We start from the raw sequence: 55,696 nt of genomic DNA, 5'->3' as shown, positions 1-55,696 counted from the left end.
CGTCGCGCGCCAGCAGCGGCTCCAGCGGACCGTAGCCCAGCACGTCATTGCAGATATCCTCGAGCAGTTCCTCCTGCTCGGAGATCGACATCGCAAAATTCTTGATGGTGATGATATCGTTGACGATATCGCGGATTTCCTCGCGCGCGCTTTCGCCGTCCAGCTTGGAAAGCTGCGAGAGGTCGATCGTATCGATCAGCGCGGAAAAAACCTGCGCCTTGGTATCGTAATATTCGTCCGTGCGAGCGGGGCGCTTGCGCTGCGGCGTCTGCATCGGCGGCGGCGCCACCTGCTGGCGGACAGGCTCGCGCGACGGCTCGACGAGCACTGCGGGACCGGATGGGGCTGCCGGGGCGGCAGCCGGCATCGGCGGCGGCGGCGGAGCGGCGACACCGCCGACACCGGCCTTTCCGAAACCTTCATTTCCGCGTTTTCCGAACATTGATCCGATCCAATTCTACTCGTTCACTTACGCTTCAGAAGGCCGAGAAGGCCGCCCTTCCTGGATTTCTTGATTGCCACGCGACCGGTGACGATGTGCGAGATCTGCGAAAAAGTCTCCGCCGTCGGAGATTTCGGATCGACCTCCGAAATCATCCGGCCACTGTTGGCGGCGTTTCCGAAGAGGGCGATATCGAAGGGAATGATGGCAATCGGTTCGACTTCCAGCGGCTCGCAGAAATCGGAAACCGAGATTTCCGGCCGCTTCGGCATACCGACCTGATTGAGAATGAGATGCGGCACCTTGTCGTTCGGGCGTATCTTACGGAGCGCATCAAGCATGTTCTTGGTGTTGCGCAGGTTGGCGAGATCGGGAACCGCGCAGATAACCACTTCGTCGGCGCTTGACAGTACCGTACGGGTCCAGTCCGACCAGGCATGCGGAACGTCGAGCACCGTTACAGGCGCGCTGCGCTGCAGCACATCCATCACCGGCTGGAAGGCTTGGCCCTCGAAATCATAGGCGCGGTCGAGAAGCGAGGGAGCGGCCAGCAGTGAAAGATGCTCCGAGCACTTGGTCAGCAGGCGATCGAGGAAAACCTCGTCAAGCCGCTCCGGCGCAAAGACGGCCTCGACAATGCCCTGGGCCGGATCCTGATCGAAATCGATGTTCGCCGTGCCATAGGGCAGGTCGAGATCGGCCAGGATCGTCTCGGTCGAGAACAGGTTGGAGATGCCGAAGGCGCAATTATGGGCGATCGTCGAGGCCCCGACCCCGCCCTTGGCGCCAATGAAGGCGATGGAGCGGCCAAGCGGCTCGGCTTCCGGATCGACGAAGATCGTTGCCATTGCGCCCATGATATCGGGCATGGCGACAGGCTGGACCATATATTCGGAAATACCGTTGCGGATCAGATCGCGGTAGAGGCCGATGTCGTTGTAGTAGCCGACGATGATGACCTTGGTCGAGGGATCACAGACGGCAGCGAGCGGCGCGAGTTCGGCGAGCAGGCTGGCGGAGTTCGCCCTGGTCTCGATGATGATCAGGTTCGGCGTCGGTGTGCTTGAGAACATGTTTGCAGCAGCAGCCGTGCCGCCGCTGGTGATGCGCAGACTGACTTTCGACATGCGCCGGTCATTGGCGCAGCGCTCCATCACCCGCTGCAGTCCTTCGCTCTCGCAGAAGGCATGAACGGAGATGCGCGGCAGCGGCCGCATGTTTTCCAGTTCGCCCATGCGCATTGCCTCTTCGGCATGGCGGAGTTCGCTGGTATTCTTGATCTCGTAGTCGACGGTGCTCATCGTTCCATCCCGCCTGATCAGAAACCGGTCTGGCCGGAATCGACGTCCTCGATCGTGGACGTCGTCGTCCGGTATTCCTGGATCGCCTGATTGCGCCGCTCTGCGTCGATCGGGGTCATGCCGCGCGGAGCGACGAAATCTTCCGGATTGGCGACCTGGGCGGCGAGGTTGTTCTGCGAGGCACAGCCGAAATTGTAATAGTTCTGGTTCGTGAAGTCGGCCGTGATATCCTTCGGCCATTGGCCGCACTGGGTCGTTACCGCCGTTGTGCCGGTAAAGCTCAGCCGCAGCGGTGCAGCATCGAGGAGACCGGTTGCCGCATAGGACGTATTGATGATCTTGTTGCTGGCAATACCGCGCGAGGCAAGTTCGGCCCGGACCTGGCTGCGCAGGGCGCGGGCCGCTCCCGCATTCGGTGAACCTTCCGGAGACAGGATATAGACCGGGCCGGAGGCGCGCGACACATAGTTGGTTGCAAAGCCGCGGATCAGCTCACGCTGGGCAATCGTCAGGCGGCGATCGGTAGAGGCGACGGGAATGTCTACCGTCTGCTCGGCTTCCGTAACGACAATGGGATGGCGCTCCCGGTAGTCATCAGGGATGCCGCCCGTCGTCAGTTGGTCGCGCGGGCCGGCGCAGCCGGAAAGGATGGCAACGGCGAGCGAAGCAGCCACGAGCAGTGGTTTTGCGCCTCGGGACTGTCTCGTATTCGAAGGAGCCATCGCCTGATCTCTGTTCTTTTTCATCGGTCCAGACCGCGCTCCGCTCATTTGTAGATAAACCCGATGGAACCGTGGAACTGTGCATCGGCAACCGGCGCCTGGCGGCTGCCGTAAACCTTGTTGACGCGGTTCATGAAGAAGGCGGAGGCATCGTTTTCCGGACTGAAATTGTCATCCGGACGATTGAGCTGGTTGCGCGCCACCGGACGCACCAGATAGGGCGTTGCGATGATGACCAGCTCCGTTTCCTGGCGCTCAAATCCCTTCTGGCGGAAGAGCGTGCCGAGAAGCGGGATCTTCGAGACGCCAGGTGTGCCGTTCATCGTCTGGGAAATGTTGTCCCGAATGAGGCCTGCAAGAGCGATCGAACCGCCCGAAGGGAGTTCGACTGAAGTCTCTGCCGAGCGGCGCTGATAGGTGGGCGCGGTACCCGATACCGACGGCGCCGGCTCCGAGACGTTGGTCTTGATCTGCAGGCTGATGCGGCCGGAAGAAAGGACCACCGGTTTGAAAGCCAGATTGATACCGTAGTTATAGGGAACGACCGTGACGTTGCCTTGGTTGTCCGTCGTTGAATAAAGAACCTGACCGCCGGAATTGAAAGTCGCGGCCTGACCGGAGATCGCCGTCAACGTGGGTTCGGCCAGCGTGCGAACGACCTTGCCCTGTTCCAACGCATTCAGGTAGGTCGAAATATCGTATTTGCCGATCGAGTTCTTGAAGAGTGCGGCGAGGCCACCACCGACGACGGATGTGGCCGTATCCGCCGAGGGGCTGCCGAGCTGGGCGACCGTCATGCCCGAGGAATTGGTGACGAGATTGTCGAAGCCAAGCTGTTTCAGGATTTCACGGCGAACCTCGGCGATCGTGACCTTGAGCGTGACCTGGTCTTCGCCCTGGATTTGCAAGAGGTTGACGACCTGGGAGACCTGGCGGTTTTCAGCAAAGAGCGCAACCGCACTGTCGCCGCCGGTACCTGAAGCGGTTTCCGTGCGCGTCGTGGCCTCGCCGCCCTTCAGGAATGCTTCGGCGAGCGATGCTGCCTGGGTTGCATCCTGCGGCGTGCGAACGGTACCCGTCAGCACGATATTATCAGAAACGATCTCGACTTTGATGGCGGAGTCGGGAATGAAGCGGCGCAGATTGGTCTCAAGACCGGAAACGTCGCGCTCGATCTCGATATCAAGGCTGACGACCTCCTCGCCGCTGGCGCCGAAAACGAAGATGTTGGTCTGTCCGACCTTCTTGCCGAAAAGATAGATGCGCCGCGACGTACGGGTCACGGCATCGGCCATGCTGGGATCGGAAACGAGAATGTCATGTGCGTCTTCCGGCAGGTCGACGACAACAGCCTTGTTGAGGCCGAGCTTCAGACGGCGATGTGCGCCGGGACCGCTTTGCGAAATGCGGATGAGGCTTTCCGAGCCGGCGTTGGCCTGCTTCACGTCGAAAGGCGCATGAAAGGAAGGCAGCGTAACGCCCGTCGCCGCCATTGCCAGAGAAAGGCAGCCGGTCAGGAAAAGCCTGGTGCGCTGTTTTGAGTTGCCCATCTGCATTTCCCTTACTCCGGCTTTATTGAGCCGGTGGCATCCGTGACGATGGAGCCGGACTTGATGACCTGGATGAGTGCGCTGCCGTTATCGCCGCTGAGCAGATAGTCTGCCGCGCTGGTATCCTGCTCCTGCGCATCGGCGACGGAACGCAGCGCAAGCGAAAGGCGATCGGCCATCTGTTGGGCGACGGCCAGAACCTTGGTCTGGTCGGGGGTCAGCTCCAGGGTTGCTGTCGTGCCGACCGCTGCCTTGGTGCCGTCTTCCTTCTCCTCGATCTGCTGGTCGATGGCGAGAACACGGACATTGCTGAGCACGGTTTCGGTTATGTATTTGTCCGTGCCCTGCCCCTTGCGCACCATGATGACATCGACGCGGTCATTGGGGAGGATGAAGCCGCCGGCGCCGGTCGCGACGGAGATTTCGGTCGCGACGGCGCGCTTGCCGGCGGGCAACAGCGAAGACAGGATACGACTGTTGGAATCGGCGACCTTCTCCGGACGGATCGGCTCTCCTTCGAAGACGGGCAAGCGCACGACGGCGCCCTGCAGATCCTTGATCGCATCCGGCCGGTCGGTCTCGGTAATGAAACCCTGGACAACGCCGTTCTGAGGCCAGGCCATCCAGTGAACGGCCTTCTCATCCAGTCTCGCGCCGACAGGAAGATTGGCGCTGGAGACCAATACGTTGACGGTCGGCTCCTTCTCGATAACGGATTGAACCTTCGTGACGACACCGCCACTACCGGCCATGTTCATCGCAAGAAGACCGGCGAGGCCGGCTGCCACCACGGCGACAGCTAGGATAATAAGGCGGGCCGGTTTCATTGATCATTCCTTGGGGCACAACGCGTTCGCCCCGCAGAATGCTCAGGAATTGGTATAATTATGGTTAATGGAACACTTACATTTTAAGTTAACGGCCGATTAAAATGCCGTCATTTCAGGCTTTCCAGCGCGGCGATGAAGAGCGGCGAGGACGGAAACGCCAGGAAGCCGCCGATCGCGATGGCGATACCGTAGGGAATCTTATTCGCTAGCAGGAGCGAATTGGGAATAGGGAGCCCAATGGCCAATATCGTATTTGCCTGCGAGCGGATCAACAGGATTGCGAACGTCACCAGGCCGCCGGTGACACTGACATAAACTAGAAAAGACAGCAGAGCGGGATCGTAACCGAACCAAATTGCGGCCGCGCTCAAGAGTTTGGCGTCTCCACCGCCCATCACATTGAGCGCAAACAGGGCAAAACAAATGCCGAACACGATGGCGGCGCCAAGTGCGTGCATTCCGATCGCCGGAAGAGCCAGGCCGCTCAAAGGCGCCAGCACGGCGAATGAAATTATCAGGATCAACGATACCCTGTTCGGGATCGTCATTGTCAACAGATCGGATATGGCCGCGAAAGCAAGGCAGAGCGGAAAAACCAGAAGTATTGCGGCTACGATCATCTTCTCACCTGCCCCAAGTTCTCATCTGCCCAAGACAAAACAGGCTCACGGCGGTTCGCTCGTGAGCCTGATCGCAGTGAACCAGAGCTACGCTCCAGTTATTACGGAGTGGTCTTCGTCGTGGCATTAGTCAGCTTTAGACCGAGCTCGCCGAACGTGTCATTGAGCTTGGTGCCGAGCGTGGTGGCGCCAGCAACGAGGGCTACGGAAATGAGGGCGGCGATCAGGCCGTATTCGATTGCGGTCGCGCCGGATTCATCTTTCAAAAAACGGCTAAAAAGCTTGATCATGGTCACTCCTAACTCCAGTTGATGCTCTGAACCAGAGCTACGCCGCAGCTATTAAGGGGCCGTCTTCGCCGTAGCATCGGACAGCTTTGTGCCAAGTCCAGCGAACGTGGCGTTGAGCTTGGTGCCGAGCGTGGTGGCGCCAGCAACGAGGGCTACGGAAATGAGGGCGGCGATCAGGCCGTATTCGATTGCGGTCGCGCCGGATTCATCCTTCAGAAAACGGCTAAAAAGCTTGGTCATGGTTACTCCTAACTCCAGTTGATGTTCAGCACGTCCGCCAACTGTTGCCGTTGATCGGATGGCTGCAACCTAGCGAATGGCTGTTTCCATCGACTTAATGAAATGCGTTAACAAGGCGTAAACGAGACAACCGGCCCAGTCAGGGTAAGTAATTCCTTACCGCATTGCTTGCATTTCTAAGGAATTTCCGGAAGCAAAGTGAAACAATAGCTTTCAAGCATCCAGAAATGGCACGAATTTCTGCTGCCCGTCGATTTCATGCCTCATCGAAGCGTACCGAAACAATCCAGGGCGTTTCACTCATGAACATGGCATGGAGAGCTTAAAGCTTCGTTCACCATTTTTTTCCATTCTATCTGCAATTAGCATTACGATCGTGAAAGAGGGCCAAAATGCCATCGAACGGCAAGACCGTTTTCTTTGCCTGGGTGATTGCGGCTCTTACGGCATCCGCGGCCTCCGCCCAGGAAGACATGCTGCGCGTCTATATGGATCACGCGCGCGTCCTGAAGCTCGACCGGCCGGTCAGCAAGGTCATCGTCGGCAATTCCAAGGTTGCCGATGCGACTGTCGCCGATGCCAAGACAATCGTCTTGACGGGCCGCGCCTTCGGCACCACCAACATCGTGCTGCTCGATACCGATGGCAACGCCATTCTGGACGAACGCATTCTCGTCTCCATCGATGAAGGCAACACAGTGCGCGTCTATCGCCAGACGGAGCGCTCGGTTCTTTCCTGCACGCCCAATTGCGAGCAGCATTCGCAGCAGGGTGAAGCGGCTTCCGGAAACTAGCCAATTACGCCCAGCTCACACCTATTCGTTAAAATAGCTGCTCCGACCTGAAACGGAAAATCAACGAACGCGTCTTAGTGTGGCGCCCGAAGAACATTTTCGAGGCCAGACCATGGCGATCCGTGAGCAGGAGACGGGCAAGGTGCGTGCGTCCCTCCGTTTATCCAGACTTCGCGCCTTGGCCCGCTCGCGTGATGGCTCTGCCGCGATCGAATTCGCGTTGCTGGCCATTCCCTATTTCATCATCATATTCGCCATCCTGGAAACCTTCATCGCCTTTGCGGCGGAACAACTCGTCTCGAGCGCCGTCGATACGATGAGCCGTCAGATGCGGACGGGGCAGATCACATTCGATTCCACCCGTACGACCTACAAGACGCAGACACAGTTCCGGCAGGCCTTCTGCGACGAGATCTCGATCATCATCCGCTGCTCGGCGACGGAGGCGGCGACACCTGGCAAGCTATATTTGGATGTACAGAGCTTCACAAACTTTGCGTCCATTCCGACGACGATCCCGAGAGTGTCTGCGGATAAATATTCCGATCTCAAGACTTCGGATTTCAAGTTCACGCCCGGCGGCCCCGGCTCGATCAACATGGTGCGCGCCTATTACCGCTGGTCCATCACCGTCGATCTCGTCCGTCCTTATGTCACCGGCCTTCGCCCAGTCGGCAGTTCCATGCCGAGCGAATATCTGATCGTCGCCACGGCAGCCTTCCAGAACGAGCAGTATCCATGATGGCACGCCGCGGACCCCTGATCTGGCTGGCTTCGACGGCGCGGCGCTTTGTACGCGACCGGAAGGGCGTGGGCGCCATCGAGTTTGCGATCATCTTCCCGGTTCTGATCATGCTCTATCTCGGCGCATTCGAGATCACGCTCGGGCTCAACGTCAGCAAGCGCACGACACGTGCCGCCGGCTCGATCGCCGATATCATTACCCAGCAGCAGAGCGTCACCAAAAGCTCGCTCACAGATATCGCCAAAGCTGCCCCGGCGATCTTCGCGCCTTATGACAGTTCCGGTCTCTCATTGAAGGTCACGGCAATCCAGATCGACGGCAGCGCCAATCCCACGGTTCTTTGGTCCTGGGCCCCAAGCGGTGCAGCACCCTATGCCAAGAACAGCGCGGTTTCAGATGTGCCGACGGAAATGAAGAAAGCAAACAGCTTCCTTGTCCGCACCGAGCTCAGCACGCCCTATACGCTGCTCGTCTTTGCTCCCAGCTTCTTGCCGGCGGAGACGCGCACCATCACGATCAGCCGCAGCTATTTCTATCGCCAGCGGCAAAACGACAATATTCCCTGCGGCGACTGCTGAAGCGTGTCGCGATCCTTCGGATCCGCCTGCCAAACTTTAAGTTCCACACCGCAAATTTGCCAAGCCGTTCCCGTCATTATATGGCTGTGCGCTACTGCATAATTCCTTAAATCGGAATCGATTTAAGGATAAAATTATGCAGCAATTTAAAGTGCTACAGCGTCCTTTGCGCGTCCGAAAAGACGCGCGGCGCTGTAGTCGGATCGTTCCAGCTATACGCTGGCGACGGCAGATAATACGGGTGAAAAATGGCGCGTGCCTTTCTCTTCGTTCTGGATTCCTTCGGTGTCGGCGGAGCACCGGATGCGGCGACCTATGGCGATGAAGGCGCCGACACGCTCGGCCATATCGCCGAATTCTGTGCGGCAGGTGCTGCCGACCGAGCCGGTCTGCGTTCCGGCCCCCTCGCACTCCCGAACATGTCGGCGCTCGGGCTGCTGCATATTGCGCGGGCGGCTTCCGGCCAGTTTCCGGCCGGCATGCCGTTGCCGGACAAGATCTACGGCATCTACGGCGCTGCCAACGAAACTTCGCGCGGCAAGGACACGCCATCAGGTCATTGGGAAATCGCCGGAACGCCTGTTACCTTCGACTGGGGCTATTTTCCGAGCGAAGGCGATGCCTTTCCGCAGGAACTGATCGACGCGCTCTGCCGCGCAGCGGATGTGCCCGGCATTCTCGGCAACTGCCATGCCTCGGGAACGGAGATCATCGCCCGTTACGGTGAAGAGCATATGCGCAGCGGCAAGCCGATCTGCTACACTTCCTCGGATTCCGTGTTCCAGGTGGCGGCTCATGAGGTCTATTTCGGCCTCGACCGCCTGCTCACCTTCTGCCAGATCGCCCGCAGCCTTCTCGATCCCTATAATATTGGCCGCGTCATCGCGCGCCCCTTCATTGGCCAGAGCGCCGCGACCTTCCAAAGAACCGGCAACCGTCGCGACTTCTCGGTGCCGCCGCCGGAGCCGACATTGCTCGACCGGCTCGTCCAGCATGGCCGCAATGTGCACGCGATCGGCAAGATCGGCGATATCTTCGCTCATCATGGCGTTTCACGGGTCATCAAGGCTAATGGCAACGATGCCCTGATGGATGCCTCCCTTGCTGCGATAGACGAAGCGGAGGATGGCGATCTTGTCTTCACCAATTTCGTCGATTTCGACATGCTGTACGGCCATCGCCGCGACGTGCCGGGTTATGCAGCTGCCCTTGAAGCCTTCGACGAGCGCCTTACTGAAGTTCACCGGAAGCTGCGGGCCGGCGACCTCGTGATCCTGACTGCCGATCACGGCTGCGACCCGACCTGGCGCGGCACCGACCATACGCGCGAGCGCGTGCCTGTTATCGCTTACGGTCCCGGCATCAGGTCACGTTCGGTCGGCCTGCGCCGGACCTATGCCGATATCGGCGAGAGCATTGCGCGGCATCTCGGTATTCCCTCGGGACAGCATGGGAGGAGTTTTCTGTGACATCGCATTTGAGGAAGGTCGAGCTGCACTGCCATCTGGAGGGTGCTGCTCCCCCTGATCTGACCGAGGCTCAGGCGCGCAAATACAACATCGACATCAGCGCCCATCTGCAGGGCGGCGCCTATGTCTGGCATGATTTCGCGAGCTTTCTGGAATGTTACGACAAGGTTTCCGAGGTCTACAAGACCGAGGAAGACTATGCGCTGCTGACGGAAACCTATCTGGAAGAACTTGCCGGCATCGGTACGATCTACAGCGAGCTCATCGTTTCACCCGACCACGGCAAGCGCATCGGCCTCGGTGCGGACGCCTATATATCCGGTGTTTGCGAAGGCATCCGCCGGGCGAAGGCAAAAAGCGGCATCGAGGCCCGGCTGATCGTGACCGGGGAACGACATTTCGGTCCGGAAAGCGTGATCGGCGCTGCGGAATATGCGGCAAAGGCCAATAACCCGCTGATCACCGGCTTCAATCTCGCCGGCGAGGAGCGGATGGGTCGCGTTGCCGACTATGCGCGCGCCTTCGACATCGCCCGCGATGCAGGGCTCGGCCTTACCATCCATGCCGGTGAAGTTTGCGGCGCCTTCAGCGTTTCGGACGCATTGGATGAGGTGCGCCCTTCGCGTATCGGCCACGGTGTGCGGGCAATCGAGGATGCCGAACTCGTCAAGCGGCTTGCAGACCTCGGCACGGTACTGGAGGTCTGCCCCGGCTCGAATATCGCGCTCAAGGTTTTTCCGGATTTCGTCTCGCACCCGTTGGGCAGGCTGAGAGATGCGGGCGTGAAGGTGACGATCAGCTCCGACGATCCGCCATTTTTCCACACATCGCTCAAGCGGGAATACGAGCTTGCCTCGGAGGCCTTCGCCTTCAGTGACGCTGAAATCAATGCTATGACGCGAACGGCCATCGAGGCAGCCTTCGTCGACGAAGAGACCCGCCAGGCGTTGCTTGCCCGGCTCTAAAGCGTGCCGCGATCTATCGGATTCGCTTACCACGCTTTAGACTTTTATTTTCGCATGCCGTTATCGCAAAACCGCGGCGCACTTTTGCGCGGCATGCTTTAGTGGTGCGAGATTGTTAATGCTCCAGGCAAATTCGCCTCCGCTCTTGCAGAGGAGACGATTTCCATGAAAGAAACAGCCGATAAGAACAAAGAATTGGAAGGTTTCCCTATGGACGGCGTCACAGTCATCGATCACCCGCTCGTGCAGCACAAACTCACCATCATGCGGCGCAAGGAAACCTCGACAGGCAGCTTCCGCCGGCTGTTGCGCGAGATCTCGACATTGCTTTGTTATGAGGTCACCCGCGATCTGGAGCTGACGATGGAGACGATCGAAACGCCGATCCAGCAGATGCAGTCGCCGATCCTCGAAGGCAAGAAGCTGGTTTTCGCCTCCATCCTGCGCGCCGGCAACGGTCTTCTGGAAGGCATGCTCGATCTCGTGCCGTCCGCCCGTGTTTCCCATATCGGCGTCTATCGCGACCATGAAACGCTGCAGCCGGTCGAATATTACTTCAAGGCGCCCGAGGATGTCGCCGAGCGCCTGATCATCGTGGTCGACCCGATGCTTGCGACCGGCAACTCCTCGATTGCGGCCATCGACAAGCTGAAGGAGCGTGGAGCCCACAACATCCGCTTCCTCTGCCTGCTGGCCGCTCCGGAAGGTATCAAGAACTTCCGTAGCGCCCACCCTGACGTTCCGGTCTTCACGGCGGCGATCGACAGCCATCTGAACGAGAAGGGCTATATCGTGCCCGGTCTCGGCGATGCCGGCGACCGGATGTACGGTACCAAATAGTTTCGGCTTCCTTTACCAATTCGAAAACCTTGCAAGGCCCGGCGGTTCGTTCCGGGCCTTTTTTATGTCGCCGTTAGCAACTTTTCAGCACTTATGGCTTAGCTGCTTGAAGCGTGAGGTCCCGCATGAGGCGGGGTTTATACAGGAAGGATTTCTGTTTCATGCTCATGCGTACCGTCATATTTGCCAGCATCGCGGCTGCGCTGGCGACACAAGTGCCTTCTCTGCTCACCCGCACGACGCAGCAGCCCGGCAATACGATCTCCGCAAATTTCGTCTCGACCGAAGATAGTGCACCCGATACGTCGGCCACGATCGCCGATGGCGGCATGATCCGCCTGCAGGCTGATGCTCAGGGCCACTATACCGGCAATTTCAGGATCAACGGCAAGCCGGTACAGGGGCTGATCGATACCGGCGCCACCTATGTCGCGCTGAACGAAAGCCTCGCCCGCAGGCTCGGCTTTTCCGGCAACCAGCTCGATTTCCGCTATGCGGTCAATACGGCGAACGGCCAGACCAAGGCGGCGCATGTGATGCTCGACCGCGTGGAAATCGGCGGCATTCGCGTTCGCAGCGTCGAAGCCTTCGTGCTGAAAGACGAGGCGCTGAGCGGCACGCTTGTTGGCATGAGCTTCCTGCAGAAGCTTGCCTCCTACTCCGTCGCCGACGGCTCACTCAGCCTCAAGCAGTAAACTCCATCAGATACGGCCGGCGATAACTGGGGGAAGCTCCGGCTTCTCGTCTGCAATGCGATAGTTTGCGGCAAGTGCGACGACGGCCCTTTCTGCCGAAGCCTCGTCGGCAGCGTGAACGAGCGCTATCGGATCGCCCTCATTCACACGCGTTCCAAGCGGCAGCAGACCGGTGAAGCCGACGCTGTGGTCGATCCTGTCAGCCGGATGGCGTCGCCCGCCGCCAAGGTCGATCACGCTCACGCCCACATCGCGGGCGTCGCAGGCCGCGAGCCAGCCGGTGCGCGATGCCGGAACAGGCCGCTCTATCGGTGCCTTGCGCAGATAGGCATCCGGCCGTTCCAGAAGATCGGCCGGGCCGCCGAGCATATGCACCATGCGCGCGAAGATCTCCGCAGCCTTGCCGGAAGAGAGAGCATCCTGTGCCTTGCTCTCCGCCTCCATAAGCGAGCCCGCAATACCCGACTGCACGAGCATCTCGGCGGCAAAGGCAAGCACCACGGTTTCAAGACGGGTACCGGCCTTTCGGCCTGCCAGGAAATCAAGGCAGTTGTGTATTTCCACGGCATTGCCGGCGCTATCGGCAAGCGGCTGATTCATGTCCGTGATCAGCGCAGATGTCTTCACGCCCGCGCCATTTGCGACTTCGACCAGCGAATGCGCCAGCACGATTGCCTGCTCCGGATCGGCCATGAAAGCGCCGTTGCCGGTTTTGACATCGAGCACCAATGTCTGAAGGCCGGCGGCAAGCTTCTTCGACAGGATCGAGGCTGTTATCAGCGGGATGGAATCGACGGTGGCCGTCACATCGCGCACGGCATAGAGCCGGCCATCGGCCGGCGCCAGGGCACCCGTCGGACCGATGATGGCGCAGCCGACCTCCTTCACCACTTTGCGGAAGAGAGTGGCATCCGGATTGATCGTATAGCCTGGAATGGATTCGAGCTTGTCCAGCGTTCCCCCGGTATGACCGAGGCCGCGGCCGGAAATCATCGGCACGGCCAGACCGCAAGCGGCGGCGATCGGGGCAAGCATCAGCGAGACGTTGTCGCCCACTCCCCCGGTCGAGTGCTTGTCCGCGACTGGCCGATCGACGCCTTCCCAGGAGAGCATGTCGCCGGAGCGCGCCATGGCAAGCGTCAGCGCGACGGTCTCGGTGCGTGACATGCCCTTGAACCAGACCGCCATGGCAAAGGCGCCGATTTGGCCTTCCGACAGATTGCCGGCAGCCAGGGCTGCGATAAAGGCGTCGATATCATCGGTCGGCAGTTCGGCGCCGTTGCGCTTCTGGCGGATGATCTCCTGGGGGATCATCTCAATAGCTCGAGGCTGCCGCCGGCTTCGGCTCCGTGCCGCTGAGCACGGAGAGGATATTGTCGAGCAGGCCGGAGGCACCGAAACGGAACGTGGAGGGCATCGCCCAGTCCGGCGTCATGATGGTTTCCGCAAGGCTCAGATAAAGGGCCGCATCCGCAACGGTCGATATGCCGCCAGCCGGCTTGAAACCCACCTTGCGGCCGCTCTCTCTGATCGCGCGGATCATGATGTCGGCTGCTTCCAGCGTCGCGTTGACGGCAACTTTGCCGGTAGAGGTCTTGATGAAATCGGCGCCCGCTTCGATCGCCAGTTCCGAGGCACGGCGGATGAGGGCGGCATCCTTCAGCTCGCCGGTCTCGATGATGACCTTCAGGAGCACGGGTGCAACGCACTCGGCGCGCACGGCCGCGACCATATCGGTAACGGCCTTCTCGTTGCCTGCCATCAGCCTGCGATAGGGGATGACGAGATCGATCTCATCGGCGCCATCGGCGATCGCCTCGCGCGTTTCGGCGGCGACATCAGCGATTTCCATGTCGCCGGAGGGAAAATTGACGACGGTCGCGATACGGACCGGGTGGCCCTTGCCGAGCACGATGCGGGCATGGGCGACGAAACGCGGCCAGATGCAGATTGCGGCACTGCTGCCATAGGGTGTCTGCGCGCGGGCGCAAAGCGTATCGATCTGCTCCTGGGTGCAGTCATCCTTCAGATTGGTGAGGTCGAGAAGGGAAAGGGCAACGGCGGCCGTTTCCCGGCTGGAATAGCTATTCATTTTCGCTTCCTCCACCGGCAATCATTTACCGGCAATCATTTCTTTGAGTATAGCGGCAAGACGGGCACCGCCAACCGGCGCCATGTCCTTGGTTTCCTCGTGGCTGAGCTCGTCTCCGGTCATGCCAGCCCCATAGTTGGTGATTACGGAGGCAGCCGCAACCCTCAAGCCCAGCATTCTTGCAATGATGACTTCAGGCACGGTCGACATGCCGACCGCGTCGGCGCCGAGAACACGGGCCATGCGGATTTCGGCCGGCGTCTCGAAGCTTGGGCCCGAGAACCACATGTAGACGCCGCTTGCGAGCGGGATATCAAGCGTCTTTGCTGCATCTCGCATGGCAGCCGAAAGCTCGGCGTCATAAGCATTGGTCATGCCAACGAAACGGTGGTCGCTCTCTTGCCCGATCAGCGGATTCATGCCGGAATAATTGATGTGATCGGCAATCTGCATGACCGAACCGGGCGGTATGTCCTCTTTCAGCGAACCCGCCGAATTGGTGAGAATCAGGACCTCGACGCCGAGCGCCTGCAGGACCTCGATCGGCAGGCGCATGGCGTTTGCATCGCCCTTTTCATAATAGTGGACACGGCCGGAGAGCATGATGACCGGCACCGAACCGAGATGGCCGGCGACGACCTCTCCGGCATGGCCGGAGACGGCGCTGACCGGAAAACCCGGCAGATCCTTATAGGGAATACGCACGACATCGGTGAGCTCACTGACCAGCGAGCCGAGGCCCGAGCCGAGCACGATGCCGTAGCGCGGTTTGAGCCCGCCGAGCAGAGCCGCGAGCAGATCGATGGTCGCGATCATCCGAGTTCCGTCTCAAAACTGAAGGGAAGAAGCTCTTCCATGGTCATGGTCTTCTTCACACCGGCTTCATCGCAGAGATAGACCTTCGTGTCCTTCGAGGCGAATTCCGAGATCTTCTGCCGGCAGCCGCCGCAAGGCGGGCAGAGCGGCAGTTTTTCGGCGATGACCGCCATTTCGACGATCTTCTTCGCGCCGCCCATGATCATGGCGCTGATTGCCGTCGGCTCTGCGCACCAGCCCTGCGGGAAGGAGAGGTTTTCGATATTGGCGCCGGTATAGACTTTGCCGTCCTCGGCGCGGATTGCCGCGCCGACGGGAAACTTGGAATAAGGAGCATGCGCGAAGGCCATGGCGCCGCGGGCGGCTTCGAACAGGTCGTGAGACATATCAACGCTCCTTCGTATAGGGCACGCCGCCGGCCTTCGGCGGTATTGCAACGCCGATGAAGCCGGCGAGCAGAACACAGGTCAGGATATAGGGCAGAGCCTGGAAAACCTGTACCGGTACTTCGCCGATCAGCGGCACCTGTTTGCCCTGCATGAAATTCGCCAACGCATCGAGAAAGCCGAAGAGCAGGCAGGCGAACATGACAGGCACCGGCCTCCACTTGGCGAAGACGAGAGCGGCAAGCGCGATATAGCCCTTGCCCGCCGACATGTCCTTGATGAAGGCAGCCGATTGGGCGATCGCCAGGTAGGTGCCGGCAAAGCCGCAGAGGATGCCGGCGCACATGACGGCGCGGTAACGCAGCCAGGAGACCGAAATGCCTGCCGTATCCACCGCTCCCGGATTTTCACCGACGGCGCGAAGACGCAGGCCGAAACGCGTGCGGTAGAGGACCCACCAGGAGAAGGGCACGGCGAGGAAGGCGAGATAGGTGAGGATATTGTTGCCGGAGATCACGCCGGCATAGAGCGGGCCGATGATCGGCACTTCGCGCATGGCCTCGGCGCCGGGAAGCACAATCGGCGAGAAGCGGGCTTCGGCCGCCAGCTGCGGCGTGCGGCCGCCCTGCTCGAACCAGGCCCCTCCAAGCACGATGGTGATACCGGCGATGAAGAAATTGATGGCGACGCCCGAGATGATCTGGTTGCCGCGATTGGTGATCGAGGCAAAACCATGCACGAGGCTGAGCGCCACCGAGCAAGCCACGCCGGCACCGAGGCCGGCCCAGGCTGAACCGGTGAGATAGGCGACACAGGCGGCGGCAAAGGCCGAGCCCAGCATCTTGCCTTCCAGGCCGATATCGAAAATGCCGGCGCGCTCGGAAAACAGGCCGGCGAGTGCTGTAAAGATCAGCGGAATGGAGAGCCGGATCGTCGAGCTCAGAACGCTGATGAAGATTTCATAATAATCCATCATTCGCTCCTCAGGCTCGCTTGAACTGCTGGTAGATGAGCGCCATCGCCGGGCGGAACATATATTCCAGAGCACCGGCAAACAGGATCACCAGACCCTGGATGACGAGAACCATCTCGCGGGTGATGTTGGGCATTTCGAAGGAGATCCAGTCGCCGCCCTGATAGAGCACGCCGAAGAGAAGGGCTGCGAAGAGGATGCCGAGCGGATGGTTGCGGCCCATCAGCGACACGGCGATGCCGACGAAACCGGCGCCGCCGACGAAGTCCAGCTGCAGGCGGGCAGACGAGCCCATGACCGGATTGAGCGCCATCATGCCGGCCAGCGCGCCCGACAGCATCATGGCGATCATGACGATCCGGGTATAGGGAATGCCCGCATAGGAAGCAGCGGTCGGGCTGACGCCCAGCGTGCGCATTTCGAAGCCGAGTTTGGTGCGCCAGACCAGAAGCCAGACGAGGTAGCACATGATCAAGGCGATGACGAAAGAGACGTTGAGCGGCGCCGCGCCGAGCTTCGAACCGAACATTTCCATCAGCCATGTCAGCTTCGGCAACTGGCCGCCTACGAGGAAGGTGCGGGTTTCCGGCGCCATCTTGCCCGGCACTTTCAGCACATGCACCAGCACGTAGTTCATCAGCGTGGCAATGATGTAATTGAACATGATCGTCGTAATGACGATATGGCTGCCGCGCCTTGCCTGGAGCCATGCCGGAATGAAGGCCGCGACTGCTCCGAAAAGGGCCGCGCCGACGATGGCGACCGGCATGGTCACATACCAGGGCACGTAATTGTCGAGCGACAGCGCCACCAGCGCACAGCCGAGGCCGCCAAAATATGCCTGGCCTTCCGAGCCGATGTTGAAGAGGCCGGCATGGATGGCGACGGCGACCGAAAGGCCGGTGAAGATGAAGCTCGTTGCGTAATAGAGCGTGAAGCCGATGCCCTCGCCGCTGCCGAAGGCACCTTCGATGAGCAGCGACAGCGCGGCCAGCGGACTCTCGCCGATCAGCCAGACGACGAAGCCGGAGATCAGGAAGGCGACGACCAGGTTCAAAAGAGGGATCAGACCGTAATTGATCCATCTCGGTAGTGTTACGGAAGCAGTGCTCATCGAGGCCTCACGCGGCAATGCCGGCCATCATCAGGCCGAGGGTCTGTTCACCGGCATCGGGCGTCTTCTCGCCGACCACGTGGCCGGCAAACATGACAAGGATACGGTCTGAAAGGGCGCGGATTTCGTCGAGTTCGACGGAGACGAGCAGGATGGCCTTGCCCGCATCGCGCATCTCGATAATCCGGCGATGGATGAATTCGATGGCGCCGATATCGACGCCACGGGTCGGCTGGCCGATGATCAGCATCTTCGGGTCGCGCTCGATTTCGCGGGCGACGACGATCTTCTGCTGGTTGCCGCCGGAGAAATTCGCCGTTTTCAGGCGCGGGTTCGGCGGGCGGATGTCGTATTTCTCGATCTTCTCCATGGCATCCTTGCGGATGGCTTCGAGATCGAGAAATGGGCCACGGCTGTAATCCGGCCGGCGGTGATAACCGAGTACCGAATTCTCATATTCCTCAAACTTGAGGACGAGGCCCATATGGTGGCGGTCTTCAGGGATATGCGCTAGGCCGAATTCGCGCAGGCGTGCAGGATCGGCCTTGTCGATCGGCTGCCCATCGAGCAGGACCTCGCCGGAGGCAGGCTTGCGGATGCCGGCAATCGCTTCCAGCAGTTCCGACTGGCCGTTGCCCGCGACACCGGCAATGCCGACGATCTCGCCGGCGCGGACATCGAAGGAGACGTTGTCGACCATCGTCACGCCCCTGTTATCCTTGACCGTCAGGTTGCGGACGGAAAGTACGACATCGGCGGGCTTGGCCTCGCCCTTCTGGACACGAAGCAGCACGCGGCGGCCGACCATGAGTTCGGCAAGCTCTTCGACCGTGGTCTCGCTGGTCTTGCGCGTGGCGACCATTTCGCCGCGGCGCATGACGGAGACCGTATCGGTGATCGCCATGATCTCGCGCAGCTTGTGGGTGATGAGGATGACGGTCTTGCCCTGGTCGCGCAGCACGCCGAGGATGCGGAACAGGTGATCGGCCTCAGCCGGCGTCAACACACCTGTCGGCTCGTCGAGGATCAGGATCTCGGCGCCGCGATACATGGCTTTGAGGATTTCCACCCGCTGCTGAAGGCCGACCGGAAGCTGCTCGATCAGCGCGTCCGGATTGACCTCCAGGCCGTACTCGGTTTCCAGCCGCTTGAGTTCGGCGCGGGCCGATGCCACGCCCTTGGCCAGCAGCGCGCCGCCTTCGGCACCGAGCATGATGTTTTCGAGGACGGTGAAATTATCGACCAGCATGAAATGCTGGTGCACCATGCCGATGCCGGCTGCGATCGCCGCCTGGCTGTCCCTGATGGTGATGGGCTGGCCGTTGACGCGGATCTCGCCGCTGTCGGCCTGGTAAAAACCGTAGATGATGGACATCAGGGTCGATTTACCAGCGCCGTTTTCCCCGATAATGCCATGGATCGAGCCCTTGGCAACGGTCAGGTTGATGTCCTTGTTGGCGTGAACGGCGCCGAATTTCTTGTCGATGCCGACAAGTTCGATAGCAGGCTGATCTGTCACAGCAGGCTCCAAATAAGAAAAGGGCGTATGGCGAAAATCCTTGTCCGCCATACGCCCGATCTCAGTTACGACTCACTTCGGGCAGGCGTTGTCCGTGGTGTAATCGTGGACCTTGACGGTGCCAGCAATGATGTCGGCCCTGGCCTTGTCGACGGCGGCCTGCATTTCCGGCGTGATCAGCGACTTGTTGTTCTCGTCCATCGCGGCGGCAACGCCGTCTTCCTTGACGCCGAGAGACTGGACGCCAGCCGTGAACTTGTCGTTCTTGGTGTCGTTATAGGCGTTGTAGACGGCGAGATCGACGCGCTTGACCATCGAGGTCAGGACGGAACCCGGGTGCAGGTGGTTCTGGTTGGAATCGACGCCGATCGACAGCTTCTTGTTGTCGGCTGCCGTCTGCAGAACGCCGAGACCGGTCGCACCGGCTGCTGCGTAAACGACGTCAGCACCCTGGTCGATCTGGTTCTTGGCGAGCTCGCCGCCGCGAACCGGGTCGTTCCAGGCAGCACCGGTCGTGCCGGTCATGTTCTGGAAGACTTCGACGTCGGCCTTGACGGCGCGTGCGCCCTGCTCATAGCCGCATTCGAACTTGCGGATCAGCGGAATGTCCATGCCGCCGACGAAACCGACCTTGCCGGTCTTGGACGCCATGCCGGCGAGAACGCCGACGAGGTAGGAGCCTTCTTCTTCCTTGTAGAGGACGGAACGGACGTTCGGCTTGTCGACGACGGAGTCAACGATGATGAACTTGGTATCCGGGAATTCAGCGGCAACCTTCTCGACAGCCGAGGTCCAGGCGAAGGAAACGGCAACGACCGGGTTGAAGCCGCGGCTTGCGAAGTTGCGGATGGCCTGCTCGCCCTGGGTGTCGCCGGTCGGCTCGAAATCGCGGTAGGCGATGCCGGTTTCCTTCTTGAACTTTTCAGCGCCGTTAAAGGCAGCTTCGTTGAAGGATTTATCGAACTTCCCGCCGGTGCCGTAAACGAGAGCCGGCTTGATGTCGGCGGCAAGCGCCGTCGTCGACATCGCTGCCACGGCAAGGAGGGTGAGAAGGGATTTTTTCATGAGTTTGCAGCCCTGTTGTTGCTATTTGTTTGGGTCCTCCCGCAAGCCTTTTTCAGGCATGTCTGCGGAACCACCGACCTCCCCCCGGAGGCCTGGCTGCGTGCATCCTTGCATGGCTCAGCGAAAAATTCACCAGAAATTTTTCGGTTGGTAAAGATTTGCCATTATTGCCGAAAATCAGTCCTTTGGTGCTGAATTCTGGGCAAATCGACTGCTAAAATGCGAATTTTCTAACCAATGCCCTGGCGTCATCGGCACCATTATCTTCCCGTTCTGGTAGCTGCCGATTGCGCTCATCCACACCCTCCAGCCCCTGTCTGTCAGGCGGTAAAACGGCCTGCCACCGGCGGCTTCTTGTAGCCGATCATCCACAGCAGCAGCGACAGCACCAGAAGCACGGCAAAGGCCGGCTGCAGCATGAGCCATTGGAAGATGAAAGCGTAGAAACGCGGATGGACGTAATAGGAAACGGAGGACTGCAGCGCGACAAGCGTCGAGGGGCTGACGTCCTCCCATGCATCCGACATCGGGGTCATGATCACTTGCGAGGATGCGACGGACTGGATCGAATCGATGGTACCGGCAATGACCGCAACTGCCAGCGCAAACAGACTGGCAAGACGCAACAAGAAACGCATCGATTCCTCCGACGACGGGTAGGCCTGATTATACGGCGAGCCGCGCCATTCTCCACTCAGACCTAGAGATAGGTTGGCAACGGAGACGGCGCAATGGACGGCATTGCGCGTAGTTTTATCGGAAGAAGTCAAAAAACTGTTAGATTTGGGTTGATCGGTGAAAAATCATCGGTATATATCGCGCCGTTCCGACGATTTGCATCCTCTGCGGATGCGAACACCCAATAAGGACAGGTGGCCGAGTGGTTTAAGGCGCACGCCTGGAACGCGTGTGTACGTGAAAGCGTACCGTGGGTTCGAATCCCACCTTGTCCGCCATTGGTTTCATCTAATGCGCTGAAAATTTGCATTATTTAATGCCGGCTCACCTGCATCCCCATTTCGATCGCGACTTTTAGCTCTGAGTGACAGCTACTGAAGACCTATTAAGAATGTTCACGCTTGCTGTGAAATTGAGGTCATGTGCTCCAGTCGTCTTGCATGGCGTGCAAGAGGTCAGCGGTTCGATCCCGCTTAGCTCCACCAAATTTCGCTTCGTTCGTTATTTCCCTTAGAAATCAATCTGATGTGGCCTGCCGCTGAGCGGGCAAGTACCCAAAGAAGTACCCAGCGAGCGTACCCAAATCTGAGCGCTATGGTTTCGTTCTACTCCAGCGTCGAGTCATGTGTTCGTACTCGGCCCGGAAGAATCGGCAGATTGACCGAATCGAGCGCAGCTTTTGCTCGTCATCGCCATTAGTTTTGCTGAGCCGGTCCTGCCAGACCCGCAAACCCTGGGCTAAAGACTTCAAGATTTCCTGCGGTGCATTTGAACGTGAGCCTTGCAGCCGTTGCGGATAAACGCCTGTCATGATGTAGGGGTGGCGAAGTTGATCCTGATAAGCCTCGCGTTGGGCTGACCAAAGAGCGTGAGCAAGTGGCTTACCAAAATGCTTACCGATTGTTCGCAGGAGTACATCCTCTGCCTCGACGCCTGTAACCGGCCATAGCGTGCCAACGTAGGCCCGTGCGTTCGCGAACATGAAGCGCTTGGAGAGTTCGTGCCATGAAACGCAAGCGTTGTTAAAAATGACCGGTGTGCGGTAGTTAGCTAAAGCTGCCGGGAGCGCTATGAGGTTGTTGTCGAACATGCGAAGTGCCGCCGAGCCCAAAACGCGGTCTATGGTTTCCTTGGAAATTGGCTCCAATTCGTGCGTCTCGTGAGTTTGACGCATATATTCAAGTATTGCCGAGCCGACGAAGACCTTCTTGCTTTTTTCTGGATCATTCCAAAGCACGCTATCCAGGGAATGAAATCGGTCAAATCGTGTTAAGTGTACCATGTCAGGATCGTCATCTGACTGAGCAATACCCAGCGCTATGTCTACAACAAGCTGTCTCGACTTACCAACGGCATCCTTGAATTCGTACGTCCAACGATAACCTGGGGCGTCCCCGCAGTGAGTAGCGATGATCAATAAATCATATGGGAAATGCTCAATCATCAGGCTTACGTCGCGCACGTTCGCAGCGGGTCCCTTGTATCCCCGCACGAATGTCCCCCGTTGCGCCAGCAGCTGGGCGGCGGTCGCAATTTCTGGTGCAGGTGTCTGACCGGGGTCTACTACAACTGCCGAAACAGTTTCACCCTCGTTTGAGGTTGTGCCAGCGAAACCGTTGATGATCGCCATTCCGAGATCGGGATAGGTGAACAAGTGCGTGGAGGGCGCTTCGGTATATCCAAAACCAAAGGGCAGCTTGTTTGTTATGAACGTCAGTGATGGAGATACCGGGAGTCTTAAATCTCCACAGAAAGAGCGTAATTGCGACCGCAGGTTCTCTCTAAGTTCATGGGGAGAGTAGTCCGGATGGTCATACAGCGAGTAAAAAGTCTCCAATATGGCGTCAGCCACATCAGCAGGGACCTTGGGGATGATAGCAAGTCCGGCTCCCAGTCCATATGCGTAGTTGGCTGCAATGACCTCACTGAGTTCATGTCCCTGTTCACAAACCACTAAATGCCCTGTTCGACCTTCGACAACTTCGCAGGGGGATGGTCCAGTCGTAAACTCGATCATCCGACGCTCACGGAGAGCTTTAAGAACTCCGATCCCAAGGTTGTCGCATCCCCAGACCAAAGCGGGTGACGTTGACGAGTCGTGGGCAGTCTCACCTCCCAAGCCTATCAGCGAACTTGCGTCCGAGATGTAGGTGGTTCGGCGGATTGGAAGATAATTTCCAAGCTGGGAACGAGCGGCTCTGGATAGGCCCACCATATAAATTGACTGGGCACCTGAGCGAGCGACCGCGTTGTTGCATCTAACAACTTCAGAATCAGCGTCGGGTCTGGAAAGGCGCGGGCCAGCCAGCACGGGTAAGTAACTGCCTCGTACGGCTAATTTGCATGAAACCTGTGCAGCAAGTTTCGCATCTTCAGCAATAACTAGTGAGTTGGAGAGTTTTGGCGGTTTCAAACTATGCTCGATTCACTGCTGTCCTACAGGCGCGAGTTGCATACAAGGTGGAGGTCTAGCACTGTGATGAAATGGACCGAGGCTATCCACCTTGCTGCTGGACGGTTCCCGACGTTCGCGGACTGGTAAAGACCATGCCGAAAAACATTACTTCTCCAGTCTGTCGGTTCGGTTATCTCAGTGGGATACAAGCGGGCCATCACCAAGGACAGCGCTGATCCGGTTCTTGAGCTTTTCACGCAACTCTTCTGGGGTCTTCCATGTGATGTGGTTGAACTGTCGAGTATCGAAGTGAACGTGATTAATGTGATCCTCGCGGCAACACCAAATCACTGGGATACCTAGACCCTGTGCAAAGCCCGCCTCGTAGTAGACACCGCCTCTTGGTATCGCGGTAATTCCTTCTCCAGAACCGACTAGCCCACACGTAAAGTCCGCGATGAGGAACTTGGAGCGCCTGATTTCGGCGATGATCTCGTCGTCAATCTTATTACTATGCTCCTTCTGATCGATCCGCATAGGCTTGTATCCGGCATCGCTTACTGCTGGCGCGATACCTTGATTATAGGCTTCAGCGACTTCCGCTCCGAACCACATAGCGACGAACGCTTGATGCGAGTCTTGGGAAGCAGCTCGAAGCACTTCGAGATGTGCATACCCAGCGAACGTGAGTGCTAGATTCCCGCTCTTTGACGTGAGGAGGCCTTGATCTTCAGCGAAGTTGATAAGGGTCTCGACTTCACTAACCTTCACGGATTCGGTAGCCGCCAGAAGGTAATCCTGTTGTGCCCAATAGGAGTTCTCTTCCCTAGAATCGCCCATCACGGCATAGATGTAGTCAAAGTAACGCATCGGTTCCCCTAACTCCGGGGTGTGCGCTGCAATAGCTTCAAGGAGACCATCACGGCGCTCGGTAATACTCATGGGATTAGCTGCCTCAGCTCTCTCCACCTCCGCAGACGTAATGGTTGGCGAAGTGTTTCCCGCTCGCCTCTGATCCATAAGCCACGTAGTGAGATACGCTTTATGTTGCGGAGAGAGAGACTGAAGATTGATCTTCGCTGAGCGCGTGATGTCGTACTTCCCGCCTGCTCGCGGCGAATCGTAAAAGTCAGCATCGCGCAAAGTCATTCTGCCGCTGTTATGGGTTCGTGTTGTCCAGATGGCGCATGGAGCCGACATTGAAGATCTCCCGTGCAAAACGTCGCTGATCGGTTACTACCCTGAGTCGGTGCATATAAGGTAGCATTACCCGCTCCGCTCCAAATGCTTTCCAAAATTGAGTAGGATCATCTCCAGGGAGGGCCGATGAGGAGGTGCAGGCCGACAGCTTACTGTGAAGTTCCAGCAGCTGTGTGGTCTCCTAGATGCCGTCCAACACACAAGACTTGAACGGGACCTCCGGGTCCCTTCTTGTCACTAAGGCGCAAGCCGGAGCAGATTTAGGGGTCACGCATCTGAGCGGTGATCTACGTGCCAGTTGCCGCGCAACTTCCCCCCGGGTGGGGCAGATCGGACCCATCTCGTAACGAAGTGCAACTACTCCTCTCCGTGCAATCAAAGAGGTGCGTCTAAATCTCTGGCCACGTCTTTCCGGCGAGATATGCCTCATGCGCGGTGCTGACCGATGTGATACGCTGCAGGAGATCGTAAAGGGGATCGGCAAAGAGTTCATCTGCCAGCTTGTGAGAGATGAAGGTGAAGTACGAGAAGACGCTCTCAACGATAACGGGGCAAATCGTTAACAGAACTTGCGGGCGTGGCCTTTGCCACTCAAGATTCGGCGTAAAGCGTGAACCGTCCCAATCTAAGTGGTTGCCGTAAATCTCCTCCCAGCTGCCGTGAATACTATGTGACCCTCCGCCAAACATGGACAAGTAGAGGGCATCGAGCCCAACAGCTTCCGCCTTCTGATAGAGATTTCGATTGCCCCAAGGAGCCTTGTTCTTCGGGTCTACGTCATCCATTCTCACGCCGGAAGCGCTGAAGGCCCGCTCAATGGACTGCTGCATGCGGTCTTCGATAGGAAGCAGGATGCCGTCGCGGGCAACGATCTGCTGGGCGATATCATTCCACAGCTTCTTTTCATGCCTCAACGAATGTTCAACGTAAGAGTTGATGAGCGAAGTGGAAAAGTTTCTGATTAAATATTGTACGTTGACGATCGTTTCGAAAACCAATCGAGCGAGCAGAAAGCTCATTTCGCCTCGATGCTTACAGGTCTGGTCCAGCATCGCATCCACTAGCTTGTACATCCTGACCATGTTGCCACCGATCGCAGCCTGATCTCGGTTCCAAGACGGCTCCTCTCCGGTGGTAGAGGCAGCAATACAGACATACTGTCCGGTCTCTACAGCGAGGCCTACAGTCAGGCCCATGAATTCCGACTCACTTGTAAAGCCGCGCATAGCTTCGGCGTCTACGGCAGTCTTTTCTATCTTCGGAAGCGTCTCGCTGTTGAGTTGATCCATGTTGCTCTCGCTGAAGGCTTGTTGCGAATGGAAGTGTACGTGATCGCAGTGGTCACGGGAAATGAGTCGCCCGAAATACACGCAGTCTCAATAGGCCAAGCCCTTGTGAGTCTGTCGCGAAGTCGCCAAGATGCTCCGGCCTTTCGATACATAGCCACTTCAAAGCCACTTCATTGCCAACGACGCAGAGGGGAGACCAGCGATGGCGAATTTCAAGGCTGAAGACGAAGCGATCGGAACGATCATCCTGGTGGAGGAACTGTTTCAAAGCATGGTCAAGTCCGGCATCGTGCCTGCAGCCGTTATGGCGGATGTCGTGCGCGGCGCGGTTGGGAGGCTGGATACGACCGATCATTTCGGCGCGGGTGCGGCCGTGCGCCACTATTTTGAAAGCTGGCTGTCGAAGTAGATAATCTTCGCTGGGTGCATAGGATGCATAGGATGCATAGGCAGTTTTAAACTGCTCTATAGGAAATGTCAGATTCAATGCCTGTCATGTCACCGTCTGACATTTCCCACACGGCGTATGGAAAATCCTATGCAAGTTATGCATCCTATGCAGAGAGGTATTTGAAAGTCCCTCATCAGAGCGGGATTCTGGCTGGCTGCCGCGATGAACATCCATTTCGACGAGAGCATCCGTGCGGCTTGGCGTTGTCACGTAGGCAGCGCCCTTGCCTCAGCTTTTCCCCGCGTTTTCGACCTTCCAAAGAGCCGCGTTCACGCGGTTTTTCCCCGCACTGACGATCATCTGGCCGTTGACGATCCGACCGCAGTGTTTGCGCAGGAAGCCGCTGAAACGCGCGGTATTCAGCCGCCCGCGCTCGATGAACTCTGACAGGGCATCAATCAGCCTCTCGTGCCGGCGGTTGCCGATCGGATCGAAGGCTCCCTCGTCCACCATCCTGGCGATATCGGCCGCGACCCAGGGCTTGCCGGACGGCAGGGCTGAAATGATCGCCGACGTGCGCTCCTTCTCCGGGTCGTTGTCCCGGATCTTTACCGCATTGCCGAGCGGATCGGGCAGGCCGAGCCAGACGAGCGCGGAGCGGACGAGGTTTGACCAGTGCTCGAAGGAGCCGAGCACCGGCGAGACCTTGTCGGCCTCATTGGCGACGAATGCCCGCAGGAGCGTCAAGGCTGATGTGACGATCTCCACCCGCTGCCGGCGTGCGTCCTCGATGACGTCACTTTCGAAGACGCGCTCTTCCGGCCGCTCGACGCCGGCATCGAGGTTGATCAGCACCACGCGCCGCGTCAGGTCGCCGGCAAAGCGCAAGCCGTTGCCCGTGGCGCAGAACATGACCGCCGTTGCCGAGTCCAGCGAGACGGTCTTGCCGAGCGGGCGAATATTGACCTCCTCCTGGGACAGGACCTGGCAAAGGTGATCGGAGCGGAGCGCCACCGACAGATTGTCCAGATTGATGAAACTGTCGCCCTGCAGGAGCCGCGACTCCAGGACCTTGCGCAGCTCGTTATCGTCGCCCGCATAGGAGTTGACCGCGGCGACCCGGCCGGTCGCCAGAATGGCGGCAACATCCACCAGCTTGGATTTGCCTGTGCCGGGCGCCGTCGCATTCACGCCAAATAGCGGTGCGGTTTTGAGGCTGGGGCGGATGACCGCCGTCAGGATCATGGCGAGCGCTGCCGATTCATCGACGCCGCCCACGAAGGGGAAGCTCGAAATGAGCTTCCTGATGGTGTCCAGCGCCGCCAGTGCCGCAGCCCTGTCCGGGCTTTCGGGTATTGCGGGCCATGTCTTGTCCGATTCAAAGAGTATGCCCGATTGCTGGTCGAAGCCCTGCGCATCGATGATGGTGCCATCGCTGCGCATCGTCGGCAGGGAAACGATCGCCCTGATCTGCGGGAAAGGCCAATCGCCGTGTCGCGCAATGACGGATCTCGCGACCAGCGCCGGGCAGGATATATCCCTGTAGCCGAGCTTTTTTCTCTCGTCGGGCTTCAGCCAAAGCACGTGTTTCGTCAGGATGTCGATGATCGCATTCTCATCGGCAAGAACCAGCACCGTCTTTTCCTTCCCCGCAACGCGGACGGCCTGAAACAGGGCCGTATCGCGGGCGTAGAGCCGCGCGCCGGCATCGACCACCAGGCGGCAGGCACTCGTCACCGCTTCCGAAAGGTCGGCTTCGTGGAAGATGAGCCTCGGCCGGTCGTCTCCCTCTCTGGCCGGTGGCGACATGTCACGGACGACTGCTTTGCGCCGCGATGCGCGGCCGACGCGCTCGACCGTTACAGGCTTTTCGTCCTGTGCACCCGGCGTCGCGAAGGGGCGCACCGTGGCCTGCATGAAGGCATCGATCTCGGCTTGTGTCCATCCATCGTCCAGCGCATCGGCGCAATCCCAGCCGCGACCGGGATAGAGACCGGCCCGCCAGTCTTCGACGCGATAGGTCTCAAGCTCGCTTGCGGCACCGATATCGGCAAAGCCGACAAGCCGGATGCGCGCCCCAAGGCTCGTCAGCTGCGCGGCGATTTCATTTGCCGCCGCCATGCCCGGGGGATCGAAATCCGGCCAGATGAGCACGTCGCGGTCTGATAGCGGCGACCAGTCCGTATGCTTGACGCCCTGCGTCCCGCCCGCCCAGGAAACGACCGCCCGCCCGCTCGATTCATGCAGCCTGTCGCGGCACTTCTCGCCCTCGACAACAAGCACTTTTCCCTCGCCGATATCTGGCCGGTTGCCGATCGCCTCCAGACCATAGATCGGCCGTAGCTTCGGGAACGGGAAGCGGCACCATGTTTCGGTCCCGTCCGGCAGACGGACAAACATCACCATCGGCGTTTCCTTAGCCCCATCGGCGAGATCATGGCGCAACACATAGCCTGATAGAGACCCGTCGGCATTGCGATAGGGAAAGACCATCGAGGGCGCGAATGAGCCCCATTCGAAGCGCTCGCCCTTGCGCTTGGGATTGTAGAGCCGCACGCGCTGGCCGGCCCGCAACAGATCCGCCGGCGGCCGGATCGGCGTTACGCCCTCATAGGGATCGCGCGCCTTGACCGTTTTCGGCCGAAGGTTCGGCTGGCTGCTGACGCCGCCGCCGAGAATGCGGATGGCTTCGGGCAGATCGACGCCCTTCACCTCGCGCACGAAATCAAGCACATCGCCCTTCCTGCCGCAGCCGAAGCAATGGAAGCGCTCGATACCGTCATTGCCTGTGAAGATCGTGAAGGACGGGGTGTCTTCCGCATGGAAAGGGCAGCAGGTTTCAAGCTCCTGCCCGTTGCGATCGAGCTTGTAGCCGTGTTGCGAGACGGTCAAGGCAAGCGACACGTCACGGCGCAGACATGCGATATCGTTCACGTCCATCTTCGACGGCGTGTATTCAGGTATTCGGAGCATGGCATTGTCCCGTTTCAGACGGTGCGGTTGGCGGTTTCGGCCGGCGCCTTGATGTGGCTCTCGACGAAAGCCTGCAGATCCGCAGGGCGAAACAGGGTGCGCCTTCCGACCTTCACAAAGCCAAGCTGGCCGGCCCTCATCTGCCGGTAGAGGGTGGGGCGACTAAGGCCGGTGACCTCGGTGACTTCCTTGAAACTAAGCAGGATTTTCGGGCTGGCTTCCACGGTTTCTCTCCAGGTCAGGTTGTGTCTGACCGGATTCGTAGAGGCGGAAAGTTGAGCGAAAGAAATAGCGCGGAGCGCTTGATGGCCTCGAGGCAGCCTTGCGCTTTCGGGCCTCTCCGCTCGCTGCCTGACATGGCCTCATTGGCGATGTGGCTCCGCGCGTCGCCTGCATCATCCACTTCCTGAAGACACCAAAAATGGACCGCGCCTTTAAACATTGCGTGCTTTCAGGCCCGCGCCCGGTAAGGCTTGGCAAAGCAAAAGCCGATAACAAAGGGGCGTGGCGTGATCCGGAGCGAGAGGGGTGGCAAGGGCTGCTGCCCGCCGGGGCGCGACCATCCGGGGACCTACCATGAAGAAACTCATCATTGCGGCCGCCTTTGCGGCATTCCTGCCTGTGATGGCCCAGGCGGAAACGCTGGAATTTCCGAGCGACGATCCGGTCGCGACCGTCACCATTCCCGACAACTGGGGACCGAAGGAGACGGAGACCGGCATCGACGCTTCGTCGGCCGATTCGGCGATCTATCTTTCGATCGACGTTGCCGATGAGAAGACCAGCGACAAGATCATCGACGAAGCCTTCGCCTTCCTGCAGAAGAACGGCGTGAGCATCGAGGAGAAGACCCAGAAGGAGTCCGAAGCCGAGATCAACGGCATGAAGATGAAGACCTTCGATTGGGATGGCACCGACAAGGAAGGGCCGGTCAATATCGGCGTTGCCGTGCTTTCGCCTGCTGAAGGCAAGCTGCTGCTGATCACCTATTGGGGCACCAAGGGCAAGCAGGACGCCCATGACGACGAGCTGATCGCCATCATCAGCTCGCTGAAGCCGGCCGGCTGATCTTGTCCGACGCGATGCGAGGCGCTGCCGGCAAAGCGGCGCCTTTTTTATGCGGGAACAAGTGCGCGCCGACACGGTTCCTTTTCCATGGCGAAAACAGGCACGATCCGCATCGGCATATCGGGATGGACCTATGCGCCCTGGCGCGGTGTCTTCTATCCCAAGAGGTTGGCTAGGAAGAGCGAGCTTGCCTATGCCTCCCGGCAATTTCCCTCCATCGAGATCAACGGCACGTTCTATGGGTTACAGAAGCCGGATGTTTTCGCCCGCTGGCGTGACGAGACGCCCGAAGGCTTCGTCTTTTCGGTCAAGGGATCGCGCTACATCACCCATCTCAAGCGCCTGCGCGATATCGAAACGCCGCTTGCCAATTTCCTCGCCTCCGGCCTGCTGCGGCTAGGCCCGAAACTCGGGCCGATCCTCTGGCAATTTCCGCCAAGCCTGACATTCGATGCCGATCTGTTTGCCCGGTTTCTGGCAATGCTTCCCAAGGATACAAATGCTGCGGCCGAGATCGCGAAGCGGCATGACGAACGGCTCGATGGCCGTGCCTGGACGAAGAGCGAGACGAGGCAGCCCATGCGCCACGCGCTGGAAATTCGCCACGACAGTTTCTGCACGCCCGACTTCATCGAATTGCTGCGTGAATACAAAGTCGGGCTGGTGGTCGCCGATACCGTGGAATGGCCGTTGCTGATGGATGTGACGGCTAATTTCATCTATTGCCGGCTGCACGGAACGGAACAGCTTTATGTCAGCGGCTATAGCGATGAGGCGCTCGATCGCTGGGCTGGACGCATCGATGCCTGGACGCACGGGATCGAGCCTGATGATGCCAGCCGTATCAGGTCGCCGCTGAAACGCTCGGCGAAGGGCCGCGATGTCTATGTCTATTTCGACAACGATGTGAAGGTTCGGGCGCCAGCCGACGCTCGATCGCTCGCCGAGAGGCTCGGCGTCGCCCACCCGCCTGACGACAGTGTCATCGTCAATCCGAAAGGCCGCGGCAGCAGGCTGATGGCAGAAGAGCCGCGCCGGCACTGGCCGGCGCCGCGTTCCGTTTCTTAGACCAGCACGGCCTGATCGGTCCGATCCTCGGCGCCGAAGAATTTCAGATAGCGCTCGACTTCGGCCGGTTCACCGGTCGCCTTTTGCGGATTGTCCGAGAGCTTCACCGCCGGGCGGCCATTGGCATCACTCACCTTGCAGACGATGGAAATCGGCAGGAAATCGGAACTGTCGTTCGGCGCGCAGCCGGCGAAGTCATTCGTCAGGTTTGTGCCCCAGCCGAAGCTCATGCGCACGCGGCCTTCGAAATGCTTGTAGGTGTCGATGATCGCATCGACATCGAGGCCATCGGAGAAGATCAGGAGCTTCTGGCGCGGGTCGCGGCCCATCTTCTTCCACCAGTCGATGATCTTTTCGCCGCCTTCGATCGGCGGCGCGCTGTCCGGACGGAAGCCGGTCCAGTCGGCCACCCATTCCGGCGCGTCGCGCAGGAAGGCGGCCGTTCCGAAGGCGTCCGGCAGGACGATCAGCAGGTTGCCGCCATAGAGCTTGTTCCAGTCGCGCAGCACCTTGTAGGGCGCGTTCTTGAGCTGCTCGTCGGTTTCGGCAAGGGCTGCGGCCACCATCGGCAGCTCGTGCGCATTGGTACCGACGGCTTCGAGATCGGAATCCATAGCCAGCAATACATTGCTGGTGCCGGTAAATGCCGGACCGATCCCTTCCTTCAGCGCTTCCACGCACCAGCGCTGCCAGAGGAAGCTGTGGCGGCGGCGGGTGCCAAAATCGGAAATGCGCAGGCCCGGCAATTCACGCAGCTTTTCTACCTTGGCCCACATCTTGGCCTTGGCGCGGGCATAGAGCACGTCAAGCGTGAAGGGACCCATCGTCTTCATGGCTGCGCGCGAGCGCAGCTCGTTGATGATGGCGAGGGCCGGGATTTCCCACATGGTCGTTTCCTTCCACGACCCATGGAAATCCAGCACATACTGCCCGTCCTTCTTGGAAAGCTCATATTCCGGCAGCTGGAAATTGGAGAGCCAGGCCAGGAATTCCGGCTCAAAGATCTGTGCGCGGCCATAGAAGCTGTTACCGGCGAGCCAGATCATCTCCTTCTTGGCGAGCCTGAGCGTGCGCGCATGATCGAGATGCTCGCGCAATTCGCCCTCGTCGATCTGTTCGGCGAGGCGCACGCGCTTGGTGCGGTTGATGAGCGTGAAGGAGGCATTGACCTCAGGATAAAGCTTCCAGATCATCTGCAGCATCAGAAGCTTGTAGAAATCCGTATCGATCAGACTGCGAACGATCGGATCGAGTTTCCAGGTATGATTGTAGACGCGCCTAGCGATATCGGTCCTGGCCATGAAACTCCTGCCTGTCCGTCAATCCGGTCAGGTGCGGCCCTGGAACGGCCAGCGCACAAACCGGCTCGTGCGCTTTCTTATCGAAAAATCGACAAGCAAAGTCCAGAAAAAACAACAGTCAACGTCCCGCTTTGCTATCGCAGCGGGACGTCACAGAAATGCTCGATCGAATGGCGTTACTGCGCCGGGGTTGCGGGCTGGGCCGGCGCCGGGCTGGCGTTCTGCGCGGGCGCGGCTGGAACCTGCGACTGCATTGCCTGGCCCGGCTGCTGCGGAGCGACGTCATTGGCTTGCCTCTGGCCCCAGATCTCGACCGGGATCCAGATGAGGAAGGCCAGCACCAGAGCGGCCACCAGCACCGTCAGGATGCGACGACCCGTGCGGCCCTGCCTGGCCTTCACAGGCGAAATCTGCTCTTCGGCATGGAGCTTCTGATCGGACTTTTCCCAACGCGTTTCGGTGTGCGTCATGGTCGTCTCCTTCCGGTAATCCGCGGGCGAGGCTCGCGGAACTTCGGATGAGAAACGAGGAGCCGTGCCGGATGGTTCCGAAGGGGATCTGGGCATGTCGTTATCGCAAGACCCCGCCATGCTCAGCGGCGTAGACAAATTCACCGAATGACGAAATTAGGATCTTTGTTGGCGCGCTGCCAATCGAGCCATCAAAGCCGTCGGAGCCAAATCGTATCCTGTTGCCCTCTCACCGGACCAGTTGAGCCCACAAAAGAGACCATCCTTTTTCAAGCCCGGTAGCCACCGTTCGACGAAAGCCGACAATGGAATCGGCTCCGGCTTGAAATCGCGGTAAGCCGGAATGGCCTCGATTGTCGACATCGCCCTCTTTTCCGACGACCAAAAAGGCATTGCTGTTTCACCGGACGCGTTTGTCGACGTAGGGAAGCCGTCCTTATCCCTGATGGCCCAGACTTGCGCACGACGCAGTACCTCGGAGACAAAGATGTCGGCGCTGGTTGCAGAAATACTCATCTTTCAAGAATGAGCATCATATTGAGATTTTCGCAAGTGACCGAAAAGCAGGCAGAGAGGTTGATTCAAGGCTGCTTTTTTTTGGTCAGGTTTGGGCCGGGACGACCTTACGGACGCGGGATGGCGCGTCTAAAGGGCTTGCTGCCGATCAAAATTTGTCCAAGCCGCCTAGGTCCATTGATGATGCGATCATGGGAGCCTCAAGTCCAAACCGAGCATACTGCTAAGGGCGAAGGCGACGAGCCCCACGCCTAGGAGCGCCAGCGCGAAGACTGCGGCCATCTTGCCGCCCGTGCGTAGTACCGCTCGCCTGTCTCCCTTCTCTCCTCGATCGTAATGCCACTTGATGGCGAAGAACATGGCCGTTCCTAAAGCGAAAACCTTAAACGTAACGAAGACTACAGGGACCCAATCCATATTAAGGACTCTCATGTGCATCAGCTACGCGCCTTATGATCTCATCTCAGGCAAACGCATACTTCCTATTATACAACGCAGATATGTAATAGCAGGTGGCAGTTTCCTGGCCTGTGTCGTGGGGTCGGGAATGACCGCTCAGGGCCGGAAACGGACATTGGCGGCGCTTGCTCAATAGTTCCGCGCTTTTGCGCGACGCGCGCTACAGCATCGGCCCGAAAATCGGAATCGATTTTCGGAAAGCCTGATACGTAAGATCAAAGAGTTAGAACGTCCTTTGTGCATCCAAACGGACGCACGGCGCTCTAGTACCCCGCCTTGCGATCGACGACGAATTGCAGCGGCTCGCCGCGTTCGAAGCGGGCGATCTGGGTCTCGACATGACGGAAAAGCGCATTCTCTTCCGAGATCGCGGCATCATGCGGGGTGATGAAGACAGTCTCCAGATGCCAGAGCGGATCGTCCGCCGGCAGCGGTTCGACCTCGAAGACATCGAGCGAGGCGCCGCCGAGCACGCCGCTTTCAATCGCCGCAACGATATCGGCCTGGACCTGGCTCTTGCCGCGGCCTGCGTTGATGAAAACAGGTTTGCCGAGCGCGCCGCCCTGGCGGAGCCTGGCGAAGAAGGCCTTGTTGTACAGGCCCGTGGTATCAGGCGTCAGCGGCAGCAGGCCGACGACGATATCGGTCTTCGACAGGAAGGTATCGAGCTCCGAACCGTCGAAGGTTTCGATGCCTTCAACCTCTTTCTTCGACCGCGACCAGCCGATCACGTTGAAGCCCATGACCCTGAGCTTGGCGACGGCATCCTGGCCGAGAATACCGAGGCCCATGACGCCGACGGTGATTTCGGCGGCTTCCGGCGGGACGAGCTTGCCCCAGACCCGGTCGCGCTGGTCCCGGTCATGCTCGCGCTGCAGGCGCAGATGCATGAGGCATTGCATGACCACCCATTCGCTCATGCGCGTCGTCAGGCTGCTATCGACGAAGCGGACGATCGGAAGATCGGGCAGATCGGGAATGGACAGGATGCTATCGACGCCGGCGCCGCCGGAGAAGAGCACCTTCAGGTTCGGCGCGCGCTGGAAGATATCGGCATCCGGCTTCCAGAGCAGCGCGTAATCGACGCCGGTGAGGTCGAGCGCCTTGTTCGCGGGATCGGCTGAATTGATGCTGCCGCGATCGGCAAAGGCGGTCTTGAGGATGCGGGCAACGGTATCAGGGTCGAACTTGAGGTCGACGAGAATGGGAGGTCTTGCTGACATGATCTTCTTTACTGCTGCCCGTCTTTTACTGCTGAATTGCCGGCGTCGGCACCGCCTCGATGTTGAAGGCGGCGGCCATCAGCGCCCTGGTATAGTCATCCTTCGGCGCACGGAAGATATCCGCTGACGGCCCCTGCTCCACCACCTTGCCGAAGCGCATGACAATGACGTCATTGGCGAGCGCCTTGACCACTTTCAGGTCGTGGCTGATGAAGAGATAGGCAAGTTCGTGCTTCTTCTGCAGGTCGCGCAAGAGATCCACCACCTGCGCCTGCACGCTCATGTCGAGCGCCGAGGTCGGCTCATCGAGCATGACGAAACGGGGCTTCAGAACCATGGCGCGTGCGATCGCGATGCGCTGGCGCTGGCCGCCGGAAAATTCATGCGGGAAGCGCCAGCGGGTGAGCGGATCGAGGCCGACTTCTTCGAGCGCCCAGCAGACGCGCTGGTCGCGCTCTTCGGCCGAGAGCGAGCGCTCGTGCACTTTCAGGCCTTCGGCAACGATATCGCCGACGGACATGCGTGGGCTCAGCGAGCCATAGGGATCCTGAAAAACGACCTGAAGCTGGTTGCGCAGCGGCCGCATGTCCGTGAATGAATAGCTCGCTATATCTTTTCCGACGAAGGAAATCCGGCCCTTCGAGGAGATGAGGCGCGTGAGCGCCAGCCCCAGCGTGGTCTTGCCGGAGCCGGATTCGCCAACGACCCCGAGCGTCTGGCCGGCTCTAAGCGTCAGGTCGATGCCATCGACGGCCTTCACGTGATCGACGACCTTGCGCATGAAACCGGCCTTGATCGGAAACCAGACCTTGATGTCATTGCCTTCCATGACAACAGGCTTGGAGGGGTCGGTCACCGGCGGTTCGCCGCGCGGCTCGGAGGCGAGCAAATGGCGCGTGTAGTCGTGCTTCGGATCGGTGAAGACCTCTTCCACCGGTCCGGTCTCGACGATCTTGCCCTTGGTCATGACGCAGACACGGTCGGCGAATTTGCGCACGATGCCGAGGTCGTGGGTGATGAAGAGCATGGACATGCCGTGCTCGCCCTTCAGCTTGCGCAGGAGTTCGAGGATCTGCGCCTGGACCGTGACGTCGAGTGCCGTGGTCGGCTCGTCGGCAATCAACAATTCGGGCCGATTGGCGAGCGCCATGGCGATCATCACACGCTGACGCTGGCCACCCGAGAGTTCATGCGGATAGGCTTTCAGCCGTTTTTCCGGCTCGCGGATGCCGACCTGGTTCAGCAACTCCAGCACGCGGGTGCGCGCCGCCGGCCCGGTCATGCCCTGATGCAGCGCGAGGATTTCGGCAATCTGCTTTTCGATCGTATGGAGCGGATTGAGCGATGTCATCGGCTCCTGGAAGATCATGGTGATGTCGTTGCCGCGAACTTCGCGCAATTCGCGGTCGGAGGCCTTCAGCAGATCCTTGCCCTTGAAGAAGATCTCGCCGCTCGGATGGCTTGCCGAGGGATAGGGCAGAAGCCGCAGGATCGAATTTGCAGAGACCGACTTGCCGGAACCGGATTCGCCGACGAGAGCGACAACCTCGCCCTTATGGATATCAAAAGAGATGCGATCGACGGCAAGCGAGGTTTCGCCACCCTGATGGAAGGCGACCGAGAGATCGCGGACGGAGAGCAGCGTTTCACTCATTGGAACGTCTTTCTCGGATCGAAGGCATCGCGCACCGCTTCGCCGATGAAGATCAGCAGCGACAGCATGATCGACATGGTGAAGAAGGCCGTCAGCCCGAGCCATGGCGCCTGAAGATTGGCCTTGCCCTGGGCGATCAGTTCCCCAAGCGAGGGAGAGCCTGGCGGCATGCCGAAGCCCAGGAAGTCGAGCGAGGTCAGCGTGGTGATCGAACCCGAGAGGATGAAGGGCAGGAAGGTCAGCGTCGCGACCATCGCATTCGGCAGCATATGCCGCCACATGATGGTGCGGTTGTTGACGCCGAGGGCGCGAGCGGCCCGCACATATTCGAAATTGCGGGCGCGCAGGAACTCGGCACGCACGACGCCGACGAAGCCCACCCAGGAGAAGAGCAGCATGATGCCGAGCAGCACGAAGAAGCCGGGCGGCAGGATGGCGGCGATGATCAGCAGGATGTAGAGAACCGGCATCGAGGACCATATCTCGATGAAGCGCTGGAAAAACAGGTCGGTCCAGCCGCCGAAATAACCCTGGATGGCGCCGGCCGTGACGCCGATGACGGCCGAGCAGATGGTGAGCACCAGGCCGAAGAGAACGGATATGCGGAAGCCATAGATGACGCGGGCAAATACATCGCGCGCCTGATCGTCCGTGCCGAGCCAGTTGAGATTGCCGAGCCTGCAGCCGGGATCATCGACGCCCTGCGGATAGGCCGAGCAACGCTCCTCCGCCGACATCAGCCAGAAGGGCGCGGTTGGGGCCGAATGCGGGATATTGGAATTGACCGACTGATAGGAGTAGCGGATCGGCGGCCAGATCATCCAGCCGTTGGCGTTGATCTCATCTGAGATGACGGAGGAGCGATAGTCCGTCTCGGCCAGGAAGCCGCCGAACTTCTCTTCGGGATAATCGATGACGACGGGGAAAAGGATCTCGCCCTTGTAGGAGGCGATGATCGGCCTGTCATTGGCGATGAATTCGGCAAAGAGGCTGAGCACGAAGAGGACGAGGAACAGCCAGAGCGACCAGTAGCCGCGCTTGTTGGCCTTGAAGTTCCGCCAACGCCTGATGTTGGTCGGCGACAGCAGGCCTTTGCGGGGCGGGCGGACGGGCGCTGATGTCGTCGGATTTGCGGCGGCATCCATCAGACGTCCCTCCGCTCGAAATCGATGCGCGGATCGATCCAGGTATAGAGCAGGTCGGAAATCAGGCCGACGAAGAGGCCAAGCAGCGAGAAGATGTAGAGCGTCGCAAAAACGATCGGATAATCGCGGTTGACGACCGAGAGGTAGCCGAGGCGGCCAAGGCCGTCGAGCGAGAAGATGTTCTCGATCAGCAGCGAGCCGGTGAAGAAGGCGGAGATGAAGGCGCTGGGGAAGCTTGCGATGACGATCAGCATGGCATTGCGGAAGACATGGCCGTAGAGCACCTGCCGCTCGTTCAGGCCCTTGGCGCGCGCGGTGATGACATATTGCTTCTTGATCTCGTCGATGAAGGAATTCTTGGTCAGCAGCGTCGTCGTGGCAAAAGATGCCAGCGACAGCGAGATCAGCGGCAGCGTGAGATGCCAGAAATAATCGAGCGGTTTCTGCCACCAGGCAAGCTGGTCGAAATTATCGGAGACGAGGCCGCGCAGCGGGAACCAGTCATAGAAGGAGCCGCCGGCGAACAGTACGATCAGCAGGATGCCGAACAGGAAGCTCGGCACGGCATAACCGACGATGATGACGCCTGATGTCCAGACATCGAAGGAGGAGCCGTCCTTGACCGCCTTGCGGATGCCGAGCGGAATGGAGATGGCGTAGGAAAAGATCAGGATCCAAATGCCGAGCGAGATCGAGACCGGAAGTTTCTCGATAATCAGATTGAGCACGGTCGTGTTGCGGAAGAAGCTCTCGCCGAAATCGAAGCGGATGTAGTTCCACATCATCTCGCCGAAGCGGGTCAGCGGTGGTTTGTCGAAGCCGAACTGCTTTTCGAGCTTGGCGATCAGTTCCGGATCGAGGCCCTGCGCACCGCGATATTTCGAGCCGGCATCGTCTCCTCCACCGACCATGAGATCACCGCCGCCGGAGAGGCGTTGATCGGCACTGTCGGCCTGGCCGGTCAACTGGGAGATCACTTGCTCGACGGGGCCGCCGGGCGCGAATTGAACGACGACGAAGGAAATCGCCATGATGCCGATGATCGTCGGGATCATCAGAAGCAGGCGGCGAAGAATATAGGCTCCCATCAGTCTCGGGCCTCCGGGAATATCTTCGCCTGCATGCCGTCCAGTCTATTGCCGTTCAATCTGCCAGCCTTCCTTTGCCGGCTTGTGCCGGCATTCATGATTCGTCGATGCCATTTGGAGCGCAGGCCCCCTCGCATTGCAAGTCTGCTCATTTCGCCGAGGTGGACCACCAGGCATCGGGGAAGCCAAGGCCGTATGCCGGAAACTCTGCCGGACGCGTCACCGTATTCCAATAAGCAATCGAATAGGTGTCTCGGTAGAACAGCGGAATGACATAGTGATTGGCGAGCAGCACACGGTCCATAGCCTTGATGGCCGCAACCTGTTCATCTCTGTTGGGGGCAAAGATAATCATGCGAACAAGCGCATCGACGGCCGGATTGGCGATGCCGGCATAGTTGCGCGACCCTTGCTGATTGGCGGAACCCGATCCCCAGTAATCGGCCTGCTCGTTGCCGGGGTTCACGGTTTCGGCCCAGACATTCCAGATCATATCGAAATCGAAGCTGCGCGCACGGTTGGTATATTGCGCGGCATCGACTGTGCGGATCCGCGCATCGATACCGATCTTCTTCAAATTGGTGGCATAGGGCACCGCCCAGCGCTCAAGCAAGGGGCTCGACAACAATATCTCGAAGCTCATCGGCTGACCGCTCTTGGCATTGACCATCCGGTTGCCCTTCAGCTCCCAGCCGGCTTCTTTCAGAAGGGAGATCGCCTTGCGAAGGTTGTCACGGCTTTTCTGCGGATCCCCGCCGACGGGATTGCTGTAGGGGGTCGTAAAGATGTCCGCCGGAACCTGATCCTTCAAGCCCTGAAGAATTTCCAGCTCCCTGCCTTGCGGAAGGCCGGACGAGGCAAGATCGGTGTTCCAGAAGTAGCTGTCGATGCGCTTGTAGCTGTTGTAGGCAACCGTGCGGTTCAATTCCTCGAAATCGAAACCGTAATTCAACGCCTCGCGCACCCGCTCGTCCTTGAAGATGTCGCGCCGCATATTCGGCACCAGCGCCTGCATGATGCCGGTGGAACGCAGGGGATTGGTGACATCTTCCTTCTTGACGCGCCCTTCCTTCACGGCGGGGAAATCATATCCTGTTGCCCAACGCGCAGCAAAAGTCTCCTGCCAGTAATCGCTGTTGCCGGCACGGAACGCTTCGAACTCGACGTCCCGATCGCCATAATAGGTGTAGAGAATGTTGCGGAAATTGTTCTGACCAACGTTCACATTGAGGTCCTTGCCCCAATAGTCGTCCCGCAACTCGTAGCGGATCGTCGCACCAGCCGAGAAGGCGGCAATTTTGTATGGTCCCGAACCCATGACCGGCTCAAGCGTCGTCTTCGAAATGTCTCGCGGTTTGCCATCCGGTCCCGGTGCCTCCCACCAGTGTTTCGGCACGATCATCAACTGGCCGAGAATATTCGGCAGTTCGCGATTGTTCTTTTCATCGAAGGTGAATGTAACGTCCCGCTCGCCCGTCTTCTCGGCCTTGACCACGTGATGGTAGTAGTTTCCGGCAAGCGGGTTCAGCTCCTTGGTCTTGTCGAAGCTGAAAACGACGTCTTCGGGCGTGACCGGCTGGCCATCAGCCCATTTCGCTTCCTTGCGAAGGCGAAAGGTGGCGCTCGAAACGTCGGGCGGATAGGAAAGGCCTTCAGCAAGCAGACCATAGGAGACGAGGAGTTCGTCATCAGCTGGCTTCAGCAGGGTGTCGTAAACGAGCGACAAACCTACCGCTGTCTGGCCTTTTGCCAGCAAAGGATTGAAAGTGTCGAAAGTGCCGCTTGAAGACAGGCGCAGGTCGCCGCCTTTCGGGGCATCGGGATTGACGTAGTCGAAACGGGTAAAGCCCGGCTTGTACTTCATCTCGCTGATGACCGAACTGCCGATTTTAAACTGCTGGTCCTGAGCCAATACAGTCATAGGTGCGAGCGCACCCGCCAATGCTACCAGCACACCGATTTTCGACCACGAAGCCACTATTCATTCTTCCCCTGTTATTAGTTTCGCCGACAATACGAGAAATGCAGGCGAAAAACAGGAAAGAGTTTGTTTTTTACCGGGCTCGCGAAATTTTGACCTTACCAATGGAGGTCAGGGCGTCACTTCCTCGAGGCGCTTGCGGAGCATGCGACGCAGCTCTCCAACCAGGCGCGGATCGCCCGAACCATCAGGGTCATTGGCGGCCGCGACGACGATGCGCAGCAGCTCCAGGACGAGGGCGCCCAGGAGATCGACATCGCGCTCGACCGACGGTTCAGCATTCTTCAGGAGTGCGGTGATGTTGGCACGAAGCTCCGCACGCGACTTCGCCTTTCGCTCCTTCGGCACGTCGCGTCGCGCGGCGAGAACCGGAAATTCCGGATGATCCTCGATGAACCGGCCGAGCCGCGTGAAGATCGCATCGCCGATTTCGGCAGCACTCTTCCCCCTGGTCTTCTCGGCGAGTTCGGCGAGCCCGCTGTTCAGATGCTGCAGGCGATCGATATGCAGCGCCTCGGCAAGCAGAGGCTTGGTCGGGAAGAACTGATAGAGCGAACCGATCGAAGAATTTGCGGCAGCGGCAATCTCCGTCATGGTTGCGGCATCATAGCCTTTTTCGAGAAAGACCCTGGCTGCCGCTTCCAGCAGGATCGCAACGCGCTCATGGCCGCGCTGGCGTTTCGGCACACGGGTTTGCGGTTCGGGGCTTGATTTTTGTGAGGCTATCCTCGTATTTGTCATTGTGAGGATGCCCTCATGTTTCCTTCCCCCGGAGATTTCTTATGTCCCTTTATGATCCGAAGACCACCGCACTCATTTCCATCGACCTGCAAGGCTTCATCGTCGGCCGGCAGCTTGCGCCCCATCCCGCCCGGCAGGTGATCGAGAATACCGCCGCAATCGCCACCAGGCTGAAATCCGAAGGCGGGACGGTGATCCTCGTTACCGTCGGATTCTCCCCGGACTATGCCGATGCTGTCAACCAGCCGGTGGACGAGCCGACGGTTTTCCCGGAAGGTGGCCTTCCGGCGGCGGCACTTGCGGCACCAGTGGAAATCGGTGCGCTCGCAGTCGACGTCCATGTCGTCAAGCATCAGTGGAGCGCCTTCTACGGCACGGAGCTGGACCTCCAGCTTCGCCGCCGCGGCATCAGGACCGTGATCCTGACCGGCATCGCCACGAATTTCGGCGTCGAGGCGACGATCCGCGATGCATTTGCCCATAATTACGCAGTCATCGCTGTCGAGGATGCGATGAGCACCTTCACCGCCGAAATGCATTCGCTTGCCTGCGAGCGCATCCTGCCGCGCCTGTCGCGCGTGCGCAAAACGGCCCAGGTTTTAGCCAACGCGTGATGCTGCGGCGATCCGTCCCCACCCCGCCTGCCAAAACATCGATTCACCAAAATTGCTTTTCACGATAGATTCGATTGCAAATCACTTTGGCGCAGCAAGGGAATGGCATGGCTTTCGGCTTGGCTCAGGTTTTCAGGACTTTCGGCAAACTGACATTCGATGTCAGGGCGTTTGGCAAGCTGACGCTTGCCGGCGCAATGGGCGCAAGCCTTGTCGCCGGTGATGTCGGCGCACAGCAGAAGACGCCGAGCCCCGGCAGCGCCAAGGCGATTTTCGGCGCCGTGAAATTGCCGACGCAGGGGCCGGCGCAGCCGATCGGTTTCTACGCCAAGGGCTGCATGACCGGTGCGGAGGCGCTGCCGGCTGACGGGCCGACCTGGCAGGCGATGCGCCTTTCGCGCAACCGGCGCTGGGGCAATCCGGTGATGATATCGCTTCTGGAAAAATTCTCGCAGGATGCGCGTGCCAGGATCGGCTGGCCGGGCATCCTCGTCGGCGACATTGCCCAGCCGCGCGGCGGGCCGATGTTCAACGGCCATGCCTCGCACCAGATCGGGCTGGATGCCGATGTCTGGTTTACACCCATGCCTTCGCAGCGCTTGAGCTACGAACAGCGGGAAGACCTGCCCTTCACCACCATGCTGCAGAAAGACAAGTTCCTGACCGTCGACCCGAAAGTATGGAGCGAGCAGCGGGCGGAACTCTTGATGCTGGCGGCAAGCTATCCGCAGGTCGAGCGCATCTTCGTCAATCCGGCAATCAAGAAGAAGATGTGCGACACCTGGACCGGCGACCGCACCAATCTCGGCAAACTGCGGCCCGAATACGGGCACGATTCGCATTTCCATATCCGCATCAAATGCCCTGTTGGAGCCAAGGGCTGTACAGGGCAGGCGCCGGTGGCTGGCGGTGACGGCTGCGACAAATCGCTTGCCTGGTGGTTCACCAAGGAACCTTGGGCGGCGCCGAAGCCGCCGCAACCCGGTGCAAAGCCGCCGAAGCCGCCGCGTGAGGTCATGGTCTCCGACCTGCCGAAGGCCTGCTCTGCCGTTGTCAATGCCCCGTCCATCGCCTCTACGGAAGCCGGGACCTATGGCGGCCCTTCCGCGGCGAGTGCTCTGACGGCAGCCCCGGCGGCTGCACCACCTGTCGATACCGGCAGCGCGCTTCCTTCCGTCGGCCCGGTTCCGAACGACAAGCCGGTCGTGCAATAGGCTGAACAGGCTGGCGGGCGGCTGTCTTTCAAATCACAAACGCCTGGTGTAGAAGCGGTCAAATCGATTGAATTACTCGCGTGGAGAACCCGTTCATGGCCGGCGGCAAATGCCTTGCATTGATTGCGCATGACCAGAAGAAGGACGACATGGCGGCGTTTGCCCGCCGTAACAGGGATCTTCTCGCCCAATGGAAAATCGTCGCCACCGGCACGACGGGCGGGCGCGTGCTCGACGCTGCTCCCGACCTTCACGTGACCCGGCTGAAAAGCGGCCCGCTCGGCGGCGACCAGCAGATCGGCGCACTGATTTCCACCGGCGAGGTCAGCGCCCTGATCTTCTTCGTGGACCCGCTGACGCCGATGCCGCATGATGTCGACGTCAAGGCGCTGATGCGGCTTGCGATCGTCTACGACATTCCGATGGCACTGAACGAGTCTACAGCCGAAAAGCTTCTCCCTACCCTTAACGCCTGATCCCTCGGGCCTACAGCACGGAACCGGCCATGACTGCATCCTCTACTCCCTTGCCCTTTCCGATCCTGATCGGCGACATCGGTGGCACGAATGCCCGCTTCTCCATCCTGACGGATGCCTATGCGGAGCCGAAGCAGTTTCCCAATGTGCGCACCGCCGATTACGAGACGATCGACGAGGCGATCCAGAAGGGTGTGCTCGACAAGACCTCCGTACAGCCGCGCGCCGCGATCCTTGCCGTTGCCGGACCGATCAAGGCCGATGAAATCCCCCTGACCAACTGCCCCTGGGTGGTGCGGCCGAAGCGGATGATCGAGGGCCTCGGCCTTGTCGATGTGCTCGTTGTCAACGATTTTGAAGCACAGGCGCTGGCGATCGCGGCACTTTCCGACGACAATCGCGAACGTATCGGCAACGCTTCGGGTGACATGGTGGCCTCCCGCGTTGTTCTCGGACCCGGCACCGGCCTCGGCGTCGGTGGCCTGGTCCATACCCAGTCGACGTGGATTCCGGTTCCAGGCGAAGGCGGGCATGTCGACCTCGGGCCGCGCAGCAAACGCGACTATGAGATCTTCCCGCATGTCGAGACCATCGAGGGCCGCATTTCGGCCGAGCAGATCCTCTGCGGCCGCGGTATCGTCAACCTTTACCGCGCCATCTGCGCGGCCGACGGTGCCACGCCAACCATGAGCGACCCGGCGGACATCACGTCGCATGCGCTCGTCGGCAGCGACAAGGTCGCGGTCGAAACCGTTTCGCTGTTTGCCAGCTATCTCGGCCGCGTGGCGGGCGACATGGCGCTGGTATTCATGGCCCGCGGCGGCGTCTATCTTTCGGGCGGCATCTCTCAGAAGATCCTTCCGGCACTGAAAAAGCCGGAATTCCGGGCCGCATTCGAAGACAAGGCGCCGCATTCGGCCCTACTGCGTACGATCCCGACCTATGTCGTGACGCATCCGCTGGCAGCTCTTGCCGGGCTTTCTTCCTATGCACGGATGCCTGCAAACTTCGGCCTTTCGACGGATGGACGGCGCTGGCGGGCCTGAGCCTGAAGCATAGTTTCAAGGCGTTAGAGCGTCCTTTGTGCGCCCCGATGGGACGCACGGCGCTCTAGCCAAAGCCCCGTCAACTCTTTATAGAGCCCGCGCATATGCGTGCCGCGCCTGTGGCACGCAGCCCCGAGACAGGAAGCCTATTTTTGGAAGCCGCCGACAGCAGAAAGCCACATGTCAACAGCGATACCGTGACGGGCATCCTGAAGCGCATCATTGCGGAAAACGGCCGGGACCATCTCTGGGGCTATGTCTTCGCGATCTCCTGCCTTGTCGTCATAGCGCTTTCGACGGCATTCACGGCCTGGATCATGCGGGCGATCATTGACGAGGCCTTCGCCAACAGGCGTGCGGACGTCGTCTGGATCATCTGTCTTTCGATCTTCATCGCTTTCATGCTGCGCGGTTTTGCGAGCTACGGGCAAGGCGTTGCCCTTTCAAGGATCGGCAACGATATCGTTGCGCGCTATCAGCGACGGATCTATTCGCACCTGATGACGCTCTCCGTCGGCTACTTCAACGAGTCTCGCTCCGCCCATATCGCGGCCCAGGTGAGCCAGAACGTTACCGGTATCCGCGACGTATTGAACCTCACAATCACGTCGACCGTGCGTGACCTCCTCACCTTCGTCTCGCTGATCGGCGTCATGGTCGTTCAGGATCCGCTGCTGAGCCTTGCCGTCTTCATTCTGGCGCCGCCGCTGCTTTATGCGCTACGCTACGTTTCCAAGCGGCTGCGCTCGGCCACTCGCGAGGCCGTCGACCTCAACAGCCATGTTCTCGGCGCCATGCAGGAGACGATCCAGGGCATTTCCATCGTCAAGGCCTTCACGATGGAAGAGGCACTGGAGAAGAAGGTCAACAAGCTGATCGGCGCTGCCGAGGGCCGGGCAAACCGCATCGCGCGGCTTTCCGAGCGCACCTCGCCGCTGACGGAGAGCTTTGCGGGCTTTGCCGTCGCGAGCGTGCTTGCCTATGCCGCCTATCGCTCGATCTATCAGGGCGTGCCGCCGGGCGCCTTCTTCTCCTTCGTCACGGCACTGCTGCTCGCTTACGATCCGGCCCGACGTCTTGCCCGCCTGCAGGTGCAGATGGAGCGCGCCGTCGTCAACGCCCGGATGATCTACGAGTTGCTCGACATGGAAACGCGCCAGCGCGACCTGCCGGATGCCAAGCCACTTGTTGTCACCGAAGCAAAGATCGAATTCCGCAACGTCTCCTTTGCCTATGGCAATGAAAGCGTGCTTGACGGCGTGACGCTGACGGCCGAGGGCGGCAAGACGACGGCGCTCGTCGGTCCGTCCGGCGCCGGTAAGTCCACCGTCATCAGCCTCATTCCGCGCTTCTACGATCCGAAGGGCGGCGAGATCTTGATCGACGGACAGGATATCGCCCATATCACCAAGCGTTCGCTGCGCCAGCAGCTCGCCTATGTCTCGCAGCAGCCTTACCTCTTTGAAGGCACGATCCGCGACAATATCCGTTACGGCCGTCCGGAAGCCACGGACGAGGATATCGAGAAGGCAGCGCGGCTTGCCTATGCGCATGACTTCATCGTCGCGCAGTCACAGGGCTATGATACGCCCGTCGGCGAAAACGGCGTGACATTGTCCGGCGGCCAGCGCCAGCGGCTGTCGATCGCCCGCGCTTTGGTGCGCAACGCGCCGATCCTGCTTCTCGACGAGGCGACCTCGGCGCTCGATACGGAATCGGAAGCAGCCGTGCAGAAGGCGCTCGACGAAGCCATGACCGGCCGCACCGTCGTCGTTATCGCCCACCGGCTTTCGACCGTGGTGCGCGCCGACAAGATCATCGTGATGCAGCAGGGCCGCGTCGTCGAAGAAGGCAATCACGAGACGCTTGCGAAGGTCAGCGACGGACTTTACGCTCGCCTCAACAATCTGCAGAGGCCTTCGGCTTCTGATTCATACTGATCGGGATGACGGACTGACATGAGCGACGCTGCGATGAAACTGGTTGTGGTCGGAGCGGCAGGGCGCATGGGACAGACGCTCATCCGTCTCATCCATTCCATCGACGGCGCAACACTGCATGCAGCGGTCGCGCGGCCGGGCTCGCCCTTCGTCGGCAAGGATGCTGGTGAAATCGCCGGTCTTGGTGCCAACGGCATCATCATCGGCGACGATCCGCTGGCGGCCTTCCTGCATGCCGAGGGCGTGTTGGACTTCACCTCGCCCGCCGGCTCCATCGAATTTGCCGGTCTTGCCGCGCAGGCACGCATCGTCCACGTGGTCGGAACGACCGGCTGCTCCGACGAGGACAATGTCAGGATTGCCGCTGCCGCGCGCCATGCGCGCGTGGTCAAGTCGGGCAATATGAGCCTCGGCGTCAACCTGCTCAGCGTTCTCGTGCAGCAGGCAGCACAAGCGCTCGATCCCGCCGACTGGGATATCGAAGTTCTCGAAATGCATCACAAGCGCAAGGTCGACGCACCATCGGGCACGGCGCTGCTCTTGGGCGAGGCAGCGGCAAAGGGCCGCGCTGTCGATCTTGCCGCAAAATCGGTGCGCGTGCGCGACGGCCATACGGGCGCGCGGGAGGCGGGTGCGATCGGCTTTGCGACGCTGCGCGGCGGCTCCGTCATCGGCGAGCATTCGGTGCTCTTTGCCGGCGAAGGCGAAACCGTCACCCTATCGCACAGCGCAACCGACCGTTCGATTTTCGCGCGTGGCGCCATCAAGGCAGCACTCTGGGCGCGCGACAAGAAACCGGGGCTCTATTCCATGCTCGATGTTCTCGGGCTTTCTTCCCATTGATCATTTCTAGGAGGCATTTTTCATGAGCGGTACCCTCGTCCTCGTTCGCCACGGCCAGAGCGACTGGAATCTCAAAAATCTCTTCACCGGCTGGAAGGATCCTGATCTGACCGAACTCGGCATCCAGGAAGCCAATACCGGCGGTGAGGCACTTGCCGACTATGGCATCAAATTCGACATCGCCTTCACATCCGTGCTGGTCCGCGCTCAGCACACGCTGACGCTGATCCTCGACAAGGTCGGCCAGCCGGACCTCGAGACGATCCGCGACCAGGCGCTCAACGAGCGCGACTATGGCGATCTCTCCGGTCTCAACAAGGACGATGCCCGCGCCAAGTGGGGCGAGGAGCAGGTGCATATCTGGCGCCGCTCCTACGACGTTCCGCCTCCGGGCGGCGAAAGCCTGCGCGACACCGGCGCCCGCGTCTGGCCTTACTATCTGACGGAAATCCTTCCGCGCGTCCTGCGCGGCGAAAAGGTGCTGGTTGCCGCGCACGGCAATTCGCTGCGCTCGCTGGTCATGGTTCTCGACAAGCTCAGCCGCGAACAGGTTCTGTCGCTCAATCTGGCGACCGGCGTGCCGATGGTCTACAAGCTGAAGGCAGATTCCACCGTCGCTTCCAAGGAAGTGCTCGGCGACATGTCGAACGCGCACTGATCGCAATCAGACACGGATAAAGCTGGAGGCCGGGCTCATGCCCGGCCTTTTCAGTTTTACCGTTTTCAGTTTTCGATGGTGAATTGGACGCGGTCGGCAGCAAAACGGCTGATCGAATATTGCACCGGCACGCCCTCCAGATCGGTGTTCATCGCCTTGGTGATCAGCAGGACGGCGCCCGGCGTCAGCTCAAGATCGGCAATATCGCCGGAATCGGCGTGAGCGGCGGTGATCTCCGTCGTGGCGCGCACATAGTCCGACAGGCCGAGCACCGCAAAAGCCTTGGTGATGGACTCCGTCTTCCGGTAGGCCTCGCCGATGCCGGCAAAGCGTGCGGCCGGGAACCAGCTCGTCCCACGCGAGACAGGCCGCTTATCCGCCTCCCGCACCGTTTCCAGCCGGATCACGGGCATGCCCTGTTCGATCCGCAACCAGCGAGCCACCTCAGAATTCGCCGCCTCTTCCGCGTGGCCAAGCAGGAGAGCGCGGGTTTCTCGCGCCTGATCTCTGATACCGTCGGTGAAACGGGTACGGCGGCTGATCGGAAAATTCAGGCGCTCCTTACGCTCGATCAGCGTGCCGCGGCCCTGCACCGCACGCACGATGCCTTCCTGCGCCAATGCAGCCAGCGCGCTGCGGACCGTGTGCCTGTTGACGCCGAACTGCAGCGCCAGAACGGTTTCCGGCGGCACCATGCCCGTTTCGTCATAGGCGCCGCTGCTGATCGCCTCGCGGATCCTGTCTGCAATCTGCCGCCAGAGCGCCACTCCGGTCTGCCGCTGCACCTGCTTCAGTCCTGCCATTCCACCCCTGCCCTCATCATTTTCTGGCCAGCTCATTTTCGGGCGTGCCGTGTCACACGCTTGTCACGTCATCGATTTAGGGATAGGTATAGCTTGTATGGTTGTCTATATCAATAGACATTTCGAGGAAAAGATGATGACGGCAGCGGAGAAGACCGAAGCTGCGGCGCGGACGGATGACGGGCGTAAACGCACTGTCGATCTGCTCGCCCGGGCCGAGACACAGGAATTACTGGCAGCGTGGGATGGGCTTGCCGAAAAGCCGGCGGTGCAGCCGGTGCGCGGCCCCGAGACGGGCCTCGTCATGGTTCGCGGCCGCATTGGCGGCGGCGGGGCGCCCTTCAATCTCGGCGAAGTGACGGTGACGCGCGCAACGGTGCGCCTTGCCTCAGGTTCCGTCGGCCATGCCCAGGCGCTTGGCACCGACCGCGAGAAGGCGCGACTTTCCGCGATCTTCGATGCGCTCTGGCAGGAGGAAGCCACCAAGGGCTTCGTCGAAGAAAAGCTGCTTTTGCCGATCGCCCAGCGGATCGCCGATGACATCAATCGCAAGGCTGAGGAAACGGCCGCGACCCGCGTCGACTTCTTCACCATGGTGCGGGGAGACAACTGATGAGCCTCAAGACCGATGTTCTGACCGGCGGCTTCACCGAGCCGGTCTTCCAGGCCCAGAGCGTGTTCAAGATGCTGATGGACGGCATGGCCCGGCCCGGCACGATCCAGTCTGTCGCGCCCGACGTCGCGCCGCCCGCGCTGCTCGGCATCGCCGCCAGCGCAATCGGCCTGACGCTCTGTGACCACGATACCCCCGTCTGGCTTTCCGCGGGGCTCGCGAAGTCCGCAATTCCCGAATGGCTGAGCTTCCACACCGGCGCGCCGCTGACCGCCGAAAAGGCCGAAGCGCGTTTCGCCTTCATCGAAGCAGGCACGGCGCTTTCCACCTTCGGCCTCTTTGCCGCCGGTACACAGGAATACCCTGATCGTTCGACGACGGTCGTGATCGAACTTGCCGACCTCGAAGGCGGCCGCCGCCTGGCGCTGATGGGGCCGGGCATTCAGAGCGTGACCGAGATCGCGCCTGTCGGCCTGCCGGAGACTTTCCTGCGCCTCTGGACGGAAAACCGCGCGCTCTTTCCGCGCGGCGTCGACATCGTGCTGACGGCGGGCAAGCGTTTCCTCTGCCTGCCGCGCACCACCAAGATTACAGCAACGGAGATCTGAGCTCATGTATGTTGCCGTCAAGGGTGGCGAGGCCGCCATCGCCAATGCCCACCGCCTGCTCGCCGACCGCCGGCGCGGCGACCGCTCCGTGCCGGCGATCGGCATCGAGCAGATCGTCGAACAGCTGGCGCTCGCCGTCGACCGCGTCATGGCCGAAGCCTCGCTCTATGACCGCACGCTCGCCGCACTTGCCGTGCGCCAGTCGCGCGGCGACATGATCGAGGCGATCTTCCTGCTGCGCGCCTACCGCACGACGCTGCCGCGCTTCGGCTATTCCAGGCCGCTCAATACGGCCGGCATGCAGATCGAGCGCCGCATCTCCGCCACCTACAAGGATCTCCCGGGCGGCCAGCTGCTCGGCCCGACCTTCGACTATACGCACCGCCTGCTCGATCCCACGCTGCTTACTGACGAGACGGTGGAAGAGCCGGCACAGCGCGAGGCCGAAACCGGCCGCGTCATGCGCGTTTCCGAAATCCTCGGCCAGGAAGGGCTGATCGAAAACGATGGCGAGCTTCCCGAGGACCATGAGACGGGCGACCTGACGCGCGAGCCGATGGAATTTCCGATGACCCGCGATCTGCGCCTGCAGGCGCTTGCCCGCGGCGACGAAGGCTTCCTGCTGGCACTCGGCTATTCGACGCAGCGCGGTTACGGCCGCAACCACCCCTTCACCGGCGAGATCCGCATCGGCGAGGTCGAGGTGGAATTCGACGTGCCGGAGCTTGGCTTCACCGTCTCGCTCGGCACGATCCAGCTCACCGAATGCCAGATGGTCAACCAGTTCAAAGGTTCGGCCAAGGCTCCGCCGCAGTTCACCCGCGGCTACGGCCTCGTCTTCGGCCAGAGCGAGCGCAAGGCCATGGCCATGTCGCTGGTTGATCGCGCATTGCGGGCTGAAGAGCTCGGCGAGGACATTACCGCGCCGGCACAGGACGAGGAATTCGTCATTTCCCATTCCGACAATGTGCAGGCGACCGGCTTCGTCGAGCACCTGAAGCTTCCGCACTATGTGGACTTCCAGGCTGAACTTGACCTCGTCCGCCGCATGCGCCGCGAATTCGAAGCCGCCCGCAACAGCGGCGAGACCCAAAAGGAGGCCGCCGAATGAGTGATCTCGCCACCTACAATTTCGCCTATCTCGACGAACAAACCAAGCGCATGATCCGCCGGGCGATCCTGAAGGCGATCGCCATTCCCGGCTATCAGGTGCCCTTTGCTTCCCGCGAAATGCCGATGCCCTACGGCTGGGGCACCGGCGGTGTGCAGGTGACGGCCGCTATCATCGGACCTGACGACGTTCTCAAGGTCATCGACCAGGGTGCGGACGACACGACGAACGCCGTCTCCATCCGCGCCTTCTTCCAGAAGGTCGCCAATGTCGCCGTCACGACCCACACCAAGGACGCGACGATCATCCAGACGCGCCACCGCATCCCGGAGGAAAAGCTCGGAGCCGGCCAGGTTCTCGTCTACCAGGTGCCGATCCCGGAACCGCTGCGCTTCCTCGAACCGCGCGAGACCGAGACACGCAAAATGCATGCGCTGGAAGAATACGGCCTCATGCATGTGAAGCTCTACGAGGATATCGCCCGCAACGGCCGTATCGCCACGACCTATGCATATCCGGTCAAGGTCAACGGCCGCTATGTCATGGATCCCTCGCCGACGCCGAAATTCGACAATCCGAAGATGCACAAGTCCGAAGCGCTGCAACTGTTCGGCGCCGGCCGCGAAAAGCGCATCTATGCCGTGCCGCCCTATACCGACGTCGTCAGCCTTGATTTCGAAGACCATCCCTTCGAAATCCAGCGCTTCGGCAAGCCCTGCGCGCTCTGCGGCGCAGAGGACGTCTATCTCGACGAGGTGATCCTCGACGACAAGGGCGGGCGCATGTTCGTCTGCTCCGATACCGACCATTGCGAAGACCGCCGCGCGCACGGACATGCCGGCGAAATGCTGGCCCGGGAGGCTGCAGAATGACCGAAACACCGCTTCTCAAAGTCAACGACCTCTCGAAGTTCTACGGCAACCGCATCGGCTGCCGGAACGTCTCCTTCGAGCTGTGGCCTGGTGAAGTGCTCGCCATTGTCGGCGAATCCGGCTCGGGCAAGACGACGCTGCTGAACTGCATTTCCACCCGGCTGATGCCGACCACTGGCAGTGTCGAGTACCACATGCGTGACGGCACCTACCGCGACCTCTACCACATGAACGAGGCCGAGCGCCGCTTCCTGATGCGTACCGACTGGGGTTTCGTGCATCAGAACCCGGCTGACGGGCTGCGCATGACGGTTTCGGCCGGCGCCAATGTCGGCGAACGCCTGATGGCGATCGGCGACCGGCACTACGGCAAGATCCGCTCCACCGCCCTCGACTGGCTGGAGCGCGTCGAGATCGACGCCGACCGCATCGACGACCAGCCTCGCGCCTTTTCCGGCGGCATGCGCCAGCGCCTGCAGATCGCCCGCAATCTCGTCACCGGCCCACGCCTCGTCTTCATGGATGAGCCGACCGGCGGTCTCGACGTATCAGTGCAGGCACGTCTGCTCGATCTGGTGCGCGGTCTCGTCAACGATCTCGGCCTGTCGGCCATCATCGTCACGCATGATCTCGCCGTCGCCCGCCTTCTCTCCCATCGCATGATGGTGATGAAGGACGGCTTCGTCATCGAGCAGGGTCTGACCGACCGCGTGCTCGATGACCCGCGCGAGCCCTACACCCAGCTCCTCGTTTCCTCGATCCTGCAGGTTTAAGAACCATGGCAACGCCCCTCGTCGTTTCAGAAGTCGCCAAGAGCTTCATCATGCACCTGCGCGACGGCATCAAGCTGCCGGTCGTCTCGGATGTCTCCTTCTCGGTGGCGTCAGGCGAATGTGTCGTGCTCGGCGGCCCGTCGGGCATCGGCAAAAGCTCGCTGCTCAAGATGATCTACGGCAATTATGCCGTCGATACCGGCCAGATCCTCGTCAACCACAAGGGTAAGATCGTCGACCTCGCCGCCGCCGACCCGCGCACCATTCTCGACGTGCGGCGCCAGACGCTCGGCTATGTCAGCCAGTTCCTGCGCACCGTGCCACGCGTTGCGGCGATCGACGTCGTCGCCGAACCGCTGCTCGCTCGTGGCGAAAATGCCGCCAGCGCCAGGGAAAAGGCCGCCGCCCTGCTGGAAAAACTCAACCTGCCGGAAGCGCTCTGGCAGCTGCCGCCCGCCACCTTCTCCGGCGGCGAGCAGCAGCGCGTCAACATTGCCCGCGGCTTCATCACCGATCACACGATCCTGCTGCTCGATGAGCCGACCGCCTCGCTCGACGCGAAGAACCGGGCCGTCGTCGTCGGCATGATCGAGGAAAAGAAGAAGGCGGGTGTCGCCCTGCTCGGCATCTTCCACGATGAGGAAGTGCGCGAGGCAGCCGCCGACCGCATTCTCGACGTTCAGCAATTCTCTCCGCGAAAGGCAATCGCAGCATGAGCCGCAAGCTGGGCATCGAGCCCTATTTCCATGAAACCGCCTCCGTCTCCAATTCGACCTTCGGCCGCTATACGGAAGTCTCCGAGCGCTGCCGCATCAGCGAGGCGGAGTTCGGCGACTATTCCTACATCATGCAGGACGGCTCTGTCTGGTGCGCGACGATCGGCAAGTTCGTCAACATCGCCGCCGCCGTGCGCATCAATGCCACCAACCATCCGACCTGGCGCGCGACGTTGCACCACTTCACCTATCGCGCCGTCGACTACTGGCCGGATGCCGACATGGAGACGGAATTCTTCGAATGGCGCCGCTCCAACCGCGTTGTGATCGGCAATGATGTCTGGATCGGCCACGGCGCCACAATCCTGCCCGGTGTGACTGTCGGGAACGGGGCCGTGATCGGCGCGGGCGCGGTCGTCTCGAAGGATGTCGCTCCCTACACGATCGTTGGCGGCGTGCCGGCCAAGCTCATCCGCGAGCGCTTTCCGAAAGAGGTTGGCGAGCGCATGGACGGGCTTGCCTGGTGGGACTGGGAACACGACCGGCTGCGCGAAGCACTGGCGGATTTCCGGGCGCTCGGGGCCGAAGACTTCCTTTCGCGCTACGGTGGTTGAGCCCAATTTTGCGGTGTGGGGAATTGTGACAGGACTTACACAAAACTGACATGCGAGGTTCATGAAGCGAGACTAATGCGATCCCTGACGCAAGGCTGTAATGCGAAGGAAGAGCATGATGTTCGAACTGAAGAATGTCACACGCCGGTTCGGAAAGAAGCTCGCCGTTGATTCCGTAACGCTGGACATTCCACAGGGCCAGATGGTCGGCATCATCGGCCGTTCGGGCGCCGGCAAGTCCACGCTCCTGCGCATGATCAACCGCCTGCAGGAGCCCTCCTCCGGCACTATCCATTTCGGTGGTGTCGAGGTTTCCGGCCTTCGCGGCCAGGCGTTGCGCAACTGGCAGCGCGACTGCGCGATGATCTTCCAGCAGTTCAATCTCGTGGCGCGTCTCGACGTACTGACCAACGTCATGCTTGGCCGCCTGAACCACCGCTCGACGATCCTTAGCCTCCTCAACGTCTTCAGCCGCGAAGAACGCATCCAGGCGATCGCCGCACTCGAGCGCCTCGGCATCGAACAGACGGCGCTGCAGGCCGCCGGCACGCTTTCGGGCGGCCAGCAGCAGCGCGTGGCGATCGCCCGCGCGCTGATGCAGAATCCGAAGATGGTTCTGGCCGACGAGCCGATCGCTTCGCTCGACCCCTTGAATGCAAAGATCGTCATGGATGCGCTGCGTGACATCAACGAGCGCGAAGGCATCACAGTGATCACCAATCTGCATACGCTCGATACGGCCCGCAACTACTGCGAACGCATCGTCGGCATGGCGGGTGGCCGCGTCGTCTTCGACGGCAAGCCCTCCGAACTGACCACCGAGGCCGTGAAGGAAATCTATGGCACGGACAAGGATGGCGCGGGCATCGACGAAACGATGACGTCGACAGCAATCAACATGGCTCCGGAAGGAGCCGAAAACCAATCCGCCGGCAACCAACCGCTGGCGCTGGCCGGTCTGTGAGAGGGACGGCCGCGATCGAATGCCCTCGTCAAGGGCACATTTCTTCTTAACAAAACGACCGAGCCCCGGTCATTCAGGAGAGAACCCATGTTGAAGAAAGCACTTTTTGCTGCGACGGCGATGCTGTCGCTCGCAGCCGGCGCTG

Annotated in this window: 58 protein-coding genes and 1 tRNA gene (2 of these 59 cut by a window edge); 27 read left to right on the top strand and 32 right to left on the bottom strand. The window is 60.1% G+C overall.

Features of this window, described 5'->3' with window-relative positions; translation table 11 throughout:
• The 8 genes from AB8B33_RS23475 to AB8B33_RS23440 form a co-directional block, all read right to left on the bottom strand.
• A protein-coding gene (locus AB8B33_RS23475; protein WP_439017043.1) for a CpaF family protein crosses the window boundary here: on the bottom strand, positions 1-442 show its start. It extends 1,046 nt beyond the left edge of the window; only the first 442 of its 1,488 coding nucleotides appear in the window; its start codon is at positions 440-442; its stop codon lies off the left edge, out of view.
• A gap of 23 nt (positions 443-465) precedes the next feature.
• Positions 466-1,743 (bottom strand): AAA family ATPase, encoded by a 1,278-nt coding sequence (locus AB8B33_RS23470; RefSeq protein ID WP_439017042.1) that lies wholly within the window; start codon positions 1,741-1,743, stop codon positions 466-468.
• Positions 1,744-1,760: 17 nt separating this feature from the next.
• Positions 1,761-2,513, bottom strand: coding sequence for a CpaD family pilus assembly protein (locus AB8B33_RS23465; RefSeq protein WP_113320567.1), 753 nt, complete (start codon positions 2,511-2,513; stop codon positions 1,761-1,763).
• Positions 2,510-4,021: a type II and III secretion system protein family protein gene (locus tag AB8B33_RS23460; RefSeq protein WP_439017041.1), complete on the bottom strand. Its 1,512-nt coding sequence runs from the start codon at positions 4,019-4,021 to the stop codon at positions 2,510-2,512. The genes AB8B33_RS23465 and AB8B33_RS23460 overlap by 4 nt, the downstream gene beginning before the upstream one ends.
• A gap of 5 nt (positions 4,022-4,026) precedes the next feature.
• Positions 4,027-4,842 carry a Flp pilus assembly protein CpaB gene (gene cpaB, locus AB8B33_RS23455; RefSeq protein WP_439017040.1) on the bottom strand — a complete coding sequence of 272 codons (816 nt, stop codon included), beginning with the start codon at positions 4,840-4,842 and terminating at the stop codon, positions 4,027-4,029.
• 110 nt (positions 4,843-4,952) lie between these two features.
• On the bottom strand, positions 4,953-5,465 hold the full coding sequence (locus AB8B33_RS23450) for an A24 family peptidase (protein ID WP_439017039.1): 513 nt from the start codon (positions 5,463-5,465) through the stop codon (positions 4,953-4,955).
• Positions 5,466-5,566: 101 nt separating this feature from the next.
• Positions 5,567-5,755, bottom strand: coding sequence for a Flp family type IVb pilin (locus AB8B33_RS23445; protein WP_007827289.1), 189 nt, complete (start codon positions 5,753-5,755; stop codon positions 5,567-5,569).
• A 51-nt stretch (positions 5,756-5,806) separates the two neighbouring features.
• Positions 5,807-5,995, bottom strand: a complete 189-nt coding sequence (locus tag AB8B33_RS23440; RefSeq protein WP_113320563.1) for a Flp family type IVb pilin — start codon at positions 5,993-5,995, stop codon at positions 5,807-5,809.
• A 392-nt stretch (positions 5,996-6,387) separates the two neighbouring features.
• Here AB8B33_RS23440 and AB8B33_RS23435 point away from each other — a divergent pair, with 392 nt between their 5' ends.
• From AB8B33_RS23435 to AB8B33_RS23405, 7 genes are all read left to right on the top strand, one after another.
• Positions 6,388-6,789, top strand: coding sequence for a pilus assembly protein N-terminal domain-containing protein (locus tag AB8B33_RS23435; RefSeq protein WP_113320562.1), 402 nt, complete (start codon positions 6,388-6,390; stop codon positions 6,787-6,789).
• Positions 6,790-6,901: 112 nt separating this feature from the next.
• Positions 6,902-7,531, top strand: coding sequence for a TadE/TadG family type IV pilus assembly protein (locus tag AB8B33_RS23430; RefSeq protein ID WP_113320587.1), 630 nt, complete (start codon positions 6,902-6,904; stop codon positions 7,529-7,531).
• On the top strand, positions 7,531-8,112 hold the full coding sequence (locus tag AB8B33_RS23425) for a TadE/TadG family type IV pilus assembly protein (RefSeq protein WP_439017294.1): 582 nt from the start codon (positions 7,531-7,533) through the stop codon (positions 8,110-8,112). The genes AB8B33_RS23430 and AB8B33_RS23425 overlap by 1 nt, the downstream gene beginning before the upstream one ends.
• A gap of 248 nt (positions 8,113-8,360) precedes the next feature.
• Complete coding sequence (locus tag AB8B33_RS23420; protein WP_439017038.1) at positions 8,361-9,581, top strand: phosphopentomutase; 1,221 nt, start codon at positions 8,361-8,363, stop codon at positions 9,579-9,581.
• Positions 9,578-10,546 (top strand): adenosine deaminase, encoded by a 969-nt coding sequence (locus tag AB8B33_RS23415; RefSeq protein WP_439017037.1) that lies wholly within the window; start codon positions 9,578-9,580, stop codon positions 10,544-10,546. Before AB8B33_RS23420 ends, AB8B33_RS23415 begins: the two co-directional genes overlap by 4 nt.
• 210 nt (positions 10,547-10,756) lie before the next feature.
• Positions 10,757-11,386, top strand: coding sequence for a uracil phosphoribosyltransferase (gene upp / locus AB8B33_RS23410; RefSeq protein WP_037072717.1), 630 nt, complete (start codon positions 10,757-10,759; stop codon positions 11,384-11,386).
• A 125-nt stretch (positions 11,387-11,511) separates the two neighbouring features.
• Complete coding sequence (locus tag AB8B33_RS23405; RefSeq protein WP_310379766.1) at positions 11,512-12,081, top strand: TIGR02281 family clan AA aspartic protease; 570 nt, start codon at positions 11,512-11,514, stop codon at positions 12,079-12,081.
• Between the two features lie 6 nt (positions 12,082-12,087).
• Here the strand turns inward: AB8B33_RS23405 and deoA are convergent, their stop codons facing one another.
• The 9 genes from deoA to AB8B33_RS23360 form a co-directional block, all read right to left on the bottom strand.
• Positions 12,088-13,395, bottom strand: a complete 1,308-nt coding sequence (gene deoA, locus AB8B33_RS23400) for a thymidine phosphorylase (RefSeq protein WP_439017036.1) — start codon at positions 13,393-13,395, stop codon at positions 12,088-12,090.
• A gap of 1 nt (position 13,396) precedes the next feature.
• Positions 13,397-14,173 carry a deoxyribose-phosphate aldolase gene (gene deoC, locus AB8B33_RS23395; RefSeq protein ID WP_439017035.1) on the bottom strand — a complete coding sequence of 259 codons (777 nt, stop codon included), beginning with the start codon at positions 14,171-14,173 and terminating at the stop codon, positions 13,397-13,399.
• A 21-nt stretch (positions 14,174-14,194) separates the two neighbouring features.
• Positions 14,195-14,989, bottom strand: coding sequence for a purine-nucleoside phosphorylase (locus AB8B33_RS23390; RefSeq protein WP_439017034.1), 795 nt, complete (start codon positions 14,987-14,989; stop codon positions 14,195-14,197).
• On the bottom strand, positions 14,986-15,375 hold the full coding sequence (locus tag AB8B33_RS23385; protein WP_439017033.1) for a cytidine deaminase: 390 nt from the start codon (positions 15,373-15,375) through the stop codon (positions 14,986-14,988). Before AB8B33_RS23385 ends, AB8B33_RS23390 begins: the two co-directional genes overlap by 4 nt.
• A gap of 1 nt (position 15,376) precedes the next feature.
• On the bottom strand, positions 15,377-16,348 hold the full coding sequence (locus tag AB8B33_RS23380) for an ABC transporter permease (RefSeq protein ID WP_439017032.1): 972 nt from the start codon (positions 16,346-16,348) through the stop codon (positions 15,377-15,379).
• 10 nt (positions 16,349-16,358) lie between these two features.
• Positions 16,359-17,462, bottom strand: coding sequence for an ABC transporter permease (locus AB8B33_RS23375; RefSeq protein ID WP_439017031.1), 1,104 nt, complete (start codon positions 17,460-17,462; stop codon positions 16,359-16,361).
• A 7-nt stretch (positions 17,463-17,469) separates the two neighbouring features.
• The gene (locus tag AB8B33_RS23370; protein WP_439017030.1) at positions 17,470-18,981 is read right to left on the bottom strand and encodes an ABC transporter ATP-binding protein; all 1,512 of its coding nucleotides are present in this window, start codon (positions 18,979-18,981) and stop codon (positions 17,470-17,472) included.
• Between the two features lie 72 nt (positions 18,982-19,053).
• Positions 19,054-20,046, bottom strand: a complete 993-nt coding sequence (locus tag AB8B33_RS23365; protein WP_113320553.1) for a BMP family lipoprotein — start codon at positions 20,044-20,046, stop codon at positions 19,054-19,056.
• Between the two features lie 320 nt (positions 20,047-20,366).
• A complete protein-coding gene (locus tag AB8B33_RS23360; RefSeq protein ID WP_113320552.1) occupies positions 20,367-20,684 on the bottom strand; it encodes a hypothetical protein in 318 nt (105 codons plus the stop codon).
• A 228-nt stretch (positions 20,685-20,912) separates the two neighbouring features.
• Between AB8B33_RS23360 and AB8B33_RS23355 the strand changes: the two genes are divergently transcribed.
• A tRNA-Ser gene (locus AB8B33_RS23355) sits at positions 20,913-21,002 on the top strand.
• Between the two features lie 314 nt (positions 21,003-21,316).
• On the opposite strand, the gene AB8B33_RS23350 is transcribed toward AB8B33_RS23355, so the two are convergent.
• From AB8B33_RS23350 to AB8B33_RS23340, 3 genes are all read right to left on the bottom strand, one after another.
• Positions 21,317-22,741: a hypothetical protein gene (locus AB8B33_RS23350; RefSeq protein WP_439017029.1), complete on the bottom strand. Its 1,425-nt coding sequence runs from the start codon at positions 22,739-22,741 to the stop codon at positions 21,317-21,319.
• Between the two features lie 573 nt (positions 22,742-23,314).
• The gene (locus AB8B33_RS23345; RefSeq protein WP_183823738.1) at positions 23,315-24,061 is read right to left on the bottom strand and encodes a hypothetical protein; all 747 of its coding nucleotides are present in this window, start codon (positions 24,059-24,061) and stop codon (positions 23,315-23,317) included.
• 647 nt (positions 24,062-24,708) lie between these two features.
• The gene (locus tag AB8B33_RS23340; protein WP_439017028.1) at positions 24,709-25,608 is read right to left on the bottom strand and encodes a DUF5677 domain-containing protein; all 900 of its coding nucleotides are present in this window, start codon (positions 25,606-25,608) and stop codon (positions 24,709-24,711) included.
• Positions 25,609-25,810: 202 nt separating this feature from the next.
• Here AB8B33_RS23340 and AB8B33_RS23335 point away from each other — a divergent pair, with 202 nt between their 5' ends.
• Positions 25,811-26,017 carry a hypothetical protein gene (locus AB8B33_RS23335; RefSeq protein WP_439017027.1) on the top strand — a complete coding sequence of 69 codons (207 nt, stop codon included), beginning with the start codon at positions 25,811-25,813 and terminating at the stop codon, positions 26,015-26,017.
• 270 nt (positions 26,018-26,287) lie between these two features.
• Here AB8B33_RS23335 and AB8B33_RS23330 read toward each other — a convergent pair whose 3' ends face one another.
• A complete protein-coding gene (locus AB8B33_RS23330) occupies positions 26,288-28,972 on the bottom strand; it encodes a CHC2 zinc finger domain-containing protein (RefSeq protein WP_439017026.1) in 2,685 nt (894 codons plus the stop codon).
• 14 nt (positions 28,973-28,986) lie between these two features.
• Positions 28,987-29,196, bottom strand: coding sequence for a helix-turn-helix transcriptional regulator (locus AB8B33_RS23325; protein WP_439017025.1), 210 nt, complete (start codon positions 29,194-29,196; stop codon positions 28,987-28,989).
• Between the two features lie 352 nt (positions 29,197-29,548).
• Between AB8B33_RS23325 and AB8B33_RS23320 the strand changes: the two genes are divergently transcribed.
• Entirely contained in the window at positions 29,549-30,040 is a 492-nt protein-coding gene (locus AB8B33_RS23320; protein ID WP_007827335.1) for a hypothetical protein, read from the top strand.
• An 87-nt stretch (positions 30,041-30,127) separates the two neighbouring features.
• Positions 30,128-31,108 carry a DUF72 domain-containing protein gene (locus tag AB8B33_RS23315; protein ID WP_439017024.1) on the top strand — a complete coding sequence of 327 codons (981 nt, stop codon included), beginning with the start codon at positions 30,128-30,130 and terminating at the stop codon, positions 31,106-31,108.
• Here the strand turns inward: AB8B33_RS23315 and pncB are convergent.
• The 9 genes from pncB to AB8B33_RS23270 all read right to left on the bottom strand — a co-directional run bounded on the left by pncB (position 31,105) and on the right by AB8B33_RS23270 (position 41,686).
• The gene (gene pncB, locus AB8B33_RS23310) at positions 31,105-32,409 is read right to left on the bottom strand and encodes a nicotinate phosphoribosyltransferase (RefSeq protein WP_439017023.1); all 1,305 of its coding nucleotides are present in this window, start codon (positions 32,407-32,409) and stop codon (positions 31,105-31,107) included. The two genes, AB8B33_RS23315 and pncB, sit on opposite strands and share 4 nt — an antisense overlap.
• A 176-nt stretch (positions 32,410-32,585) precedes the next feature.
• Positions 32,586-32,879 carry a hypothetical protein gene (locus tag AB8B33_RS23305; RefSeq protein ID WP_439017022.1) on the bottom strand — a complete coding sequence of 98 codons (294 nt, stop codon included), beginning with the start codon at positions 32,877-32,879 and terminating at the stop codon, positions 32,586-32,588.
• A 156-nt stretch (positions 32,880-33,035) separates the two neighbouring features.
• The gene (locus AB8B33_RS23300; protein WP_439017021.1) at positions 33,036-33,395 is read right to left on the bottom strand and encodes a DUF2750 domain-containing protein; all 360 of its coding nucleotides are present in this window, start codon (positions 33,393-33,395) and stop codon (positions 33,036-33,038) included.
• Positions 33,396-34,117: 722 nt separating this feature from the next.
• Complete coding sequence (locus tag AB8B33_RS23295) at positions 34,118-35,077, bottom strand: 2-hydroxyacid dehydrogenase (protein WP_439017020.1); 960 nt, start codon at positions 35,075-35,077, stop codon at positions 34,118-34,120.
• Positions 35,078-35,102: 25 nt separating this feature from the next.
• Complete coding sequence (locus AB8B33_RS23290) at positions 35,103-36,731, bottom strand: ABC transporter ATP-binding protein (RefSeq protein ID WP_439017019.1); 1,629 nt, start codon at positions 36,729-36,731, stop codon at positions 35,103-35,105.
• Positions 36,728-37,876 (bottom strand): ABC transporter permease, encoded by a 1,149-nt coding sequence (locus AB8B33_RS23285; protein WP_439017018.1) that lies wholly within the window; start codon positions 37,874-37,876, stop codon positions 36,728-36,730. The genes AB8B33_RS23290 and AB8B33_RS23285 overlap by 4 nt, the downstream gene beginning before the upstream one ends.
• Positions 37,876-38,964, bottom strand: a complete 1,089-nt coding sequence (locus AB8B33_RS23280) for a microcin C ABC transporter permease YejB (RefSeq protein WP_439017017.1) — start codon at positions 38,962-38,964, stop codon at positions 37,876-37,878. The genes AB8B33_RS23285 and AB8B33_RS23280 overlap by 1 nt, the downstream gene beginning before the upstream one ends.
• A gap of 148 nt (positions 38,965-39,112) precedes the next feature.
• Positions 39,113-40,945 carry an extracellular solute-binding protein gene (locus tag AB8B33_RS23275; RefSeq protein ID WP_310380089.1) on the bottom strand — a complete coding sequence of 611 codons (1,833 nt, stop codon included), beginning with the start codon at positions 40,943-40,945 and terminating at the stop codon, positions 39,113-39,115.
• A gap of 111 nt (positions 40,946-41,056) precedes the next feature.
• On the bottom strand, positions 41,057-41,686 hold the full coding sequence (locus tag AB8B33_RS23270) for a TetR/AcrR family transcriptional regulator (RefSeq protein WP_439017016.1): 630 nt from the start codon (positions 41,684-41,686) through the stop codon (positions 41,057-41,059).
• A 41-nt stretch (positions 41,687-41,727) separates the two neighbouring features.
• On the opposite strand from AB8B33_RS23270, the gene AB8B33_RS23265 reads away from it, so the two are divergent.
• The 7 genes from AB8B33_RS23265 to AB8B33_RS23235 all read left to right on the top strand — a co-directional run bounded on the left by AB8B33_RS23265 (position 41,728) and on the right by AB8B33_RS23235 (position 48,477).
• Positions 41,728-42,300, top strand: coding sequence for a hydrolase (locus AB8B33_RS23265; protein ID WP_439017015.1), 573 nt, complete (start codon positions 41,728-41,730; stop codon positions 42,298-42,300).
• A gap of 107 nt (positions 42,301-42,407) precedes the next feature.
• Positions 42,408-43,514, top strand: a complete 1,107-nt coding sequence (mepA, locus tag AB8B33_RS23260) for a penicillin-insensitive murein endopeptidase (RefSeq protein WP_439017014.1) — start codon at positions 42,408-42,410, stop codon at positions 43,512-43,514.
• Between the two features lie 95 nt (positions 43,515-43,609).
• Entirely contained in the window at positions 43,610-43,990 is a 381-nt protein-coding gene (locus AB8B33_RS23255) for a methylglyoxal synthase (protein ID WP_037100501.1), read from the top strand.
• A gap of 29 nt (positions 43,991-44,019) precedes the next feature.
• Positions 44,020-45,036, top strand: coding sequence for a glucokinase (locus AB8B33_RS23250; protein WP_113320531.1), 1,017 nt, complete (start codon positions 44,020-44,022; stop codon positions 45,034-45,036).
• 152 nt (positions 45,037-45,188) lie between these two features.
• On the top strand, positions 45,189-46,976 hold the full coding sequence (locus AB8B33_RS23245) for an ABC transporter ATP-binding protein (protein WP_310379821.1): 1,788 nt from the start codon (positions 45,189-45,191) through the stop codon (positions 46,974-46,976).
• 18 nt (positions 46,977-46,994) lie between these two features.
• On the top strand, positions 46,995-47,819 hold the full coding sequence (gene dapB / locus AB8B33_RS23240) for a 4-hydroxy-tetrahydrodipicolinate reductase (RefSeq protein ID WP_439017013.1): 825 nt from the start codon (positions 46,995-46,997) through the stop codon (positions 47,817-47,819).
• A 22-nt stretch (positions 47,820-47,841) separates the two neighbouring features.
• Entirely contained in the window at positions 47,842-48,477 is a 636-nt protein-coding gene (locus tag AB8B33_RS23235) for a 2,3-bisphosphoglycerate-dependent phosphoglycerate mutase (protein ID WP_439017012.1), read from the top strand.
• Between the two features lie 65 nt (positions 48,478-48,542).
• Here the strand turns inward: AB8B33_RS23235 and phnF are convergent, their stop codons facing one another.
• Positions 48,543-49,280: a phosphonate metabolism transcriptional regulator PhnF gene (phnF, locus tag AB8B33_RS23230; RefSeq protein ID WP_439017011.1), complete on the bottom strand. Its 738-nt coding sequence runs from the start codon at positions 49,278-49,280 to the stop codon at positions 48,543-48,545.
• 136 nt (positions 49,281-49,416) lie between these two features.
• On the opposite strand from phnF, the gene phnG reads away from it, so the two are divergent.
• The 9 genes from phnG to phnD all read left to right on the top strand — a co-directional run.
• A complete protein-coding gene (gene phnG, locus AB8B33_RS23225; RefSeq protein WP_439017010.1) occupies positions 49,417-49,893 on the top strand; it encodes a phosphonate C-P lyase system protein PhnG in 477 nt (158 codons plus the stop codon).
• The gene (gene phnH / locus AB8B33_RS23220) at positions 49,893-50,501 is read left to right on the top strand and encodes a phosphonate C-P lyase system protein PhnH (protein ID WP_439017009.1); all 609 of its coding nucleotides are present in this window, start codon (positions 49,893-49,895) and stop codon (positions 50,499-50,501) included. Before phnG ends, phnH begins: the two co-directional genes overlap by 1 nt.
• Positions 50,502-50,505: 4 nt before the next feature.
• The gene (locus AB8B33_RS23215; RefSeq protein WP_439017008.1) at positions 50,506-51,612 is read left to right on the top strand and encodes a carbon-phosphorus lyase complex subunit PhnI; all 1,107 of its coding nucleotides are present in this window, start codon (positions 50,506-50,508) and stop codon (positions 51,610-51,612) included.
• Positions 51,609-52,484, top strand: a complete 876-nt coding sequence (locus tag AB8B33_RS23210) for an alpha-D-ribose 1-methylphosphonate 5-phosphate C-P-lyase PhnJ (RefSeq protein WP_113320524.1) — start codon at positions 51,609-51,611, stop codon at positions 52,482-52,484. Before AB8B33_RS23215 ends, AB8B33_RS23210 begins: the two co-directional genes overlap by 4 nt.
• Entirely contained in the window at positions 52,481-53,257 is a 777-nt protein-coding gene (gene phnK / locus AB8B33_RS23205) for a phosphonate C-P lyase system protein PhnK (RefSeq protein WP_113320523.1), read from the top strand. Before AB8B33_RS23210 ends, phnK begins: the two co-directional genes overlap by 4 nt.
• 5 nt (positions 53,258-53,262) lie before the next feature.
• Complete coding sequence (gene phnL / locus AB8B33_RS23200) at positions 53,263-53,973, top strand: phosphonate C-P lyase system protein PhnL (protein WP_113320522.1); 711 nt, start codon at positions 53,263-53,265, stop codon at positions 53,971-53,973.
• The gene (locus AB8B33_RS23195; protein WP_113320521.1) at positions 53,970-54,587 is read left to right on the top strand and encodes a DapH/DapD/GlmU-related protein; all 618 of its coding nucleotides are present in this window, start codon (positions 53,970-53,972) and stop codon (positions 54,585-54,587) included. Before phnL ends, AB8B33_RS23195 begins: the two co-directional genes overlap by 4 nt.
• Positions 54,588-54,705: 118 nt before the next feature.
• Positions 54,706-55,551, top strand: a complete 846-nt coding sequence (phnC, locus tag AB8B33_RS23190) for a phosphonate ABC transporter ATP-binding protein (protein ID WP_439017007.1) — start codon at positions 54,706-54,708, stop codon at positions 55,549-55,551.
• An 87-nt stretch (positions 55,552-55,638) separates the two neighbouring features.
• Positions 55,639-55,696, top strand: the beginning of a protein-coding gene (gene phnD / locus AB8B33_RS23185) for a phosphonate ABC transporter substrate-binding protein (protein WP_113320519.1). The gene runs 851 nt beyond the window's last position; only the first 58 of its 909 coding nucleotides appear in the window; its start codon is at positions 55,639-55,641; the stop codon falls past the right edge of the window.

The sequence above is a fragment of the Rhizobium sp. 768_B6_N1_8 genome, from assembly GCF_051811225.1.
Taxonomy (GTDB): domain Bacteria; phylum Pseudomonadota; class Alphaproteobacteria; order Rhizobiales; family Rhizobiaceae; genus Rhizobium.
This window is presented reverse-complemented; position numbering and strand designations above follow the sequence as displayed.

What these genes read in the sequence shown, in the direction of transcription:
- AB8B33_RS23470 (WP_439017042.1), bottom strand. Translation starts at nt 1,743, where the DNA reads ATGAGCACCGTCGACTACGAGATCAAGAATACCAGCGAACTCCGCCAT.
- AB8B33_RS23465 (WP_113320567.1), bottom strand. Translation starts at nt 2,513, where the DNA reads ATGAGCGGAGCGCGGTCTGGACCGATGAAAAAGAACAGAGATCAGGCG.
- AB8B33_RS23460 (WP_439017041.1), bottom strand. Translation starts at nt 4,021, where the DNA reads ATGCAGATGGGCAACTCAAAACAGCGCACCAGGCTTTTCCTGACCGGC.
- cpaB (WP_439017040.1), bottom strand. Translation starts at nt 4,842, where the DNA reads ATGAAACCGGCCCGCCTTATTATCCTAGCTGTCGCCGTGGTGGCAGCC.
- AB8B33_RS23450 (WP_439017039.1), bottom strand. Translation starts at nt 5,465, where the DNA reads ATGATCGTAGCCGCAATACTTCTGGTTTTTCCGCTCTGCCTTGCTTTC.
- AB8B33_RS23445 (WP_007827289.1), bottom strand. Translation starts at nt 5,755, where the DNA reads ATGATCAAGCTTTTTAGCCGTTTTTTGAAAGATGAATCCGGCGCGACC.
- AB8B33_RS23440 (WP_113320563.1), bottom strand. Translation starts at nt 5,995, where the DNA reads ATGACCAAGCTTTTTAGCCGTTTTCTGAAGGATGAATCCGGCGCGACC.
- AB8B33_RS23435 (WP_113320562.1), top strand. Translation starts at nt 6,388, where the DNA reads ATGCCATCGAACGGCAAGACCGTTTTCTTTGCCTGGGTGATTGCGGCT.
- AB8B33_RS23430 (WP_113320587.1), top strand. Translation starts at nt 6,902, where the DNA reads ATGGCGATCCGTGAGCAGGAGACGGGCAAGGTGCGTGCGTCCCTCCGT.
- AB8B33_RS23425 (WP_439017294.1), top strand. Translation starts at nt 7,531, where the DNA reads ATGGCACGCCGCGGACCCCTGATCTGGCTGGCTTCGACGGCGCGGCGC.
- AB8B33_RS23420 (WP_439017038.1), top strand. Translation starts at nt 8,361, where the DNA reads ATGGCGCGTGCCTTTCTCTTCGTTCTGGATTCCTTCGGTGTCGGCGGA.
- upp (WP_037072717.1), top strand. Translation starts at nt 10,757, where the DNA reads ATGGACGGCGTCACAGTCATCGATCACCCGCTCGTGCAGCACAAACTC.
- AB8B33_RS23405 (WP_310379766.1), top strand. Translation starts at nt 11,512, where the DNA reads ATGAGGCGGGGTTTATACAGGAAGGATTTCTGTTTCATGCTCATGCGT.
- deoA (WP_439017036.1), bottom strand. Translation starts at nt 13,395, where the DNA reads ATGATCCCCCAGGAGATCATCCGCCAGAAGCGCAACGGCGCCGAACTG.
- deoC (WP_439017035.1), bottom strand. Translation starts at nt 14,173, where the DNA reads ATGAATAGCTATTCCAGCCGGGAAACGGCCGCCGTTGCCCTTTCCCTT.
- AB8B33_RS23390 (WP_439017034.1), bottom strand. Translation starts at nt 14,989, where the DNA reads ATGATCGCGACCATCGATCTGCTCGCGGCTCTGCTCGGCGGGCTCAAA.
- AB8B33_RS23385 (WP_439017033.1), bottom strand. Translation starts at nt 15,375, where the DNA reads ATGTCTCACGACCTGTTCGAAGCCGCCCGCGGCGCCATGGCCTTCGCG.
- AB8B33_RS23380 (WP_439017032.1), bottom strand. Translation starts at nt 16,348, where the DNA reads ATGGATTATTATGAAATCTTCATCAGCGTTCTGAGCTCGACGATCCGG.
- AB8B33_RS23375 (WP_439017031.1), bottom strand. Translation starts at nt 17,462, where the DNA reads ATGAGCACTGCTTCCGTAACACTACCGAGATGGATCAATTACGGTCTG.
- AB8B33_RS23365 (WP_113320553.1), bottom strand. Translation starts at nt 20,046, where the DNA reads ATGAAAAAATCCCTTCTCACCCTCCTTGCCGTGGCAGCGATGTCGACG.
- AB8B33_RS23360 (WP_113320552.1), bottom strand. Translation starts at nt 20,684, where the DNA reads ATGCGTTTCTTGTTGCGTCTTGCCAGTCTGTTTGCGCTGGCAGTTGCG.
- AB8B33_RS23350 (WP_439017029.1), bottom strand. Translation starts at nt 22,741, where the DNA reads ATGATCGAGTTTACGACTGGACCATCCCCCTGCGAAGTTGTCGAAGGT.
- AB8B33_RS23345 (WP_183823738.1), bottom strand. Translation starts at nt 24,061, where the DNA reads ATGAGTATTACCGAGCGCCGTGATGGTCTCCTTGAAGCTATTGCAGCG.
- AB8B33_RS23340 (WP_439017028.1), bottom strand. Translation starts at nt 25,608, where the DNA reads ATGGATCAACTCAACAGCGAGACGCTTCCGAAGATAGAAAAGACTGCC.
- AB8B33_RS23335 (WP_439017027.1), top strand. Translation starts at nt 25,811, where the DNA reads ATGGCGAATTTCAAGGCTGAAGACGAAGCGATCGGAACGATCATCCTG.
- AB8B33_RS23330 (WP_439017026.1), bottom strand. Translation starts at nt 28,972, where the DNA reads ATGCTCCGAATACCTGAATACACGCCGTCGAAGATGGACGTGAACGAT.
- AB8B33_RS23320 (WP_007827335.1), top strand. Translation starts at nt 29,549, where the DNA reads ATGAAGAAACTCATCATTGCGGCCGCCTTTGCGGCATTCCTGCCTGTG.
- AB8B33_RS23315 (WP_439017024.1), top strand. Translation starts at nt 30,128, where the DNA reads ATGGCGAAAACAGGCACGATCCGCATCGGCATATCGGGATGGACCTAT.
- pncB (WP_439017023.1), bottom strand. Translation starts at nt 32,409, where the DNA reads ATGGCCAGGACCGATATCGCTAGGCGCGTCTACAATCATACCTGGAAA.
- AB8B33_RS23305 (WP_439017022.1), bottom strand. Translation starts at nt 32,879, where the DNA reads ATGACGCACACCGAAACGCGTTGGGAAAAGTCCGATCAGAAGCTCCAT.
- AB8B33_RS23300 (WP_439017021.1), bottom strand. Translation starts at nt 33,395, where the DNA reads ATGAGTATTTCTGCAACCAGCGCCGACATCTTTGTCTCCGAGGTACTG.
- AB8B33_RS23295 (WP_439017020.1), bottom strand. Translation starts at nt 35,077, where the DNA reads ATGTCAGCAAGACCTCCCATTCTCGTCGACCTCAAGTTCGACCCTGAT.
- AB8B33_RS23290 (WP_439017019.1), bottom strand. Translation starts at nt 36,731, where the DNA reads ATGAGTGAAACGCTGCTCTCCGTCCGCGATCTCTCGGTCGCCTTCCAT.
- AB8B33_RS23285 (WP_439017018.1), bottom strand. Translation starts at nt 37,876, where the DNA reads ATGGATGCCGCCGCAAATCCGACGACATCAGCGCCCGTCCGCCCGCCC.
- AB8B33_RS23280 (WP_439017017.1), bottom strand. Translation starts at nt 38,964, where the DNA reads ATGGGAGCCTATATTCTTCGCCGCCTGCTTCTGATGATCCCGACGATC.
- AB8B33_RS23270 (WP_439017016.1), bottom strand. Translation starts at nt 41,686, where the DNA reads ATGACAAATACGAGGATAGCCTCACAAAAATCAAGCCCCGAACCGCAA.
- AB8B33_RS23265 (WP_439017015.1), top strand. Translation starts at nt 41,728, where the DNA reads ATGTCCCTTTATGATCCGAAGACCACCGCACTCATTTCCATCGACCTG.
- mepA (WP_439017014.1), top strand. Translation starts at nt 42,408, where the DNA reads ATGGCTTTCGGCTTGGCTCAGGTTTTCAGGACTTTCGGCAAACTGACA.
- AB8B33_RS23255 (WP_037100501.1), top strand. Translation starts at nt 43,610, where the DNA reads ATGGCCGGCGGCAAATGCCTTGCATTGATTGCGCATGACCAGAAGAAG.
- AB8B33_RS23250 (WP_113320531.1), top strand. Translation starts at nt 44,020, where the DNA reads ATGACTGCATCCTCTACTCCCTTGCCCTTTCCGATCCTGATCGGCGAC.
- dapB (WP_439017013.1), top strand. Translation starts at nt 46,995, where the DNA reads ATGAGCGACGCTGCGATGAAACTGGTTGTGGTCGGAGCGGCAGGGCGC.
- AB8B33_RS23235 (WP_439017012.1), top strand. Translation starts at nt 47,842, where the DNA reads ATGAGCGGTACCCTCGTCCTCGTTCGCCACGGCCAGAGCGACTGGAAT.
- phnF (WP_439017011.1), bottom strand. Translation starts at nt 49,280, where the DNA reads ATGGCAGGACTGAAGCAGGTGCAGCGGCAGACCGGAGTGGCGCTCTGG.
- phnG (WP_439017010.1), top strand. Translation starts at nt 49,417, where the DNA reads ATGACGGCAGCGGAGAAGACCGAAGCTGCGGCGCGGACGGATGACGGG.
- phnH (WP_439017009.1), top strand. Translation starts at nt 49,893, where the DNA reads ATGAGCCTCAAGACCGATGTTCTGACCGGCGGCTTCACCGAGCCGGTC.
- AB8B33_RS23215 (WP_439017008.1), top strand. Translation starts at nt 50,506, where the DNA reads ATGTATGTTGCCGTCAAGGGTGGCGAGGCCGCCATCGCCAATGCCCAC.
- AB8B33_RS23210 (WP_113320524.1), top strand. Translation starts at nt 51,609, where the DNA reads ATGAGTGATCTCGCCACCTACAATTTCGCCTATCTCGACGAACAAACC.
- phnK (WP_113320523.1), top strand. Translation starts at nt 52,481, where the DNA reads ATGACCGAAACACCGCTTCTCAAAGTCAACGACCTCTCGAAGTTCTAC.
- phnL (WP_113320522.1), top strand. Translation starts at nt 53,263, where the DNA reads ATGGCAACGCCCCTCGTCGTTTCAGAAGTCGCCAAGAGCTTCATCATG.
- AB8B33_RS23195 (WP_113320521.1), top strand. Translation starts at nt 53,970, where the DNA reads ATGAGCCGCAAGCTGGGCATCGAGCCCTATTTCCATGAAACCGCCTCC.
- phnC (WP_439017007.1), top strand. Translation starts at nt 54,706, where the DNA reads ATGTTCGAACTGAAGAATGTCACACGCCGGTTCGGAAAGAAGCTCGCC.